Genomic DNA, 54,948 nt, shown 5'->3' on the forward strand with positions numbered 1-54,948 from the left:
CCATTTTTCGGGTAAATGTCTGTTGGGTTAGAAGCCAGCCAAACGCGCCGCCCAGCAGGGCGGCAATCACAGCGGCAATCACAATAAGCATCATGTCAGAGCATCCTTTATCCATCTTTTCTGCGACTACCATACCCCCGGCATACGAAGATGCAATATTTGCTTTCTGCGCCGCCTTTCTCCCTTTTCTCTTTGGGGAGAGGGGAATCACCGCAACGGTGCTTCACCTTGAAAACCAAGCGAAACTGGCACTCTGCTCTATGCTTAAACCATGAACAAAATCACAGAACTCAAACGTGCCAAACGCCTGGCACTCTCATTACTGCTGATCGCGGTAGCGATCTTCATCGTCACCCTTTTTCTGCCACCCAACTTCTGGGTCAGCGGAGTGAAGGCGATTGCTGAGGCGGCGATGGTCGGCGCACTGGCAGACTGGTTCGCCGTGGTGGCGCTCTTTCGCCGCGTGCCCCTGCCCTTTATCTCCCGCCATACGGCGATTATTCCGCGCAATAAAGACCGTATCGGCGACAATCTCGGGCAGTTCGTGCAGGAAAAATTCCTCGACACCCAGTCGCTGGTCGCACTCATTCACCGTCATCAACCCGCACAGATGATTGGCGTCTGGTTCAGCCAGCCGGATAACGCCCGTCGTGTCGGCCAGCACCTGATGCAGGCCATGAGCGGATTTCTGGAACTGGCGGACGATACACGCATCAAAAATCTGCTTAAACGTGCGGTACATCGGGCGATCGATAAAGTCGACCTCACCGAAACCGGCGCGCTGATGCTGGAGAGCATGACCAAAAACCAGCGCCACCAGGTACTGCTGGATGCCCTGATCGGCCAGATGATCCTGTTACTGCAAAAAGAGAGCAGCCGGGAATTTATTGCCAGTCAGATTGTGCGCTGGCTGAAAACGGAACACCCCCGCAAGGCCAAAATTTTACCCACCGAATGGCTGGGTGAACAAAGTGCGGTAATGGTCACGCGCGCGGTGAACACGCTACTGGATGATGTCACCCACGATAGTGCACATCAAATCCGCCGCGCCTTTGACAGAGCGGTGCTGAAACTGATCGCCAACCTGAAAACTGACCCGGAGATGGCCGCCAGGGCCGATAACATTAAGCGCTACCTGAAAGAAGACGACGCGTTTAACCGCTATCTGGGAGAGATGTGGGGTGATCTGCGTGACTGGATGAAAACCGATATGCAGGCCGATGATTCCCGCATTAAACAGCGCATCACCGAAGCCGGGCTGTGGTTTGGCGAAACGCTGCTGGCGGATGGCGCACTGCGTACATCGCTTAACGAACACCTGGAGCAGGCAGCTCACAGCGTCGCGCCAGATTTTGCCGCGTTCCTCACCCGCCATATCAGCGATACGGTGAAAAGTTGGGATGCCCGCGATATGTCGCACCAGATCGAGTTGAACATTGGCAAGGACCTGCAATTTATCCGCATCAACGGTACGCTGGTGGGCGGCTCGATTGGCCTGGTGCTCTACCTGCTCTCGCAGATCCCCGCCCTGCTTTCGCTACCCACAGGTTAAAAAACCGTCAAAATTAACGTCGACATATAAATTGTCTGCTCACACAATAGAGGCGTGCGGTAAAAAAGCCGTTAAAGGAGCGTGTTATGTCATGGAAGCCCGTATTTTTCGCCCGTTACGCCGGGGTCTTTATCTTTCCGATGGCGCTGGTGCTCTATGATTTTGCCGCCTACCTCACCACTGACATGATCCAGCCGGGCATCATTGAGGTGGTGCGCGATTTTGACGGCGATGTTAGCCTCGCACCACTCTCTGTTAGCCTGTACATGGCAGGCGGTATGGCGTTGCAATGGGCGTTAGGTCCCCTTTCCGATAGAATCGGGCGTCGCCCGGTGCTGCTGACCGGAGCGCTTATCTTTACCCTTGCCTGTATTGCCACGCTGTTCACCACCACCTTTGAGCAGTTCCTGGCGGCACGGTTTATTCAGGGCACCAGCATCTGTTTTATCTCCACGGTCGGGTATGTCACCGTCCAGGAGGCCTTTGAACCTACTAAGGCCATCAAATTGATGTCACTTATCACCTCGGCGGTGCTGCTGGCCCCGGTGATTGGGCCGCTGGGTGGCGCGGCGTTAATGCACTTTGTCCACTGGAAGGTCATTTTCGCGGTAATCGCCGCCCTCGGTTTTGTGGCCTGGCTTGGACTGTCGCTGGCGATGCCGGAAACCATTAAAAGACAGGAGACGCCGCTACGGGCAAAGAGTGTGATAGAGGATTTTTGCGCGGTATTTCGCAACCGCATTTTTCTCAATGGTGCCGCCACGCTTGCGCTTTATTACATTCCGCTCATGAGCTGGGTAGCCGTCTCGCCGGTTATTCTGATCGATGCGGGGGGAATGAGCACGGCGGAATTTGCCTGGGCGCAGATCCCTGTCTTTGGTGCACTGATCGCCGCCAATGTCGTGGTGATGCGCTTTGTGGAAAATCCAACCGATCCACGTTATATCCGCCGCGCCGTGCCTGTTCAGCTTATCGGGCTGGTGACGTTGCTCGCCGGGAATCTGCTCTTTCCGCATCTCTGGTTCTGGTCGGTTACCGGCACCAGTATCTATTGCTTTGGCATCGGGCTGATTTTCTCAACCCTTTATCGATTTACGCTATTCACTAATAACTTACCGAAAGGTACCGTCTCTGCGTCGCTCAACATCGTAGTATTGAGTACCGTGGCCATTTCCATTGAGGGCGCACGCTGGCTGTGGTTCTCCGGCGGCGGACGCATTCCGTTTCATCTGCTGGCGCTGGCCACTGGCGGCGTTGCCATACTCTGTCTGAAACGTCTGGTGCATCGGGTAGAGCACTACAAAACCTCCGAATGCCGCTAATCTCGCGGCAGATCAATAATTCCATATATTCATTAAGGTTATAATCCTCCCTTCGGCGGCAGCAGACCGCCTCGTTTTTCATTGTCTCCCGTGTTACGGGGAAGGAAAAATCATGTCTCTTATTACAGAACTTCCGCAAGTATTTGAACAATTCTCCGACGCCCGTCAGAAAGGTTTTCTCACCGTGATGGAACTGAAAGAACAGGGGATACCTCTGGTCGGCACCTACTGTACCTTTATGCCGCAGGAAATCGCGATGGCAGCGGGAGCCGTCGTGGTATCACTGTGTTCCACCAATGACGAAACCATTGAAGAAGCAGAAAAAGATCTGCCGCGTAACCTCTGCCCGCTGATCAAAAGCAGCTACGGTTTCGGCAAAACCGACAAATGCCCGTACTTTTATTTCTCCGACCTGGTGGTGGGTGAAACCACCTGCGACGGCAAGAAAAAAATGTACGAATATATGGCAGATTTCAAAGCTGTCCACGTCATGCAACTGCCCAACAGCGCGACGGATTCTGCCTCCCGGGCGCTGTGGAAAGCGGAAATTCTGCGCCTGAAACAGCACATTGAGGAACGCTTTGGTCAACCGATCAGCGAAGCCGCCCTGCGCGACGCCATCATACTGAAAAACCGCGAACGCCAGGCGACAGCGGATTTCTACCGTCTGGGGCAGCTTAATCCCCCGGCACTGAGCGGGGCAGACATTCTGAAAGTGGTCTACGGCGCGACCTTCCGCTTCGATAAAAATGCATTAATCAGCGAGCTCAATGAGATGACCGCCCGTGTGAAGGCCGAGTGGGAACAGGGCAAGCGGCTGGAATCCCGTCCGCGTATCCTCATCACCGGCTGCCCGATTGGCGGCGCGGCCGAAAAAGTGGTGCGCGCCATCGAAGAGAACGGTGGCTGGGTGGTGGGCTATGAAAACTGCACCGGGGCGAAAGCTACCGAACGCAATGTAGCGGAAAACGGTGATGTTTATGACGCGCTGACCGACAAATATCTGGCGATTGGCTGCTCCTGCATTTCCCCTAATACCGAGCGTTTGCGTTTACTGAGCCAGATGGTCGAAGAGTACCAGGCCGATGGCGTGGTGGACGTAATTTTACAAGCCTGCCACACCTACGCGGTGGAATCTCTCGCCATCAAACGTCACGTGCGCCAGCAGCACGACATTCCCTATATGGCGATAGAGACAGATTACTCCACCGCCGACATCGGACAGCTCAGCACCCGTGTCGCCGCGTTTATTGAGATGCTGTAAGGAGTCAGGGTGACGTTCACGATAGGTATTGATTCCGGTTCGACCACCACCAAAGGGATATTGCTGGAAGGGAACGCCATTGTCCGGCGTTTCCTCTGCCCCACTTCGTTTCGCCCGGCAGACAGCATTCGGGAAGCGTGGGAGGCCCTGCGGGATGGGCTGGAGGAGACGCCATTTCTGACACTTACCGGATATGGGCGGCAACTGGTGGATTTTGCCGACAAGCAGGTAACGGAGATTTCCTGTCACGGCCTGGGGGCGCGCCTGCTGTTGCCGGAGGTACGTACGGTTATTGATATCGGCGGCCAGGACAGCAAAGTTATCCAGCTTGATGAACAGGGCAATCTCACCGATTTTCTGATGAACGACAAATGCGCCGCCGGGACAGGGCGTTTTCTGGACGTCATTTCCCGTACCCTGGGTACGACAGTGGAGGCGCTGGACGCTATCACCGATGGCATCGCGCCGCATCCGCTGACCAGTATGTGCACCGTTTTCGCCGAATCAGAAGTGATCAGCCTGCGCTCAGCGGGCGTTGCACCGGAGGCGATTCTGGCGGGCGTGATTAATGCGATGGCGCGGCGCAGCGGCCATTTTATTTCACGGCTCACCACCCAGGGTCCGCTGCTGTTTACCGGTGGTGTAAGCCATTGCGTCCGTTTCCGGGCAATGCTGAGCGAGCATCTGAAAATGACGGTGCATACTCACGACGACGCGCAGTACGCGGGAGCGATTGGCGCAGCGCTGATTGGCCAGCGCCAGAGGGCTCGCTGATGGAAGAGTTTCTGTTTTTGTTTCACTCCACCGTAGGCGTCGTACAGACCCGCAAACTGTTGCAGGTATCCGGCGTGCCGTTTCGCGTGGCGGATATTCCCCGCACCCTGCGTGGTGGCTGCGGACTCTGCATTCGCCTGCAATGCCAGCCCGGCGCCGAACGGCAGTGGGTGCTGCCCGGTGCGACCCAGGCCATTTACCGTTGCGACGGGGAAACGTTTGAACAGGTGGCTGTGTATTAAGGCGCTTGCGCCGCTATCCGGGGCCGCATCATCACGCACCTCTGCTATGATGTCCTTTTTCTCTGACCTGGAAAACCGATGAGCAAAATCGATCTCAGCCACAGTGAACGCGAAATGCTTCGTGAAAAGCTACAACGCTACTGCGCCGACAACTTCGACCTCGAACTGGAACAATTCGACGCCGAATTCTTTGTCGATTTCGTGATTGAAAATATCGGCCCGACGCTATTTAACGCCGGGATCGATGAAGCCATTCGCACCCACGCTGCCTGGAGTGAACGCATCCAGGAAGAGATGGATCTGAAAAAGATCTACTGATCTTCAATCACAAACCGTGTCGCCTCGAAGCGATTTAAGAGCAGGTGCACCAGAAACACCATCGTCAGCGTGCCCAACAGGGCGACCGTCACTGACACAATGCGATAAAGATCGCTGAACACCAGATCGGTATCCGGGTGGAGGTTCTGCCCGAACATAATGCCGATGGTCGTAACGCTGGCAAAGCCGACGCCCGCCCCCACCTTTTCCATCACATGCAGCCGTGCGCTAAATGCCAGCCCGAGACCGATCAGCGGCATCATCAGCAACATATGACTACTGTGATTGTAGAGAATCAGCTGCACCAGCAGGATATACAGACAGGCGAGAATTACCCCCACCACACGCCATAACGAACTCATCACCGCGCCGCGATAATGCATCGGAAACAGGATCAAAATACCCGCCATCAGCGCTGACAGGGAATCACTGAGATCGCTTATCTGGAACACAACAAAGATCATCGTCGCCACGGTCCCGGAGAGCAGGGATTCATGCCGCACGCGGGCATCGCTTTTTTCGATCCGTGGCGGTGGATTGCGTGGTTCCACATCCGGGATCAGATAATTCATCAGCGCGCTGAGCGCCACCGCCATCACACTGGCTTCTATATTGGAGAAAATCAGCGTGTGCCAGTCGCTGGTCGGGTAGCTCATGAAGTTCAGCATCGTGCTCTGACACACCACCCCGGCGGAGCCAAACAGGAACAGCGGCCCCTTGCTCATAAAGCGAAACCGCATGACATACAGACCAAATACCACCAGCGTCATGATGAGCGGCCATTTCGACAAATAGCCGATGATTAATACCATTTCGACGCAGTTCAGCACCGCGCTAAAGATAAACTGTTTTGCCACGTGGCGGTTAAACATCGGCACCAGCGAAAGCAACATCACCGGGTAGACGACATAAAAGACGCCATAGCTGGTGTTGTAAAAGCTTGAGATGCTCAGCGCGAGCATCCCGGCAAATACAATGCGCAGCGTCTGGCGAAAATCATTCGCCGTGTAAACGATGTTGCCGTGCGGCGTAAATACGCGCGCCAGGGTATTAATAGACATAATGCAACCAACTGACGAGATGGATTTGCAGCCCCGAGAAGAAACGGGCAAACGGCCCTTCGCTGTTATACAGCTGTACGGTGGCACGCGCGCCGGTCGGCAGGGATTTCGGCAGCGCGTCATCCAGCGCCACGTGAATGCGCATACGCTGCGCGTCACGCACCCAGCGGTTGGAGGTTTCCGGTTGCGACAACTCTCCGTTGACCGCTTCCTGTCCGGCTAACACCCCGGCATCGCTGCTGGTGACATGGCCGTGAAACACATGGCCCGGCAGGGCATCAAACACCACGGCGGCATCAGTACCGGCGTGAGTGTGACGTAGACTTTTCTCGCGAAAATCCGCCACGATATCGGCACTGTCATGCACCAGCGCCAGGGTTGCGCTACCGGCAGCGGCATAGTAGCCGGGACTCAGTTGCAGGTTACTCACCTTACCGTCAACCTCGGCTCGCACCTGCGTCCAGCCAAGATTGAGCTGCGCCTGCTCAAGGCTATTTTGATATTTTTGCAGCGTCACGTTGCGGCTGTCATCGCGCTCGCCACGCTCAATAGTCAGGGCATGAATCGTGGCGTTGAGGTTATTCACCGACTGCACGCTGCTCTGCCAGGTAGTGCGAGCTTTATCCAGGTCAGATTGCGAGACGTTTTGCATCGCCCCCAGACGCTGATAGCGGTCGAAGGTCACTTTGTCATTTTGCGCGGTGAGCTGTGCGGTTTTCAGGTTCGCTTCGGCTGCCGCAATCTGCGCATCCAGCTGCTGATTGGTAAGACGCGCCTGCGCCAGCGCGATTTGCGCGGCTTCTACCTGGTTGTTAAACGGCGTGGTATCCAGTTCGTAGAGCAGGTCGCCCTTCTTCACCACACTGTTATTCTGCACGTAGACCTTCGCGACATAGCCAGAAACGCGCGACGATACCGGCGTCACCACGCGCATCACGGTGGAGTCCGGCGTCAGCGGGATCCAGATATCGGCAACGATAAAGTAGACAAACATCAACAGGAAAGAGGCAATACTCACCCTTACCCAGCGGGCAAACTTTTGTTCTGGCGTCATCATGGTTTATTTAGTCTTGTTATCTTCTTCGCGGATAATCCGCAAATTGCAGGCGATCTGATTCAATGTAGCGCTGAAAATATGCATATTCTCAGCAGGGATGTTTTGCGCCGCCCGTTCCTGGCAGGCCTCAATCACACGGGTGATTTTCTCCAGCATGGCATGGCCTTCCGGAGTAAGCGCCAGCAGACGGATGCGCTTGTCATAGGGCGATGTGGTGCGCGCAAGCAACCCCTGGTTTTCAAGCTGCGTGAGGGTACGCATCAGCGGCGGCAGTTCGATGCCCTGCACTTCCGCCAGTTCACTGATCGAGACGTTATCGCCCAACTGGCTAAGCTGCATCAGAACCGTCCAGCCAGACTGAGTGAGGCCAGTATCGGAAAGCGCATGATCAATCGTGGCGCGCCACTGGCGCACAATCATCGCCATTCGCATTCCCAGCGGCCTGCGGGCAAACAGTTCGTCTTCTGTCATGTGAGATCCTTCATTGAGCCGGGAGGAGAATAATAGTTATCATGATAAGTATCAAGAAACGCAGGTGTGAAAGAGCATGGAATGCGAAAGAGATAAATGCCAGCCATGCAGGCTGGCGTTGTGTTCAGGGGCGTAGAATGATGCGACCAAGTAGAGGATTTTCCTCGGCATAGCGATGTGCTTCCACTACGTCAGCCAGTGCAAACTGCTTGTCGATCACGACGCTAAATCGCTTGTCCCGTGCGTCCAGAAGCAGCTTATCGACAGACGCTCTGGCCTCGTCATGGGAAAGCTCTCGCCCCCAGAACAGTCCGCTAAGATATTGATTCTTTTGTTGTAAGGCCAACAAATCGACATGCGGAGTTCCACCCGCATTGCCTGCCAGCACTACGGTTCCCCATTCGCGCAGACAGGCAAGGGATTGATCCAGTGTTGACCCCACGAGATCCAATACGCTGTCCACCCCGGCGCCTTCCGTCAGCCGCTTCACTTCCGCCACGATGTCCTGCTGGCGGTAGTCCAGCGCCACGTCCAGCCCGAGTTGAGTAAGCAGCCCGACACGCTCGCCACCGGAAAGCGTTGCCAGCACGCGTGCGCCCCGGGCTTTTGCCAGTTGTATAGCCGCGATACCAACGCCACCGGCCCCGCCCTGAATAAGCAACGTGTCACCGGCCTTAAGATTCAGGCGTGAAAACAAGGCTCGCGCAGCCGTACCAAAACTCACGGGGATGACTGCAGCGGCGGCCACATCCAGCCCATCCGGGATAATCCAGGACCACGCTGCGGGGGCCACACGATATTGTGCATGAGAACCGGCAAGGGCAATGGTTGCGACCCGCTGGCCCGGATGGCGGTCTTTCACGTTTGCGCCAACGGCAACGATACTGCCCGCCGCCGAATAACCAGGCACGGTCCCCTGTGGCTCCGGTGCTGCGGTGGCGCGATTAATTAAATCACCGCCTTCAAGCGCAATGGCTTCAATTTTCACCAGGACATCATCCGGGCCGCAAACCGGCAGGGGCAGATCGCGATAGTGCAGAACATCCGGTTTGCCTGGCTGATAATAGACTGCGGCTTTCATGGTATTCATGGCTTTCTCTCCCTCTTCGTGATGCTGAAAAGCAGGAGAAACGCGCAATATCGGACGCAACGCGTTGTCGCCTGCTGCAGATTTTGCGTACAAAGCCTCAGCCTACACACTCATTCCACAGAGGCAATATGCGTAAATTTTAAGCGCACGGAACGTATCCTCGCCCGTCGGGAGGCACAGTTGTCTTGCGCTGGTTTTCTCCGGAAGTGGAAGGTGGGTGAAGGAAGTTATTGTGGATACCCTGCAATTTTCATGGCGCTTTGAGCATAGCTCGCAATATCTGGCGCAGGTTAAAGGCTTTGGTGAAACCATCCATCCTCTGCGCCCGGAATGCTGGATACGAGTATAAAACTCTTTATATGTGCAATCGGCAGTACGTTGTGACGGCACTGAAAGGTGTTAACTGAACCTTCTTGTTCATGAATTACCCTTGTTCACGCCGCGTGAACACACCTGACCCGTGAACAAGCGGAACCTTACCCCCGCTCCCCTGCCCCCCACATCTCTCTTAACCACCCGGCGCGCTGCACAATGGCGGGGATGCCTTTCTGTTCCCAGAAACGCAGTGAGATATGGCCGCTGCTCATACCGCCGCGACAAAAACGCGGAACATAAACGGCATCTTCATCCAGCATGGATGAATTGGTTCGCGCGAGCACAACGTTACGCAGCAGCGCGGTCAGATCTTTTAGCGTGTCCGGCAGCGGGACACGGGATAACGATTTGCGCATCTCCATCCATAACCAGGGATCGCCCCGGAGTCCCCAGCCAGAGAGTTCCGGTGTCAGCAGATCGCCGATCGTCGCCCAGCTGTATTCCAGCGAAATGCATGATTTGCATTTTTCCAGCGCCAGCAGTTGAGGTAAAAATTCATCACGCCAGTAATCGGTATTCACCCACCAGTTCGGGGGAATCGAGGCGTGGGGTTCAAAAGGTGTAGAGAGCGATGTTCCCGTCATCGCCAGAAAGGCACCATAAAAGCGCTCCTTCGCGCTCGCCGTGGGGGCAACACACTCTTCATCACTGAGCAACATCACCAGATTGTCCATCAACAACTTATCGGGGTGATGCATTAATTCCGGCATGCCCTGGGAGAAAATCTTACGCATCAACTGGGCGAGTGTGCGCGGTGCCGGATGGAGCACAAACCGCAGATCCTCGCGCTGAGGATGCTTATTAACGGCAATGTCATACGCCGTTTGCTGTTTATCGTGTGTCTTGAGTTGGGTATCCGCGCCGTACTGCACCAGGCGCCCAATGACCGTTAAATCCGCACCGTGCCACGCAGCCTGATGCAGTGCGGAATACCCTTTTCCCTGAGAAACATGATTAATCAGCGACGGATATTGTTCGAGGATAGCCAGGACCTCATCCCACTTCCCCTGCCAGGCATTAAGAGAAAGCTGGCCTGCCGCCAGCGCCAGAGAACCGGCCATGGAGCCTCCTTTTACTGTTCCGTCTTAACATCATCCTTTAGCGAGTTATTTCATTATTCGCCAGGGGGAAGGCATAAATTTCCCCTTTTAAAGCTTCAACCCCGACCACGACGCTGCGCGCTGGCAGGCTTTGGGTTCTCGATTTAAGGATGTACTTAACGATAAATTGCCCGTTACCGGTGAAAGTATAGAAAGAGGGTGGAATACACAGTTGCGCATCTTTCACCGTTAAAGGCGGCATCAGGGTATATTTTTGTTTCGGCGGCGGAATGGCGCGGGGATTAATAGAGATAAAAACAGGCTGGTAATCTTGTGCATTATGTACAGCAAAACAGACGTCATTATTAGCTGTACGTCTCACCGAAGTCGTTTCATCGGCTCTTAGCCTGTCGCCTGAACCCGGACAACCCGTCAGTGCCACCAGGGACGCCAGTAATAATATACCGCGTGTTATCCCCCTTCTTAGCACCATGGAAACCCCTGCAATGTTTTTTGATATTCAGGCAACATGCGGGACTCACGGAGATCTCCGTCCAGCGTCACATCGCCTCTCGCTCTTAATGCCACCCAGGAAGCATAGCCGTAAGTTTTGAGAATGAAATAATCGGCAATGATTTGTGCCTGCTGCTCCATCGAATAACGTCGTAACGGCTGCCCGTTTAAATGATAGCGATAGCTGACCAGCCCACTGATTAAGCCATTAACACGCACATTCATGCCGCGATTACGCTGCCAGATATGGCTGAGTTCATGAATAAATATATGCTGGAAAGGATGAGACTCTCGCGAAAAATCGTTCCGGTACCATTCGCGAAAATAGAGTTCGCCATCGGGCGCCATTCCCGCGCTTTGGGGCTGTAAGCCAAACGGGAAATAGCTATCGTGATGCACCCAGATTTTGTGATATTCAATACTATTACCGAAAACACTTCTGGCCAGACGGATCTCGCCCGGCTGCAATAACCGCTGACTCCCTTCCCCGTCCATAGATTTCCTCAGATTATGGCGACCTGATATATATAAACCTTACAAATGATTTTTCAATCGCCGCCGCGTCACTTTTCTTCCTTCAACTGCAGATATCCGCACACCATTTCCCCCAACTCCGCCGCAAATGCGGCAATGTCCGCCTCGCTACGTGGCGCTGTAGAAAACGCCTTGCCCACCGCGCCAATGGTGGTGGTCACCAGTTCACAGACCAGCGCCTGTTTTGCTGGTGTCGCATTCGGTAGCACCTCCTGCACAAAAGCCTGAAAAATCCCCTCCCCCGTAGCTTTTGCTGCCATCACCTCAGGCGCATCGCGATACAAGGGGGCGGCGTCATCAAGCGCGGTGCGCATCGCCGCCTCTTCACACTCCGAGCGCACAAAGGCCAGCACCAGCGTGCGTATACGCTGGTGCGGCGAAGTACGTGTGTCCTGCAAAATATCCCGCAGGATTGCGGTCGTACGCTGCCACTCTTCAAGCTGGAGCTGGAAAAGAATCGAGGCCTTATTGGGAAAGTACTGATACACCGACCCGATGCTCACACCGGCACGTTCCGCCACCCGCGCGGTGGTAAAACGCGGTGCCCCTTCCTCGGCTAAAACCTGAATAGCGGCTTCCAGAATTGCGGTTACCAGCGCGGTAGAACGTGCCTGCCGTGGCTGTTTACGTGAGGAAATACGCGGGGTTGAACGGGATGTCATTTTTAGAGTCTCCGGCTAAAGGAATGCGAATAGTGAATATGACGAATCCATCATATTCTGAATGCGAATAATTCGTCACATTTATTACTGGAGTCCTGCATGACCATGACCACCCTCACCGCCGCGCCGCTGTCATTGTTACTGGAGCGTCTGTTTGCCGAGGCCGAAGCGACCACCAGCACCGCGCTGGATGATATTTCCGAAGAGGAACAGATGCGCTTGTTACAGAGCAAAACCGACTACCGGGATCTCTACGGGCGCCTGAAAGATCTGTGGCTTCCGGTGTCAAAAGAGACCGGCACACTGCTGTATATGCTGGCGCGCAACAGCAACGCGCGCAATATTGTCGAGTACGGCACTTCGTTTGGGATCTCAGCCCTCCATCTGGCGGCGGCGCTGCGCGATAACGGCGGCGGCAGGCTGATTACCTGTGAGTTCGAACCATCCAAAGCGGCGCGCGCACGGCAACATTTTAACCTGGGCGGCGTGAGCGACCTGATTGAGATCCGCGAAGGCGATGCCCTGGAAACCCTGCGCCAGGATCTGCCTGATGCGATTGATCTGGTTCTGCTTGACGGCGCGAAATCGCTCTACCCGGAGATCCTGGATTTACTGGAACCTCATCTGAGGAAAGGTGCGCTGATCGTCGCCGATAACGCCGATTATTACCCACTCTATCTGGAAAAAGTCCGTTCGCCAGAAAACGGTTATTTGTCCACGCCGTTTAATGAGGATGTGGAGCTGTCTGTCTGGTTGGGATGAGGGAGACTGTTTCCCCGGTGGCGCGACGCGGCGCTGATCGGGGACTACTCGTCAAAAAACATCATGCCCTTGTACGGTTTCGCGCGACAGGCGGCCAGACGTTGCGCGAGGCTGCCCACATGGGCTTCCAGCTTATGTCCGTCCGGATCGAGAAAATAGAACGACTCCCCTTCGCTCTTGTTCTCTTTCCATGACGTCACCCCCGCCTGCGCAAGACGTGCCACAAACACGGCAAAATCATTTCCATCAAGGCTAAAGGCATAGTGGGTGTAGTCACTCTCCTGCGGAGAAATGTAGCGCCGCCGGGCGTCCAGCGACAGGCAGAGCCACAGCTCGCCGCAGCTCAGGTACGCGCCGCTATCCCAGCGTGCATGCAGAGGCAGCCCCAACAGGTGATGATAAAAATCGACGCTACTGGCGATATCGCTGACCGCGAGCGTCAGGTGATTCAGGCCTTTTAACATATTATTATCTCAGCAGAAATTAAAGGCAGTCGAGTAAGTGTTGCCGCAGCCACTGGTGCGCCGGGTCGCGGTGCAGACGCTCATGCCAGAGCATCAACATATCGAACCCCGGCAGCGGCACGGGTGGGTCCACCACCTGCAAGGCCCCGGACTTTTTCACCAGACGTTCCGGCAGCACGGCCACCAGATCGCTGGTCGCCAGCGCTTCCAGCATAAACAGGAAATGTGGCACAGAGAGAACCACACGCCGTGTCAGCCCACTTTTTGCCAGCATTTCGTCGGTTATCGCACTAAAGCCCCCGCCTTCCGGCGACACAATCACATGTTCCAGCGTGCAGAACTGCGCCAGCGTCGGGCGCCGTTTTAAGGCCGGGTGATTCAGTCGCCCGGCCAGTACATAGCGTTCGGTAAACAACAGTCGCTGATGCAGGGCAGGCGGCGATCCTTCACGAGTATGAAAGATCAGATCGACATCGCCACGCTCTGCCTGGCGCAACATCTGTGCGGGGTTCAATTCGAAGAGTGCCAGCCGGGTGCCTGGCGCAGCCGACCGAAGACGATTCAGCGCAGGCAACACCACGGCCGACTCGGTGTAATCCGTGGCCGCGATCCGCCAGGTCAGATCGGCCCTTGCCGGATCGAAAGTCCTGCCGGACGATACAGCGCTTTCAAGCGCATCAAGCGCCTGACGCAGCGGCAATCGTAGTTCATCGGCGCGGGTGGTGGGCTGCATGCCGCGCGGCCCTGGCAGCAACAGCGGATCGCCAAAGATCTCCCGCAGGCGGGCAAGCTGTACGCTGACCGAAGGCTGCGACAGATTGAGCCGCTGCGCGGCCCGCGTCACGTTAAGTTCAGTCAACAGTACATCCAGCGTCATCAGCAGGTTCAAATCGATACGGCGGAAATTAACCATGACTATACCTGTAATAACAGTAATTAATTTCTACTATACCGTTTAGTTCACTACCGTGGAGTGACTTTCTCAACGCCAGGTACATACGATGAATGTCTTGATTGTTTATGCTCATCCCGAAGCCCACTCCCTGAACGGCGCACTGAATACCTTTGCCGTTTCGCATCTGGAAAAAGCCGGGCACCGTGTGCAGGTTTCCGATCTCTACGCCATGAACTGGAAAGCACAGCTGGATGCCAACGATACGCTGGCCCCACTGGCTGGCGACTATTTCCACCCGTCGCTGGACTCAAAAAAGGCCTTTGAGCAGGGTTTACAAAGTGCGGATATTGCTGGCGAGCAGGAGAAATTACGCCAGGCGGACGCGGTCATTTTCCAGTTCCCGCTCTGGTGGTTTTCGATGCCTGCCATTATGAAAGGCTGGTTCGACCGGGTTTACGCCTGTGGATTTGCCTATGGCGTGGGTGAGCACAGCGATACCCACTGGGGCGATCGCTACGGCGAGGGAATCTTCTCAGGTAAACGGGCAATGCTGCTGGTGACAACAGGCGGCTGGGAATCACACTATAGCCCGCGCGGGATCAACGGCCCTATCGACGATATTCTGTTTCCCATCCAGCACGGGATGCTGTTTTATCCGGGCTTCGACGTGTTGCCGCCACTGGTGATTTATCACACCAGCAAAACAGATGATAAGAAATATGCCGCGTATTGCCAGCAGCTGGCACAGCGTCTGGATACGCTTTGGCAGACAGAGCCGCTGCCTTTCCGCCAGCAGAATGCCGGGGATTACACCATACCCGCGCTCACCCTGCGTCCGGATATCGCACCAGGTGAGAGCGGGTTTGGCGTACATATGAAGTGATAACGCCCTCAGGGAAGCTCCCGGATGCGGCTGCGCCTTATCCGGGCTACCGTCCGCACCATCCGTAACCCCGGTTAGCGCCACCGGGGTTTTCCAGGCTGCGGCGGCGCCTTACTCCGGCTCTTTAACCTGGGCGACAAACGACGGGAGATCCCAGGTGCCGCCAGCGCGAATGTAACGGCACATACCGGTGGTGGATTCACTACTCTGGGTGAATGCTTTACCGTCCCACACCCATTCCGCGGATGCCCAGCAGTCGCCAATACCACGGCCGCGTTGCCCCAGCGAAATCAGGCCATCGCTGTAATCGGAAGCGGAATCGGTCACCAGCACAGGCTCGCCAGCAAGTTTGCTGTCGATAACCCAGAAGCCATAGCCTTCGTTATAGGCCGCGCGCCAGCAGAGCGTGGAAATCAGCGCATGGGTATCGTCAAGCGGCGTCAGGCTGATATCGTTATCGCCCTCATCCGCCTGCGGGTCCGGCGATTTCAGACGCTCGCAATTGGTGTCTTTGGGTAATGAGGCAAGCAATTTAGGCTTAAGCGCGGCGACTTCCGCTTCATTGAGTACGCGTTCCTGCGCATCGCTGACTTTAGCCGCCTGAATCACCGGGGGTTCTTTCGCCGCCGGTACGCTACTTTCCGGTTTATCCCCTTTCTTCACCAGCGCGCCTGGGGTGTCCAGACGCCCCTGCACATCATCCATTTTCAGCAGCACCGCTGTCGCGCCATCACCAGACAGCTCGAACGGCTTCGCACCGCCTTTAAATTCCACTTTGCCACTACCTTTTACCGCCTCGATCAGCGCCTGGGTCTGTGCGGGTGACAACCGCCAGGTATCACTGTCTTCCGGCTCAACTTCACCGATCTCTTTGTCATCAATCCACAAGACCAGTTTGGGCTGCGCGGAGGTCTCATCAGATTCCATTTCCGCGAGCACAACATCGACAACCAGAGGGGTATTCGCACCCGCTTTTCGTACCAGTAGTACCGACCCGCTGGCCTCTTCTTCCTTGCTGTAACCCGCGGCGCGACAGGTCAGGGTGTTATCACAAACGACTTCCCAATCTTTGTGGTTAAACGTGGTGCTATTATTTTCTGCCATTACCGGCGCACTGAGCGTCGCTATCATCACCAGTGCGGCTTTATAACTCTTATTCATGCCGTTTCTCCGTATTCACCATCGCCGACAGTGTGAAGAATTTAGCGCATTCGGAGAAGTGAAATTTTTTCTACGGTGAAAGGAAATAACGTGGATTTGATCCCCCTCGCACAGGAAGGGGATCAGGAGGGGGGAAATTAATCCAGCTTCAGGTCGCCGTAGTGATTTACTACGCGGGAGACAATGCCGTAATCAATCGCTTCTTGCGGGTTCATCCAGTAGTTGCGGTCCGTGTCTTGTTTCACTTTCTCAACCGGTTGCCCGGTCGCATCGGCGATGAGACGGTTCACGCGCTCAAGCATGCGGATGATCTCTTTCGCTTCAATCTCAATGTCGCTGGCCTGGCCACGCACACCACCCAGCGGTTGATGAATCATAAAGCGGGTATTCGGCAGCGCGTAACGATGCTCTTTTTTCGCCGCCAGGAAAATGGTAATCCCGGCGCTCGCTACCCAACCAGTACCGATAATGTGTACTTCCGGCTTAATGAATTTAATGATGTCATGAATGGTATCTGCGGCTTCAACATGCCCGCCCTGACTGTTCAGGTAGATTTTGATTGGCGCATCGCTGATCCCCTGCAACAGCAGCAGTTGGGTCACCACTTTTTCGGTCAGCGTCTGGTTAATCTCACCGGAGATAATGATCGAGCGCGAATCCAGCAACTTCTGTTGCATCATCTGAGTGACGTTGCCGCCTTCGTTCTCTTTTTTATCGTCGTCTTTACTGCCCATGTAATGCATGGTGAATCCCCCGTAGTGATGATGGCATTAAGCATAGTCTACGCCATAAAAGGCGGAAAATAACAAGATGTTATCTCCGCACTTTTGAGGGGATCAATAACCCAGATCGTCACGACGTAATCCCAGGTCTTTCAGTTGCTCATCGCTGAGATTCCGCAAAATTATCCGCGTCTTACGCCGCTCCCATTTTCTCTTCATCCAATGCCACAGTTGCATTAACCCGACATACGGTCGTTTCGGTCTATTTTCAAAGAATTCCATCGCGTCTCTCCTCACCAGAACAGAGCCCTATTTTCTCTGGAATTCCTGTATGCAATACAGACGCAGAAATTACTTTTCTTTAACATACAGATCGCCTACAACTGTATCTGAACGGTATTTTTTCTCTCTGTCTGTACTGGTTTTATAATCTGTATGGTGACAAAAAAGGATACAGCATGACACGGTATGAAAACCTGGCCACCTTACTGGCGGAGCGCATCGAACAAGGGCTCTACCGTCATGGCGAGAAATTGCCGTCAGTCAGAAATCTGAGCCAGGAACACGGTGTGAGTATCAGCACCGTGCAGCAGGCGTATCAGGTGCTGGAAAACCTACAGTTGATTACCCCGCAGCCGCGCTCGGGCTATTTTGTCGCCCCGCGCAAAGCTAAACCACCGGTGCCCGCCATATCGCGCCCGGTTCAACGCCCGGTAGAAGTAACGCAATGGGATGAAGTACTCACACTGCTGGATGCCCGCTCGGACAAAGAGATGCTCAATTTTGGCGGCGGCGCGCCGGACATTTCGCAGCCGACCCTGAAACCCCTATGGCGCGAAATGGCGCGGCTGGTGCAACATAATCAGTGTGACATTCTGAGCTATGACGCCCTGCAAGGACGGCGCGAACTACGCGAGCAAATTTCCCGTCTGATGGTCGATGGCGGTACGGTGGTGGATCCGGAGGATATTGTTATCACCAACGGCTGCCACGGCGCACTGAGCATCGCCCTGCTTTCGGTATGTAAACCGGGCGATATCGTGGCCGTGGAATCCCCGTCCTACTATGGCACCATGCAGTTGCTGCGCGGTTTCGGCATCAAAGCGATGGAGATCCCAACCGATCCGGATACTGGTATCAGCATTGAGGCGCTGGAGCTTGCGCTGGAGCAGTGGCCGATCAAAGGGGTGATCCTCGTACCCAGTTGCAGCAATCCGCAGGGATCGATCATGCCGGATGCGCGCAAAAAGGCGATACTGTCGCTGGCGCAGCGCCATGACATTGTGATTTTTGAAGATGATATCTACGGCGAGCTGGTTACCGATTATCCTCGCCCGCGTACCATTAAATCCTTTGATATTGATGGCCGCGTGCTGCTGTGCAGCTCGTTTACGAAATCGGTCGCGCCAGGGCTGCGCGTGGGCTGGATCGTACCGGGCCGTTACCGTGATCGGGTGCTGCATATGAAATATGCCGCCATCGGCAGCACAGTCCCCACCAATCAGCTGGCAATGGCGGCGTTTATTCGTGACGGCCACTACCATCGCCATATTCGCCGGATGCGCCAGTTTTATCAGCAGCACCTGGAAACCTACACCTGCTGGATACGCCAGTATTTCCCTTGCGGAATCTGCGTCACACGGCCAAAAGGCGGCTATATGCTGTGGGTGGAACTGCCGGAAGGGGTGGATATGCTCTGCGTGTCGCGCCAGCTTTGTCGGCTTAAAATTCAGATTGCGCCGGGCTCGCTTTTTTCCGCCTCAGGGAAATACCGCAACTGTCTGCGCATTAACTGTGCCCTTCCGCTGACCGAGCGGTATCGCGAAGCCATTTCGAAGCTGGGCGAAGCAATGCATATTGCCATGGAGGAGAGTTAATCTCCCCTTTCGCCCAGAATGTTGTGATTGTCCCCGGTGGCGCTTCGCTTACCGGGGCTACCAAATACCCACAACCGTAGCCCGGGTAAGGCGCATTCGCGCCACCACCCGGGACGTCTCAGGACATTCAGAACTTATACGACAGGCTGCCCACAATGCTGCGCTCGGCGCCAAAGTAGCAGTAAGAGAGCGAGTTACAGGCGGCGATATAACTCTTATCCGTCAGGTTATTGACGTTAACCTGGGCGCTCAGCCCTTTCAGGCCCACCTTCGACAGGTCATAACCGACCGCCAGATCCACCAGCGTATAGGACGGCAGCGTATGCGTATTCTGGCGATCCGAGGTAATGCCATTCACATAGCGCACGCCGGAACCGACGGTCAGCCCGTCCAGCGGCCCGCTCTTCACATCGTAGCTCAGCCAGGCGCTGGCCTGATTACGCGGTGCATAGACCGCGCGCTTACCCTGCTCTTCCGGGCTGCTCTTCTTATAACGAATATCGGTATAGGTATAGGCCGCCTGCAGGCGCAGGTTATCCGTTAACTGCCCCACCGCTTCCAGCTCCACCCCTTCGGATTCGATCTCGCCGATAGAACGGTACGGATCGGTCGGCTCTTCTTTGGTGGCGATATTCTTCTGGTTGATGCGGAACACCGAGGCGCTGTACATCGTCTGCGTCCCTTCCGGCTCGAATTTCAACCCGGCTTCCCACTGTTTCCCCTTCATCGGCTCCAGGATCTTGCCGTTTTCATCGGTAAAGCTGGTCGGCGTGAATGCGGTTGAGTAACTAACGTAAGGTGCAATCCCGTTATCGAACAGATACAGCAATGCCGCACGGCTGCTGTAATGGCCTTGATCCAGGGTATCGCTGGTATCATTGAGCTTATTAACGTTTGTGACCTTCACCTGATCGTGGCGGCCACCCAGCGTCAGTCGCCACTTATTGAGTGACATCTGATCCTGCACGTAGATCCCGGTCTGCTCCAGCTTATGCTTCTCGCTGCTGTACTGCGTGATGTAATCCGGATCTGCGCCATACACCGGGTTAAACGCGTCGATCGCCGGGAAGGCGCCGTAGTAACCGGCCACATTATTGCTGCGCCGCTGGTAATCCACCCCCATCAACAGACGATGGTTAACCGGGCCAGTCTCCACGCTGCCATCCAGTTGGTTGTCGAGCGTGATGGCATTCATCTTCTCATCAGAACCGGAATAACCGCGGTTCAGTTCGGTATCGTTCAGCCAGCCTGCCGCATACACCTGGTTCAGATTCACTTTGGTATGCAGATAGCGCAATTTCTGGCGCACCGACCAGCCGCTATCAAAGGCGTGTTCGAAGTTGTAGCCGACCATATTTTCCCGGCGGTCGTACTTGTCGTAATCGTCTTCCCCTTCATAGAAGGTATTGGAAATTTTCTGCCCGGCGTGGGGGACAACAGTACCTTCATACGGTAAGCCCGAGTGGCTGCCGCCTTCCGGATCGCGATGCAGATAGGCCATCAGATCAAGACGCGTGCTGTCGGTGATGCGCCAGGTGAGGCTCGGCATCAGGGCATAGCGCTCTTCTTTCAGGGGATCGAACTGGGAGTCCGCATAACGGGTCATGCCGGTTAAACGCACGGCAACGCGATCGTTATCATCCACCGGGCCGGTCACATCAAAGGCCGCGCCGCGCTGGTTATTATTTCCGGCGAACACTTTGATTTCGCCCCCCGGATCAAACGACGGCTTACGGGAATTGAGCGCCACAATCCCGCCAGGCGAAGAGCGACCATACAATACGGAAGCCGGGCCACGCACCACTTCGATACTGTCGAGGAACCACGGGTCCACCACCAGCGAACTGTGCGAGTTGGTGTCACCCATAATTTTCAGGCCGTCGAGATAGATGTTATCCAGACTGCCATCAGAGAAGCCGCGCAGGACGATGTAATCAAAGCGGCTGGAGGCTCCAATCTGGTTGGCATAGACACCCGGCGTGTAGCTCACCGCCTGACGCACGTTTGTGGCTCCCTGCTCTTCATACTGCTCGCGCGTCACGATTGAGACCGATTGCGGGGTTTCGATATCCGGCGTTTCCAGCTTGGTTGCGCCACGTTGCATTTGTGAGGTCACCACCACCGTCTCTTCTTTTGTTGGCGTGGTGTCCTGTGCCAGGACTATCGCGCTAAACCCACCCGTAATACCGCCAATCATCAGCGCCAGTCGCGTTTTTGCGAACATGAAAATCTCCAGAAGCCGTTGTTATTGTAAATAAGAATTATTACCTTTTTGCCGACGGCGGCAGCTATGCGCAATGACAAGAGACGTATGCGCGGTGACAAAACGCATCACAACGGTGGAACGTTGGTCTACAGGCCGATGGATGCCTGGGTGAAGTACAGGGTTAACAGGTCTGGCGCGCCTCTCCGGGGGTGATGCCATAGCGGCGGCGAAAGGCGGTAGAAAAATTGGTGGCATGTTGATAACCCGACATCCACGCCGCCTGCTGCACGCTGTACCCCTGCGCCAGGTAGCGGCGGGCCAGCTCCAGACGGCAATCACGAAGATAATCAAATACCGAATGACCATAGGCCTGGCGAAATTTGGTCCGCAGGCTACTGCTGCTCATGGCTGCCAGTTGGGCCAATTCCGTGAGGCTGTACTCTTTCTCCGGCTGTTGCTCCAGCAAGCGGCGCACCGTTTCGAGCCGATGCTGTTCGCCACTGGGGGCATGGCGGGAGGTGTGGTTTTGCAGACGCTGTGACAGGCCGTGACCTAACAGTTGTAGCATGACGCCTTCGAGCATTAACTGGCGCGACAGCCCCGGTACGCTGGAGTGCTGGGTGTACTGTAAGCCCGAGAGCAAAAAGCCGGGCACCTGCCATAAGAAGGTTGGCGCGCCGCCGTTTTCCCATTGCTGAAGCAGCGCAGAGAGCAGCGGTGATTGCCAGCCGCGCGACGGGTCCACGCCCAGTGAAAGTGTGCGTAAGTGGTAGTCGGCAAGATGTACGGCGTTCATCACCTGCTGCTCGCCAAGACGCGAGGTAAAGGCCATACCGGAGCGCACCACAAATTCCCGACCGTTGACGCGTAGCATCACACTGCCTTCCAGCACCACCAGCATATAGAGCGGGCAGCTATGCAAGGAGGTGGTTTCATAGGGTTGCAGGACGCGAATATCTGAGCTGGTGAGATTGAGACCGGATGCGAACGACATCTCTTCGACATCACCCTGAATCACAATGTGTTTTTCTTTTCTGACGTCGCGGCAGGCAGAGAGCGACGGGAAGCGATAATCAATGCCGTAGCGTTCGCCAAACCCGATAAAGTCTTCAACGGAAAAGAGTCTTTTTTGCATAGCGGGCAGCCATTGTGATCCTGTCCAATGTTCAACATTCCACCAGGGATGCGCGAAAGTTTCCGGGTCGACGCCCTGAAAAACGCCTACAGATTACCACTGACGCCGCCAGGCGGCAATAATATTGAGAATTGTTCTCACCTGTAAATCAGCCCCGAATGCTGCGTGAACGCCTTATCCGGACTACGCGATGTCACCTCGCTGCGCTCGTAGTTCTGGCAAGTGCAGCGCCGCCGGGGGGATCTCTATATCGCCACGCCTCGCATTCAGCGAGCCGTTTATCCCAAAATACCAACAGGCCTTACCGTAACTTTTCAGCCCAGCCATTTCAGTTATGCCCGGATTTAATATCCATCATCTTTATTTCTTCAACATGCCGCTTATTCAAATTAATCACACATTGATCAATATATGACTGGTAGTCATTTGCATCCTCACCTATTTGTGACGCGACAGCCAGGCATAAATTTCCTCTGTATGCTTTCCAGTCCGCTTGTGCAGCCAGGAATGATTTACTGTAGATATCCCCTATCGTCAATTTCGGATCTTCGCTGCGGAAGACCGGACCTGGATTGTTAATTTTTATATGCTTATTCGTCTCAGCAATAATATTATCCAGAGCATGGGAAGATTCCGTCGATTTTTTTGACAGACATTCATAAGCAATATGTATATTGCTCTGATTTTTAAAGCAAACATCCCTCTCCATCCCTTCATAAAGAGCCGCATATGAAACTGCAGGCATCAGAAACAGGAGCGCCAGCGTTGCACGTAAATATTTCATTGTAAATACCTTATTCTTTGACGGTTTGACTCATAGCTCATATATATTGAATCAGCCTTAATATAATTAATGAGTTCGATTCTTCCTTTTATCGCCGATTTAATTAAACCAGTAACATCGTGAACACCCTGAAAAAATATATCGACAATTACATCTCTTATTTTTAAATCTAACTGTTCCCATAATATATCATTTCCAATATCTAAAGAAGTTTGTTTATAAAAAAATTAGCATATTCTCGTTTTTCACTGTAGGAAATATCAAAGAGTTGTATTTGCTGTATATGTGTTATTTCCCCAACCAAAGGGCCATAATCTTTTACAAATTTAAAAGCATTACGTCCATACAGTCCCGCAGCTTTAGAACAAATTATGGCCCTATACTCCTCAATACCGCTTTGCCTCATTTCCGTGAGAATTCTCCCGGCGCTACGTTTTTTCATGTCATAACCACGACCAATAGTCACACCAGAATCACCTTCTGGCCAATGAAGAATTCGCGAGAACTGACGTATATGCCTGGGCTGGCGAAACGGTTCCACAGCTGTAATATAATCTTTTCCTTCAGCATCAAAGGTAATCTGCCCTTCTTTGACGTTTACAGGTCCCGCCACATGGCGCGGCCTCCATCCCGGAGAAATGGACTGCGCAAACATAGAAAAAAACATAGTTTCTACGGGATGTATAAGTCCGGATGGTGACATGTTGAGCAGGCGCTGATACCAAACGATGGCCGCCTCTGTTTCCGGATCGTATTTACCTGTAGAACGGATATTATTTCCACGGATGTGGTTATATCCGGCATCAATAATCATCTTTTGCAACGCTTTCACGTCATTCGGATTGTTCATTCCGGACGTCCCCACGGAACCTGATACGCCAGAAAACTAAAATTAATATATTCTTACGGTCAATGAGAACAATCATTCTCAAAACCACTCCCCGGAGCGCGGTATGACACAAAAAGCTTCGCAGCAAGAACGCCACCAGATACGCCAGGATGAAATCATTGTCGCAGCCCGGTGCTGCTTTCGCGCCAGCGGTTTTCACGCGGCCAGCATGTCGCAAATCGCCCTGGAGGCTCAGTTGAGCGTCGGGCAGATTTATCGCTATTTCGCCAGTAAAGATGCCATTATCGAAGAGATGATCCGCCGCATCATCGACTACCGTATCGCGGAAATGGAAAGCAACCCCCAGACTCAGCGCCTCGCGCAGGTGCTGGCCTGGCGACAAACGCTCAGCCACGACGATGATGCGCTGATGCTGGAGGTGGCCGCCGAAGCGACCCGCAATCCGCGCGTTGCAGTGATGATGGCGCAGGCCGATGCGCGCATGTATGAAACCGCCTGCGCCTATCTGAAAAAAATGCACCCGCATCTTGAAGATAGCCGTGTCCGCTGCTGCGTGGAGATTATGGCGTCGCTGAGGGAAGGCACCATGCTGAGAAACCTGACGCCGCAAAAATGCGACCCGGCGCAATTACACCAGCTATATCTGGAGATCATGCAGATGTTATTTACTGAAAATAATCCCGGATAAGACATTAGCCGCCCTTCGGGAATTCCCCGGCGGCGCGGACGTGTTCTCCCTCCTCCGCCGCCGGGATTACACCTTTTTGCCGCCGGGTTTCAGGCCACGGTGAAACTCATTGATGCGCTTCACCGTTTTGATGGCCCGCTGCGAAGTGGCCGACGCCACGGACAACACAATCATTTCCAGACACAGCAACACCGTGCCATGCAGTGGGATTTTGCCCTTCTCACCGCCGCGCGGCACATGAATCACCACATCCGCTTCTTTGCTAAAACGCGAATCCAGCGCATTGGTCAGTAAAATCGTCGGGATCCCCAGACGCCTGGTCTCTTTTAAGGTCGTCAGCCCCTCTCTGTGGGCCGATTTCTGCGCCATCATCACCAGCACATCGCCGCGTTGCAGGCTAATAAGCTGCTCTGCAAGCCCAATTCCGGTGCGGTTGAGCGCCACCGCTGGCAGCCCGACGCGGTTGAACAGGCGGGCGGTATAATCCGCAAGGATCCCCGAGGCACCAATACCAAAAATGGCCGCCTGACGCGCATCCACTAACAGGGCGACGGCCTGCGCGATGGCATAACGGTTATCCGGCGCAGACAGCACCTCGCAAGTGTACTGGTGCCCTTCCAGCACAAAATCGATGCCGGAATTAACATCACACGACAGCGCCCCGACCGTGGTGCTCATCTTTTCCGCCGAGGTCACCGTCGGCCCAAACCAGTGCTCCATTGTCTGTTTCAGGTCGCGTAGCCCGGCAAAGCCGAGCGCCTGAATCGCGCGCACCACAGTGGCATCTGAGGTTTGCGTCGCCGCCGCAATTTCAATGGCCGTATGCTCCAGCACCACGTCACGGTTTTCGTGAATGTAGCGCGCCACCGACAGTAAGCGCGGCGACAGCGTGTGCGCCCGCGCCCGATAGCGCTCGCCATACACATCCACCCGCCCTTTGCTTTTCGTTGTCCGCATCATGGCGTCGCTCCGGGTAGCGGACGCCCGGCAATCTGCGATTGCACCTGCGCCACCATCAGACTCAGTGCAGCATAGGAGTTGGAAATGGCCTCTTCCCGTGAAATCAGCACGTAATGCCCGGTGCGACAGGCCGAAAGAAAATTACACCAGCCTGGCATTACTGCATCCATCGCCGCCATCTCATCCTGGGGCTTACCACCGGTATCACCGCGCCAGGTGGCAAAGACAAAATCGGCATCCAGTTCCGGCAACTGCTCCGCACTGACATCAATACGCCCGCCTTCCGGAATACTGTCAATCAGTGGCGGGAAAGTGAATCCGGCATCGCGCAGCACCCGTCCCAGCGAATGGTAGGTATGCAGGGCGTTGATTTTCCCCTGGTTAGCCTGAATCACCGACACGCGGATGTTGCGGGTATCCACCGTCGCTTTTAGCGCCGCGATTTGCGCCTGATAGCGACGTTCAAGGATAGCGAGACGAGCCTGACTGCCGGTCAGGTCCGCCAGCTTGCTGTAGATACGCGGCGCACCGCCGTCAAGATGGTCGATGCTGACGGTTGGAGCAATTTTTTCCAGTTGTTCCACCGGCGTATTGCGGCTCGGCTCGGTAATGATCAGATCCGGTTTTGCCGCCGCCACGGCTTCAACATCAATGGTCGCTGTGCCGATAAAGGCAATTTTGCTGTTATCAAAATCGACCCCGGTCAGCATCGCGCTGGAGCGCAGCGTATGGCTGCCGTCGGGCCGGGTACGACCATGGCTGGCGACCGGCGGCACCCCCAGTTCGATCAGCGGAATAGTGATGTCGAGATCGTGCAGCGAGACAATACGCTGTGGATGGAGCGGTACGGTTACCGTGCGCCCCAGATCATCAGTAAATGTACGGGTCGCGGGTTCAGCATGCGCCGCCGTCACCGCCAGTAATAAGAAAGTGAAAAGTAAACGCATACGGCTCCCTGAGTTATAACCGGTCCCGCCGCTGCCAGAGCAGCAACAGAAAAAATGGTCCGCCCGTTAATGAAATCACAATGCCCGCCGGGATTTGCAGCGGCGCAAACGCCAGCCGCCCCAGCGAATCCGCCACCAGCACCAGCAGCGCCCCAAGCAACGCGCTGCCAGACAAGAGCGCCACCTGACCGCCGCGCAGCAGGAAACGCGCCATATGCGGCGCGATCAACCCGACAAAACCGATGCTGCCCGCACAGGAGACACAGGCAGCGGTCAGTAAGACCGGCGCAATAAATCGAATACGCATTAGCCACGCCAGCCGCACACCCAGCCCGGCCGCCGCCTGATGACCGAGCAGCGCCACATCCGAGGCCCGCGCAGTCAGGAACAAAATCAGCGCGGCAGGCAGCGCCCAACAGAACGCCACCAGCAGTAGCGGCCAGGTGGCGGTATGCAGGCTGCCCGCCATCCACACCAGCGCGGTCTGCACATCGCGCACATCGGCGGTGGTCATAAACACCCCGATGCCCGCCGCAAACGTCCAGGAGACGCCAATGCCGAGCAAAATAAAACGCGGACGGGAAAAATCCCGCGCCAGCAGCAACACGATTAACGCCGCCAGCAGGCCGCCTGCCATGCCCACGACGGGCCGCCAGGCGAGCCCCAGTGCAGGGAAAAAGAGGAGCAGCGCCAGCACCGCCACGCTACTGCCCTCTTTCACTCCCAGCAATCCGGGGTCTGCCAGACCGTTACGGGTAATCGACTGCATCGCCGCACCGGCCATGCCCAGCATGGCGCCGCACAGCAGCGCCATCAGCAGGCGAGGCAAGCGGATATCCCGCACGATATACAGCTGTTCGCTATTCAATGCCTGCGGGAAAAAGAGAGCACGCCCGATCGCCGATGCGGGAACCGGCAGTGAGCCCTGCATCAGACCGGACAGCAATAACCCCAGCGCCAGGACGAGCAGCGCGGCGCCCCACACAGCCGTCTTTGGCCGCCATAAACGGGAAAAACGCCCCAGACGAAACGAGCGAAAGCCGACGCGCGGCAGCAACGAACTCATTTGAAAAACCTCGATGCCAGCAAGATAAACAGCGGTGCTCCCACCAGCGCGGTCATCACCCCGGTTGCCAGTTCATGGGGCGCGACCAGCGTGCGGGCGACGATATCCGCCAGCAGTAGCAGTAATGCTCCGGTGAGCGCACACAGCGGTATGCCCGGGCGCAGGTCATCAGTGGCAAAACGGCGCACCAGGTGCGGGACCACCAGCCCGATAAAGCCGATCGGCCCGGCCAGCGAAACCGCCGCTCCGCACAACAGGGCAATGGCAACAAGCCCAAGACCACGGGTACGCACCAGCGAAATGCCCAGCCCGGTTGCCACCTGATCCCCCAGCGCCAGCATGTTCAGCGACGGGGCCACCCACAGCGCTAAAACCAGCCCCATAGCCGCCACCAGCGTCGCGGTGCGGACCGCCTCCCGGCTCATACCAGCCAAATCCCCGGCAAGCCAGGTGCGCATTGCCAGCAGGGTTTGTTCATCCAGAATCAAAATGGCGGCAGTGAGCGAGGAGGTAAACGCGGTGAGCGCCACCCCGCAAAGGGTAACTTTCATCGGCGTCAGTCCGCTTTTCCCGGCACTGGCAAGCCCCATTACCAGCGCAAACAGCGCCCCGGCACCGCAGGCGGCAATCAGGGGCTTACCCGGTCCGAAAGAGAACCCAAGCGCGGTGGTCGCGACCACCGCCAGTGCCGCCCCCGCATTCAGCCCAAGGATATGCGGCTCGCCCAGCGGGTTGCGGATCACCGTCTGTAACAGCGCCCCGGCAACCCCGAGCGCTGCCCCGACCACCAGCGCCGCAACAAGGCGTAGCAGACGCAGGTTGACGATGACCTGATGTTCGAAGTTTCGTGGATCAAAGGCCAGAAGCGCACGCACCACGGTTTGCGGGCCAATCGTCCGCGCCCCCAGCCCCAGATGGGCAACCGATGCCAGCCCGAGTAATATCAGCACCAGCAGGAATGCCAGTCCGCTTCGCCCGCTGCGGCGGCGTACGAGAAGGGATTGCGTGGTCATGCGTGCGGCTCGTACTGACGGCGAAATGGCATAAAGAAAGGTTTTCCGGTCATCGGGTTAATGGCGACATGCACATCAACGTCAAAGACCGATTTGATAAGCTCCGCCGTACAGGGCTCCCCCTCGTGCAACACCCCTGCCACTTTACCCTGACGCAGAAAAACCAGCGTATCGCCGTAATTCGCCGCGAAGTTCAGATCGTGTAATACCACCACCACTGTGCGCCCGTGGTGGCGGGTCAGAGAGTGCAGGAGCTCAAGGATCTCCACCTGATAGCGCAGGTCGAGGAAGGTGGTGGGCTCGTCGAGTAAAATCACCGGGGTTTGCTGGGCCAGCGCCATCGCTATCCAGCAGCGCTGACGCTGTCCACCGGAAAGGCTGTCGACCGGAAGATGCGCGAATTCAGTGGTTCCAGTCACCGCCAGCGCCTCTTCAACCGCCTGTTGGTCATCGTCAGACCACTGACGCATAAAGGTTTGCCAGGGAAAACGCCCACGGGAGACCAGTTCAAACACGGTTAACCCTTCAGGAACTAACGGTGACTGAGGCAGGATCCCCAACTGACGCGAGACCGCTTTGGTTGGCTGTTGGTGAATGGCTTTGCCATCAAGCCTGACGCTGCCGCCGAGTGGTTTGAGCAAACGCGCAATCGTACTGAGGAGCGTGGATTTTCCGCTGCCGTTCGCGCCGACCAGCACGGTCATTTTACCGGAGGGGATGGCAAGGCTGATCCCATCAACAATCACCTTTTGCTGATAACCTGCCGAGAGATTGTCCAGCTCAATTGCGGGCCGACTGGCTGCGTTGTCCACCTGCTGTGGCATCTTCACTCCTGCGCCGCAACCTCGTGGTACACTCCGCGCGCGCTCGCTCAATAAACAAAAATAAATATCATTCTCTTTTAGATTTTGCCGTCAGGCAATGTAGTAGTCAAGAGATTCAAATGCCCATAACTTCACCGGGTATTTCAGGCTTACTACAGCCATTTCACTGGCTGTGCGTTAATTTTAATTTATTAATTTTCAATTAATTAAATAATTAAAAAGGCTATTTTCTGCCACATTTTCAGCAGCAAAATGCAGTGTAGTCCTTTTTATCAATTTTCCATTTACTACTACATTTCGCCATGATTGAATGATTCTCAATTACATATCCGGCATGAATGTTTCACGCCGAAGGATAGATTTACAGTCGCGGGCAATGAATAAAAACCTTCCCTTATGCGTGACTGGCAGGGGGCATTTTGGATAAACGGACAACATGGCTGAGTTAACTTCTTCGATCTCCGGGAAAAAAGGGCGCGCACTGTTTTCTGCGTTGTTCCTGGGGGCAACCTTTTCACCTCTGGCACAGGCGGCAACGAATAGTGCGCAGGATAAAGAGAGCGACACGCTGACCGTACTGGCAGGCGCTTCATCGGCAGATCAGGCTGCGACGGCGGGCTATCAACCGCTGAACACCTCGGCGGCGACGCTCACTACCATGCCGCTGCTGGATATTCCGCAGGTGGTTAACACCGTGAGCGATAAAGTGCTGGAAGATCAGCATGCGACAACGCTGGATGAAGCGCTGTATAACGTCAGTAACGTGGTACAGACCAACACGTTAGGCGGCACTCAGGATGCCTTTGTGCGCCGTGGCTTTGGCGCGAACCGCGACGGTTCCATCATGACCAACGGCCTGAGAACGGTCCTGCCGCGTAGCTTTAATGCCGCCACCTCGCGTGTTGAAGTACTCAAAGGCCCGGCCTCAACGCTATACGGTATTCTGGACCCCGGCGGACTTATCAATGTTGTAACGAAACGCCCGCAAACCACCTTTGGCGGCTCCGTCTCTGCCACCTCCTCCAGCTTTGGCGGCGGCACCGGAGATATCGATATTACCGGACCGATTGAAGGCACTCGCCTGGCGTATCGCCTGACTGGCGAATACCAGAATGAAGATTACTGGCGTAACTTCGGTAAAGAGAAAAGCACCTTTATCTCCCCGTCGCTGACCTGGTTTGGTGATGACGCTACAGTCAGCGTGCTGTACTCGCACCGTGACTACAACACCCCGTTCGATCGCGGCACGATTTTCGATCTCAAAACCAAACAGCCGGTGAATGTCAGCCGTGAAACCCGCTTCGATGAGCCGTTCAACATTACCGATGGCGCATCTGACCTGGCGCAACTGAATGCCGAATACCGCCTGAACAGCGCGTGGACGGCCAGGCTGGATTACAGTTTTAGCCAGGACAAATACAGCGATAACCAGTCACGTGTAATGGCCTATGACGCCGCAACAGGTAACTTAACGCGCCGTGTGGATGCCACGCAGGGATCAACCCAGCGGATGCACAGTACTCGTGCCGATCTGCAGGGTGATGTGAATATCGCCGGGTTTTACAACGAGATCCTGACCGGCGTGTCGTATGAGAATTACGATCTGCTGCGTACCGATATGATCCGCTGTAAGAATGTTAAAGATTTCAATATCTATAACCCCGGCTACGGCAGCGCCAGCAAATGTACGTCAGTATCGGCCTCAGACAGCGATCAGACAATTAAACAGGAGAGCTACTCCGCCTATGTCCAGGATGCGTTATATCTGACGGACAAATGGATCGCCGTGGCCGGTGTGCGCTACCAGTACTACACCGAGTACGCTGGCAAAGGCCGTCCGTTCAAGGTGAACACTGACAGCAGCGATGAACAGTGGACGCCAAAATTCGGTTTGGTCTACAAACTGTCGCCGTCCGTCTCCCTGTTCGGCAACGTGGCGCAGTCGTTTATGCCGCAGTACTCCATCGCCAGCTATATCGGCGATCTGCCGCCCGAGACCTCCACCGCGTGGGAAGTGGGGGCGAAATTCGACCTCTTTGACGGCGTCACCGCCAATATTTCCCTGTTCGACATTCACAAGCGTAACGTGATGTACAGCGAGCTTGTCGGTGACGAGACCGTGGCGAAAACGGCAGGCCGCGTGCGTTCGCAGGGTGTTGAAATGGATATCGCCGGCGCGTTAACCAGTAATATGAACGTGATCGCCAGCTACAGCTATACCGACGCCAAAGTACTCGAAGATCCGGAATATGCCGGGAAACCGCTGCCAAATGTGCCGCGCCACACCGGTTCCGTGTTCCTGACGTACGACATCCGTAATATGCCAGGCGGCAATACGCTGACGCTCGGCGGCGGCGGTCACGGGGTGAATCGTCGCTCGGCCACCAATGGCGCGGATTACTACCTGCCGGGCTATTTTGTGGCTGACGCCTTCGCCGCTTATAAGATGAAGCTGCAATACCCGGTCACGCTGCAACTGAACGTGAAAAATCTGTTCGACAAGACTTACTACACCTCATCCATTGCCACCAATAACCTGGGTAACCAGCCTGGCGATCCGCGTGAAGTTCAGTTCACGGTAAAAATGGATTTTTAAGCTTAGTGTTAGTGTATGTTGCCCCGCGCTTGCGGGGCTTTTTTTTGCCTGACGCCTGCCACACACCGGTTTCCAGGGAAAGACATCGTCGCGCGTATTGCCTATCATGATCCGCTTAGCGTAACGCCCACAGGGAAAATACCGCACGTCAGGATCGGGAAATCAGATGACAAAAATTGAGCAGCTTGAGCAACTGGTGGCGAAATACCAGAATGATTTGGCCTATTACCACTCCAGGAAATATAACGAAACGCAGCTAAGAACAGATTTTCTCGATCCGCTGTTTACCCTTCTGGGCTGGGACATTATTAATGCCCAGGGCAAACCGACCAACGAGCGTGAAGTGCTGGTCGAGGAGGGATTAAAAGCACGGGTGGGGGAAAACGCGAAGAAACCGGATTACACCTTTCGTCTGTTCTCCGAGCGCAAATTCTTTGTCGAGGCCAAAAAGCCGAGCGTGGATATTACCCTCGACCCGGAACCCGCTAAACAGGTACGGCGTTACGGCTTTACCGGTAAATTAAAAATCTCGGTGCTGACCAATTTCGAGTATACCGCCATCTATGACTGTTCAAACCCGGTAGAACAGGACGACCAGACCAGCCATTCTCGTATCAAGCTATATCACTACAGTGAACTGATGGAACATTTCGACGAAATTATGGCGCTGATTGGCCGCGATAGCGTCTATTCCGGGCAATTTGATAACGAATGGTCCGCTATTGAAAGTAAGATCCAGCGCTTTAGTGTCGACGATCTGTTCCTCAGACAAATTACTCACTGGCGTCTATTGCTCGCCAGTGAGTTTCTTTCCCTAAAACCCGATCTGAATGAAGAAGAACTCAACGATCTGACGCAGAACTACATCAACTGCATTGTCTTTTTGCGCGTCTGCGAAGATCGGGATTTAGAGGCCTATGAGACGCTCTGGTCTTTAGCGCAGAGACACGATTACCAGGCGCTGATAGAGACACTGCAGGCCTCAGATCGGAAATATGACTCCGGCCTGTTCGCCCTCGAACATATTGAGGAACTGATCGGTAATGATAATTCCGCGATCCGGGAGATCATCAATCAGCTCTATTTCCCGCAGAGCACTTACTCCTTTGCGGTCTTCTCTTCCGATATTCTCGGCAGTATTTACGAAATTTTCCTGAGCGAAAAAATCAAAATTGGCCCCAGTGGCATCCCGGAAATTCGCCCGAAAGAGGAACATCTTGATCGCGATGTGGTGACCACGCCGGTACACATCATTAAGGAGATTATCCGCAACACGGTAAACGAATTTTGCCGGGGCAAAAGCGATGAGCAGATCCTGAATGCTAAATTTGCCGATATCGCCTGCGGCTCGGGCGCCTTTCTTCTTGAGGTCTTTCAGTATTTACAGGACACGCTGGTCGATTATTACATCAGACACGATCGCACGAAGCTTCAGCAGCTTTCTGCGCACAGTTTTAAACTGAAATTGTCGGTGAAAAAAGAGCTGCTCAGCCGCTGCATTTACGGTATCGACAAAGATTACAACGCGGTAAAAGCCTGTGCGTTCGGCCTGTTGCTCAAACTGCTGGAAGGCGAAACGAAAGAGACGATTGGCGATGAAAAACCGATCCTGCCGAAAATTCAGCATAACATCATTTTTGGCAATAGCCTGATAGACACAAATGACGGGGTTGCCGCAGCGGATAGCTATAGCGTGAACCCGCTGCATATTGATGAAAATAGTTTCGATGTGATTGTCGGCAACCCGCCGTATATGGCAACGGAGCATATGAAGCAATTCACTCCGGCTGAATTGCCTGTCTACAAAAAGAAATACCAGTCGGCTTACAAACAGTTCGATAAATACTTTCTGTTTGTCGAGCGTTCGATGCAGTTGCTAAAAGAGGGCGGCTATCTGGGCTATATTCTCCCCTCCAAATTCACCAAAATTGGCGCGGGTAAAAATCTGCGAAAGCTGCTGGCGGATAACCGCTACCTGAGCAAACTGATTTCGTTTGGCGCGCATCAGGTCTTTCTCAATAAAACCACCTATACCTGCCTGTTGTGCCTGCAAAAATCGCCGCAGAATCAGTTCGCCTTTTATGAAGTGAAAGACTTTAAAAAATGGCTGACCCGTGAAGATAAATCGTCGCTGTTAAGCCTACATTCGCCCGATAAACTGGACGCCGACACCTGGGTTCTGGAGAAGGAAACGAACGACATTTTGCAGCGAATGTTCAGTAAATCCGCCGAACTGGGGGAAATTCTGGGTAAAGGAGCCATTGCCAACGGTATTCAAACCAGCGCCAATGAATATTACGTACACAAAAGTCTGAAAACAGAAAATGGCTATGTCTGGTTCGTTTACAACGGCGTGGAATATTCAGTTGAAGAGGCCTTAACGCGCCCCTATTTTGAAACGCCACGGTCAGGCCAGGATAACTTCTACAGCTATAAAGATGTTGAGCCGAACGCCTTCGTTATTTACCCCTATCACAAGGTGGCTGGCCGCATTCAGTTTATTGAGTACGATGATTTACGTGTCCACTATCCGCGGACATTCGCCTTTCTGCAGGTGGTCAAACCGCATCTTGATAATGGCAAACGGTCGATAAAACCGGACCCGACAACACCGCATGAGTGGTATCGCTATGGGCGTAGTCAGGCGCTGGAGAATTGCGATGTGCCGCAAAAAATCATCGTCGGTGTGCTCTCGAATGGCTACAAATACGCGATTGATAACCACCGGACGTTTGTCTCTTCCGGCGGCACGGCGGGCTACAGCATTATTAACGTTCCCGACGAATGCCCCTACTCTATTTACTATATTCAGGCGCTGTTAACTTCCCGTCATCTGGAGTGGTTCGCGTCGATTTATGGGGAGATATTTCGCGGCGGCTTTATCGCAAGGGGCACTAAAATCCAGACGCGTATGCCGATTCCGACTATCCGCTTCGCCGATAGCGAAGACGCGGCACGCCACGACGATATCGCTACCCTGCAGATGCAACTCAACCACTTGTACGCACAGATTGCACAGGCATCCACACGGGAAAAAATCGTCTATCAGCGCCAGTTCGATACCCTTTTGGCACGAATGGATACGTTGATTACGGCACTGTTTGATTTGGGTGAGCTGGACGAGAAAATTCCGTCGATAGAGGCGTTGTATAAAGGGTTGTGAGTGGTTTTCCCGGAGGAGGGCGCAAACACCTTATCCGGGCAACCCTCCTGTAGCCCCGGTTAGCGAAGCGCCACCGGGGAAGAGTTATTTCCGTAAACGGCGATCCTTTAGCTTTTCCCAGATCGCCATCAGCTTATCGTTATCGCTTTTACTAAAACCCAGGGCTGCCAGGATCTTCTCGCCCTGGCTGCGGATCACAGCGGCAATCTCTCCGGCTTTCACCTGCTGGTTAATGCCTGCCAGATCGTGTTCCATCCCCTCAATAACCGGGATATACAGCTGTTCAATCTCTGACGGCACCAGTTCCAGCACGCCGCCACCGTAATAGCGCCCTTCCAGCTCAGCGGTGATGGCCGTTAGCGGATTTAAAAAGCTGCACACCAGATTTTCGCTGCTGGTAAACGTTGAACGCACGCGATAAGCGGTATCGGTGGTATAAGCTTCTGCCTGATTGAGGATTAAGCGCGGCGCTTCATGGCAGCGTTTCAGCATGCCGATACTGGTGCTGTATACCGAAGGGACTTTGTACCACGGCTTGCGGATACGGCATTTATAGCGCGTGTGCAACTCCTGCGACTGACCGAACAGGATGTACTCCTTCACTTTTAGCGGCAGGTCATCGAAGTCATCGGCGATATACAGGAAGTTGGTCGGCAGGCCATCACGCTGGTTCTCCGCATGCTGGTTTGCATCGTACAAAATCCCCGGACAGTGCTGGCTGCGACCAAACATCGGATGGGCATAATCGGCCAGTTGATACTGTTCAACTGTCTGATTATCCACCAGAAAAAACTCATTCGCCCCGGTGACAATCCCCACGTCCACGGTAGCAATGTCATTAAACTGATGTACCGAGCTATGATTGATAAGCGACTGAATCAACGCCAGTTCATCGCGTTCCAGCACCGCTTTAGTCCATTTCCCGGCGACGGTTTCTCCGTTGATCCCCGGGGTCCGAGCAAAGAGCGCGTTCGGGTCTTCGGCGAGGAAATCAAAGCCGTTAACGCTGACGATCCCCACACCCTCGGTTTCCTGCTGTGGATCGGTTTTCTTCTCGGCCAGGATAATCACCGCGCCCTGGAGCGTGTCTTCAAACCAGATCTCTTTCGGGTCGATAATCACGATTTTTGAACACACCTGCCCCGCGTAACTGCGCAGCGACTGCGCATGCATCACATGAATAATTTCCGCTGGGATCACCATGCCAAGACGCCCGCCCTCTTTAAGCAGCGCCAGCGAGGAGAGCAAAAAAGGCACCCAGGCATTGGTATGTTTGGTGAATTTCTGCCTGAGCTGTTTAAACACCAGCTCCGCCTGTACCTGAAATTCATTTTCGAGGAACTGGTAGCGGATAAACGGCGGGTTGCCCACCACACCATCATAAAGCGTATGGTTTTCAGCCAGTTGCTTATTGGCCCATACCAGGTAATCGCCTTCGGTCACCGTCGCGTTAGAAAAACCCAGTGTCTCGCAGCGCTGCACAGCCTTTTGCGCCTCGATATCAAAAAGCTCAAAGCATTCCAGGTTGACCGCTTTATCGCCATTGTTGTTATGAATAGCCTGGATAAATGCGCCATCGCCGCAGCTCGGTTCCAGCATGCTGGTCGGGTGTGTACTCAACACCCACCGGGTCACATAATCGGCTAAGTTTTGCGGCGTATAGTAACCACCCCGGAGTTTCTGGCTGGTCTGGTCTGCTTTGAATTTCATTCGTTACCTTTGAAAAGCCCGCGCGTTCAGTGCGCCGTTTCTGCGCGACATAGGGTACAGCCTTTGCTGCGATTCTCAAAGGATGAGGATAATGGCCGCAATTCCCTTAAATCCACACGGTTATTGCGATTAAAAAAGTGAACGCAAAATGTGTCTGGCATCATATTTCACAGTGAATAGTTCTCTCAATAAACTATTTGTGAGTTTAATCGCGGATATTTTTTTATATTTATCTATTTTTAATACTCCCGTAACGTCAGAGGACGCTGTAATGAAATACCGATTGAGTTACCGCCTCATTGCTCAGGGCGGTCTGAACGCCTGGTACAATCTCGATCCACGCATTACCAACGACTTCCCTCGTTAATTCTCCGCTGCCTCTCATCTAAAAAATAATTTAACTAAACACGACGTTTAGCAGGTATTTCTGTGCGCGTAACAATCCGCCGGAAATAGCTATTACGTCGCAAGGCACGCTATTGGAGAAATAATATGAAACGCATCCCGGAACCTTTTCGCATTAAAATGGTAGAAAATATCCGCATGACCACTTACGACGACCGCGTAAAAGCGCTGGCCGAAGCCGGATATAACCCTTTCCTGCTTAATAGCGAGGATGTGTATATTGACCTGCTGACTGACTCTGGCACAGGGGCCATGAGTGACCGCCAGTGGGCCGGACTGATGCTGGGCGACGAAGCCTATGCAGGCTCGCGTAACTACCAGAATTTATGCGCAAAAGTGAAAGAGATCATCGGTTATCCCTTCACTATCCCGACTCACCAGGGACGCGGTGCTGAACAGATCCTCTTCCCGTCGCTGATTGCTCGCTGTAAATCGAAAAAACCGGTCTTTATTTCCAACTTCCATTTCGACACTACCGCCGCACATGTGGAACTGAACGGCGCGAAAGCCATCAACGTGGTGACGCCAAAAGCGTTTGATACCACCTCATGGTACGACTGGAAAGGCAACTTCGATATTGCTCAACTGAAAGCAACCATTGCCGAGCAGGGCGCTGAAAACGTGGCGGCAATCATCACCACCGTGACCTGCAATAGCTCCGGTGGTCAGCCGATTTCACTGGCGAATATGCGTGAAGTGTACCAAATCGCGAAAAGTCATAAGATCCCGGTGGTCATCGACTCCGCGCGCTTCTGCGAAAACGCCTGGTTTATTAAACAGCGCGAAGAGGGCTGCGCGGATAAGTCGATTAAAGAGATCATCCGCGAGATGTACACCTATGGGGACATGCTGACCATGTCCGCGAAAAAGGATCCGCTGGTGAATATCGGCGGCATGTGCTGCTTCCGCGAAGACGAAGATCTGTTCAACGAAGTTCGCATCCGCTGCGTGCCGATGGAAGGCTTCGTCACCTATGGCGGCCTGGCCGGACGCGATATGGAAGCGATGGCTATTGGCCTGGAAGAAGGCACCAACGAAGATTACCTCACTTACCGTATTGCGCAGGTGGAGTACCTGGGCGAACGTCTGCGCGAAGGCGGCATTCCGATCCAGTATCCGACCGGCGGCCACGCGGTATTTGTTGATGCCAAACTGCTGCTGCCGCATATTCCGGCGGAACAGTTCCCGGCGCATGCGCTGAACAACGAGTTATATCTGGAAGCGGGTATTCGCAGCGTGGAAATAGGCTCGTTACTGTTAGGGCGCGACCCGGTGACCGGCCTGCAAAAACCGTCGCCGATGGAGCTGCTGCGCCTGACTATTCCACGCCGTGTCTACACCAATGACCATATGGACTATATTGCTGACTCGCTGATTGCCGTGAAAAAACGCGCATCGTCCATCAAAGGCCTGACATTCACCTATGAACCGCCGGTGTTGCGCCACTTCGTGGCCCGTTTAAAACCGGTGGAATAAAACTCACCCGGACGCGCCTGCAACGGGCGCGTCTTTCCGATGTTACGCCTGAAAAAATACACGTCGCCCATTCGGGCGATGCGAAATATGACGTCTATGGAAACGTACTATGGCTACTCTATCGGTAACAAATAAAGCGCCATCGCTCGTTGGCGGCGCAATGATTATTGGTGGCACTATTATTGGCGCAGGCATGTTTTCTTTACCCGTTGTCATGTCTGGCTCATGGTTTTTTTGGTCACTACTCGCATTAATTTTCACCTGGTTTTGTATGTTGCATTCAGGATTAATGATCCTTGAAGCCAACCTGAATTATCATATTGGTGCCAGCTTCGACACGATTACCAAAGACCTTCTCGGCAATCGCTGGAATATTATTAACGGCCTTACCGTCGCGTTTGTTTTATATATTCTGACGTACGCTTATATTTCCGCCAGTGGCTCCGTTATTCACCATACCTTTTCGCAAATGAATATCGCCTTCCCGGCTCGGCTGGGTGGGTTGTTATTCGCGCTGGTCGTGGCTTTTATTGTCTGGCTGAGCACCCGGGCCGTCAGCCGCATGACCACCATTGTGCTTGGCGCCAAGATCCTCACCTTTTTTATGAGTTTCGGTGGGTTAATCTGGCATGTGCAGCCTGCGGTACTGTTTAACACAGCCGAAGTAAATCCCAGCTACCTGCCCTACCTCGTCATGACCCTGCCGTTCTGTCTCGCCTCGTTTGGGTATCACGGCAACGTACCCAGCCTGATGAAATACTACGGCAAAGACCCACTGACCATTCGCCGCTGCCTGCTGCTCGGCACGCTGATGGCGCTGATCCTCTATGTTTTCTGGCTGGTTGGTACGATGGGTAATATTCCGCGCCCGGCGTTTATTGATATCGCCGGAAAAGGCGGCAATATCGATGTGCTGGTACAGGCATTGAGCGGTGTACTGAACAGTCGCGGCCTGGATTTGCTGCTGACGGTATTCTCAAACTTTGCCGTCGCCAGCTCGTTTCTCGGTGTGACGCTGGGGCTGTTCGACTATCTGGCGGATCTGTTTAAGTTTGACGACACTCCGCAGGGGCGTTTTAAGACCGCGCTGGTGACCTTCCTGCCACCGATCGTTGGGGGTGTGCTGTGGCCGAACGGGTTTATCTATGCGATTGGCTTTGCCGGATTAGCGGCGACCGTCTGGGCGGCAATTGTGCCAGCACTGCTGGCCAGCGCATCGCGTAAACGCTTCGGCAGCCCGCATTATCGCGTGTGGGGCGGCAAGGCGATGATTATCCTGATCCTCTGTTTCGGCGCGGGCAACGCCATTATTCACGTCCTTTCCAGCTTTCATCTGTTGCCGGTGTACCGCTAGTTTGCCCTCACCCTACCCCTCTCATCAGTAGAGGGGTAGAGACCGAATCCGGGCCACTACCCGGTGGCGCTGTGCTTGTCGGGACTACCGGAGCGTAGCCCGGGTAAGGCGTTTACGCCGCCCCCCGGGAGCGCTGTTACTCGTCAAAGTACCAGTAGCCCTGATTCACCAGCCCGGTCAGCTCGGCAATAAAGGTCGGGTTATTCAGCGCCTCGCCCAGTTCCTCTTTACCAATCAGCAGATGGCGACACAGCGCTTCTGCGGCTTTCGGCGCAACGGTGTCAAAACGCTCGCTATTTACGAAGAAACAATCGCTAACGTGTAACACACGCAGCCCGCCCAGACGCGTCAGCACCTGACCATCCTGCAACGCTTCCAGCACTTCCTGCGGCTCATACGGCGGCTCTGCCGGGGCGATATCCAGTTCATGGCGCGGCGTAGTAATAAAACGGCCAAACCACTGTCTGAAATCCTCCGGCTGGTTGATCATCTCGATCATCATGCCGCGCAGACGTTCCAGTTCATAATCTTCTATCCGGCCCGGGTTTTCACGGCAGGTTAAATCCGGATCGGTGTAGTGATCGCCGCCCAGATCCTTATCAACCACGTAATCGGCAAAGCTGCTGATCAGATCGCGACCGTTTGGCCCACGGAAACCGATGGAGTAGTTAAACGCGGTCTCGTGGGTAATACCGTCGTGCGGGAATCCCGGCGGAATATAGAGAATATCGCCCGGTGCCAGGTCTTCATCAATAATCGGCTCAAACGGCTCAACGTGGAGCAGCGCCGGATGGGGGCAGAACTCTTTGAGCGGTAATTTATCCCCTACGCGCCAGCGACGGCTTCCCATCCCCTGAATAATGAAAACATCGTACCAGTCGATATGAGGGCCCACGCCACCGCCCGGTACGGAGAAGGAGATCATCAGATCATCAAAGCGCCACTCCGGGATCGCGCGAAACGGTTTAACCAACTCGGCAGACGGCGCGTGCCAGTGATTGACTGCCTGCGCCAGCAGCGACCAGCCCGTTTCCCCCAGGCCATCGAAATGTTCGAACGGGCCGTTGCTGGCCTGCCATTCACCATTGAAATGGCTGACAAGGCGGCTGTCGACTTCCACTTCCATCGCCAGGCCGGCCAGCTCGTCTGGCGTGATCGGATCAATAAAGTTCGCAAACGCGTTTTTCAATACAACCGGCTTTTTCTGCCAGTATTTCTCTAAAAATTCAGGCCAGTTAAGGTTTAGTTGGTAAGCCATGGGGTCACACCTGTGGAATGATAAGCGGCCGTGATTATGCGAGGGATTGGCACGTTTTACTTTGTCGGGCGTCAAGGGTTAGACGTGAGCAGGATCACGTGTAGTGTGACAAAAAACCACTTTTAACTTGTGGTTATATGATCGTGTGGTACATCTGTCCTGGCAAAAAAATGTACATTTATTGCTCATTTCACTAAACAAGGAGTGTCTTATGTCCCACCATGAACCATGCTGCCATTCCTGCGGGATGCCGCTTTCCGCCCCTGATGCCCGCGGGCCGAGCGACAAATACTGCAAATATTGCACCGACAGCGAAGGTAATCTTAAATCCTGGGAGGAGGCGGTAGCCGGACTTGCGGGCTATCTTGATTCCTGGCAACACGTCGGGCCGGAAGAGTCACACAAGCGCGCGGTGCGCTACCTGACGGCCATGCCAGCCTGGGCACACAAAGCACAGGAACCGGTCTAACGCGAAAAAATAAAGGAGAAGCGTCATGTTCGAGGAGTTTAAGTGGGTTAATGAACCGGCCCAATGGCACTGTGAAGAGGGTCTTCTGTCGGTCGTCACCGATGAACATACCGATTTCTGGCACAAAACCTGGTACGGTTTCGAACGCTTCTCCGGTCATCTGTTGGCCAAAGAGGTTTCTGAGGATTTCACCTTTCAGGTAAAAATCTGTGCGGAATTCACCACCCTTTATGACCAGGCGGGCATTATGTTGATGACCGATAACCGCCACTGGCTGAAGGCGGGCATTGAGTTCAACGACGGCGCCCCCGCTATCGGCAGCGTGCTGACACTGGACTATTCCGACTGGGCCACCGGCGTTTTTCCGGGAAACCCGCGTGAATTCTGGCTGCGTCTGACGCGTAAAGATGATGCCCTGCGTCTGCAATATTCGGCGGATGGGCTGAGCTGGCCGTTACTGCGTTTGTGCCATTTTCCCGCCGGAAACGTGAAGGTCGGAGTGATGTGCTGCACCCCGGAACGGCAAGGATTAGCGGTGAAATTCAGCGATCTGTTGCTCACGCCGCCGCTCGATAAGCCCTTACACGATCTCTCCTGAAATAACGGTATCTGCTTTCAAAGAGATGTCACAGGCAAAAAGAAGAAGTGGGAATACCCCGCAAGGAACCCCGAAGCCAGAAAACGCAACGGGCCGCAAGGCCCGTTGTGGTTACCGCTATTGCAGTTCTTTCACTCTGGCGCGCTGCGCCTGTTTGCAATAGTGGTTGTAATGTTCCTGGAACCACTGTTTCTGCTCTTCGGTCATATTGCCGGTAACGGCATCAATATCAACTGGCTGCCCCATGGCATACATACGGGCAAAGCTACGTGCCAGAAAATCAAAATTTTTCACTGCGTTCAGGTCTTGTCTTTTCATTCGCATACTCCTTCAGTCCGCCGACGTGCTGTGTAAGGCCATATGCTTCTGTCTTAAGTATTGTCTTATAAAATGAACATACATAAGCAATGCGTGCCTTCGCGATAACCTTATTGTCGATAACGTCGCCGCACGCACAGAGTGAAAAAAACCCCCTCGCAGAGTACCCACACAGATCACACTCCTTAAGCGGAAATATTTCCCTGCGTATGCAGCGTGTTAATATTCCCCGGATAAATACTTTCCTGGTGAATACCGAGGCTTCGATGCTGGAGAATGTAACCCTCTGATAATCAGCTTTCCGACCTTTGCGGCCGGGCTGGTTATCGCTGCGCTAAACACTCGCGCTAACACCCCAGGGTGTTGGCAGGTTTTGCACAAGATGATTACAGGCATTTTCAGCATGAATATTTCCCGTCAGGAACAACGTACCCTGCATGTCCTTGCCAAAGGCGGTCGCATCGTTCATACCCGCGACACGTCCGGGCGCGTCACTGCCGTTGAGTGTTACACCCGTGAAGGGTTATTACTCAGCGACTGCACGCTCGCCGTCTTCAAAAAATTGAGACGCAAAAAACTGATCCTCTCGGTAAATGGTCAGCCCTATCGCATTAACCGTACCGGTCTCAGCAATGTCCGCGCACAGTCGGACAACCAATAATTTGTATTAAGCCCCCCACCAGCGAGTGGGGGGTGTTGCCGACAGAATATCCCTTTCAGAGTGGTAAGGATCTTCTTCCAATATATTCTTCTGGCCCGCCGAGTTTTTCCTTGCTTGCTATACTGCGACACATTAAATTACAAAGAATTAACAGTAAGTTACATTTAGCTTCGTTGCATAAACCCCATATTAACAAGGGGTTATACAGGAAAGGCAGATAAGCGTGATGAAAGTGAATGTGTCAATTTATCGCTGTACCCTGGGGCTGTTTCTACTAAGCTCACTGTTTTACATGACCCAGGCCCTGGCTGCCGATCCGCTTCTGACCTCTCCTTCCGCTGGCGACACCGCGCAAACGCATACCGATAATCAGGCACGCGGCATTCTGGTGGCCGTCGATCAGGCGACCCTCTCCAGCGAACTGGCTGGACGCATTGTGGAGATGCCATTCAGGGAGGGCGAAGCGTTCAAAAAAGGGGACACCCTGGTGCGCTTCGATTGCAGTATTTATCAGGCGCAGCTTGCCGCATCACAGGCGGCGGCCAGAGCAGCCGAAGCTGAACTCAGCCAGAACCAACAGCTGGCGCAACTCAAGTCTGTCGGCAAGCACGCCGTGGCGCTCTCCGCCGCGCATTTAGCCCAGGCGCAGGCCGAAAGTCAGGTGTATCAGATTCAGGTGAACCGCTGTCGTATCACTGCGCCATTTGATGGCCAGGTCGTGAAACGCCGCACGCAAACCTTCGAAAGCGTAGCCCAGGGCACGCCGCTGCTGGATGTGGTGAACAATCGCCACCTCGAAATTAATCTGCTGGTCTCTTCTCGCCTGCTGTCCGTGCTCAAACCTGGATTGACGTTTACCTTTACGCCGGATGAAACCGGTAAACCGTTGCAGGCCAGCATCGCACGGCTCGGGGCGCGTATTGATGAAAGCAGTCAAACCATCGGTCTTATCGGTACGCTGGTTAATGCCGACGCCAGCCTGATGGCGGGCATGAGCGGCACGGCGCAATTCCCGGAGGCGAAGTGAGTACTTCCCCTACGTCGGCTACAGCCAGTGCGGCCGTCTTTGCCCGTTTTCTTGATATCGAACAGCAGGCCAGGGCCGCTGCCAGCAGCGAAGAACTGGCGTACTGCATCGTCAACGACAGCCAGCCGCTGTTCGGTTATCGTCACGCCGCACTCGTTATTAACGGTCGGGTGCGCGCGGTAACGGGTGTCACTCAACCTGCTCCCCACGCGCCGTTTGTGGCGTTTATCGAACGTGCCTGCGCCCGTTTGCAGGCGGCCGACGGCAAACCGCTCAACCAGTGCGGCATCATTGAAGCGGCGCGGCTCGACGAACAGAGCCGCAACGACTGGCTGACCCTCTCCGCCCCCGAAGCCCTGTGGTCACCGCTTAAAGACCGCCAGGGAGAAGGGTTTGGCGGCATCTGGTACGCGCGCGAACAACCGTGGCAAAACGCTGACCGGGTGCTGGCTGAACAGCTTGCTGGCGCATTCAGCCACGCGTGGCTGGCGCTGGAACCGCAAACCAACCGCTGGCATCACCGCAAAGGGCGCTGGAAAATCGCTATTCCTTTGCTTGTATTGCTCGCCTGCCTGTTTATTCCGGTGCGCCAGTCCGTGCTGGCGCCAGCCGAAGTGGTTCCTTACCATGGGCGTGTGGTCGCCGCGCCGCTGGACGGCGTGATCCAGTCCTTTGCCGTGCAGCCAAACCAGAGCGTACACCAGGGTGATCTGCTGGTTCGTTTCGACGACACCACCCTGAAAGCACAGGCCGACGTTGCCGAGCGCGCGCTCAATGTTGCCGAAGCGGAGTTTCGCGCCAGTTCGCAGCGCGCCTTCCAGGATGCTGACTCCAAAGCGAAACTCGATTTCCTGGCCGCACAGGTGGCGCAAAAACGGGCCGAACGCGACTACGCCAGCGCCCTGCTCAGCCGTACTGAAATCCGCGCCGAACGGGACGGTATTGCCGTCTTTGCCGATGCCGACCGCTGGACTGGCAAACCGGTTCGAACGGGTGAGCGCTTAATGGAACTGGCCGACCCGGCGCTTGCTGCGCTGCGCATCGAACTGGATGTGGGTGATGCCATCAGGCTAAAACAGGATGCGCCCATCACTCTGTTCCTCGACAGCGACCCTATCACCCCGCATGCGGCCAGGCTTGAGCGCATCGCCTATGAATCCGAACAGACTCCCACAGGCAACCTTGCTTATCTGCTTGATGGTCGATTTAACGATGCCCCGCCGCGTATCGGCCTGCGCGGAACGGCTAAATTGTCGGGCGAATATGTACCGCTGGCGGTCTATCTCTTCCGTCGCCCGCTCTCCGTGATCCGTCAGGCAATCGGCCTATGAGCCCACTACTTCCGGCGCTACGCCCCGATCTCCAGTTAGCAGAGTCTGCTGCGGGTATTAACGGTGCGCCGCAATGGGTACTGGCAGACCCGCTTACCGGTCGCTATTTCACGCTAACACCCACGGCTATCCGCCTGCTGCGCCACTGGTCCCTGCGCCTGCCACAACAGGTGCTTGCGGCAGCCAACCAGGAGCCGGGCCTGCCGCTAGAGGTTAAAGAGCTGGAGCAATTGCTACATTTTTTACGCCAGCACGATCTGGTGACTTCGGGCGATGCCGAACAGCGTCAGCGTTACCTCCTTAAAGCCCGCGCCATGCGCACCAGCCTGTGGAAAAAAGTGCTGCACCAGTATCTGTTTTTCCGCATTCCGCTCTGGCGGCCCGATCCGCTGCTCAACCGTTGCTGGCCCTGGCTTAAGCGCTATGGGACACCACTATTGATGGGGGGGTTCCCGCTTTTCCTGGTACTGGGACTCTATCTGGTCAGCCGTGACTGGGTGCGTTACACCCACGCATTCCCTCACCTGTTCAGTCTGCAAGGGATGGCGGTATTCGGGGTGTCGCTGGTGATCGCTAAATTCATACATGAGCTGGGCCACGCCTTTATGGCCAAACGCGCGGGCTGCCGGGTGCAGAGCATGGGGGTAGCCTTTATCGTACTGTTTCCGCTGTTCTATACCGATGTGAGTGATGCGTGGAAACTCAAGAATCGACGAGCGCGTTTGCTGATTGGCGCAGGCGGTATTCTGGCCGAAGTGCTTCTGGCCGTTTTCGCGCTGCTGGCATGGACGCTGCTGCCAGACGGCCCTCTGCGTACGGCCGCGTTTATGCTCTCCAGCGCCACCTGGATAACGACGCTGGTGGTTAACCTCAACCCGCTGATGCGCTTTGACGGTTACTTCTTGCTAAGTGATTTCTGGCGGGTGGAAAACCTGCAGGAACGGGCCTATGCCCTGTGCCGCTGGCGGCTGCGCGAGGCCTTATTTGGCTATGGTCATCCGGCACCGCATACCTGGTCGCCGTCGATGCAGCGCAAACTATTGATATGGGGCTACGCCTCATGGATATGGCGCTTTTTCCTGTTTTTCGGCATTGCACTGATGGTGTACCACTTTTTCATTAAAGTGGTGGGTATTGTTTTGATGTCGGTTGAAATTGGCTGGTTTATCGCGCTTCCGGTGGTAAAGGAGGCCCGTGTCTGGTGGTCCATGCGTAAGAATGCTCATCCCGTTAAGCTGTTGCGTTCAGGTCTGATTCTGGCGGCAGTATTGGTGCTGCTGCTGTTTCCCTGGCGCGGCAGCATTCGTATTCCTGCTGTGCTGGAAGCAGAAAACGTCAGCGCGCTGTACGCCCCTATTCCTGCGCAGGTTAAAGCGCTCTACGTCACTGACGGCCAGCAGGTGCAGGCCGGTGAGAAACTGCTGGATCTCACCTCGTCCGATTTGGACTACCGCATCAATATCGAACGTCAGCAAATTGCTATTTTGCAACAGCAGCGGCAGCGGGGAGCCGGACGTCAGGAAACCGCCAGCGAAACTCAGGTGCTTGACCGACAACTGGCGGAATCATTGGCCCGCTATCGCGGGCTGGATGCGCAACGCCAGCGTTTGTCTCTCACCGCGCCGCAGGCAGGCCAGGTGAGGGATGTGGCGCGAGATATGACGCAAGGCCGCTGGCTGACATCGGATATGCCTTTGCTCCGTGTGGTCGGGCAGGGTTCAGGAAAAGTGCAGGGGTATTTACCCGACGATACGCTGGAACGCGCGAAAGTGGGGATGCAAGGCTATTTTATCGCCGATGACCCCGCCTATCCCCGCCTTGTCGTACAACTGAAAGACATTGCACCCACCGGTGCCGCCTGGTTACAGCAAGAGATGCTGGCGTCCGATCGCCACGGTCCGATCGCCGTGCGTCGCGACAGGGATCATAATCCTCAACCCGTGCAGGCGCAGTACAGTGTGCGTTTTGCAGTACAGGAGGGACAATTCTCGCTACCACAACAGCCGTTACGGGGCAGCGTAATGCTGGAAGGGGAAAAGGAATCAATTCTTGGCGCGGTATGGCGGCGGATTGCGGCGTTGGGTATTCGGGAAAGCGGATTTTGACAAGAACAGCTTGATATATTTTACGGAATATATCCTTTCACGTTAACCGGAAACTACCAGTAGTTATTACCCCCGAAAGCCAGTAAATGAAGGTCTGAGTATGCCTTTGAAAAATAACAAAAATTATAATTGCACTCTATTTCCATTTATTTAATTTGAATTAGGTAAGTAAGTTGATGTTTTTTTATGTATGTAAATCTTACTGACTGAGCTATATTCCTGATGAACCATAAATGTTTTTGCCTCCCATCGTTATCTTACTATTTTGTTCTGTCCCGAATTATAAGGTTGGTTATTAATAACATTTGATCTTAATAAATCAGCTATTCCTCCAGGAGGGATCTGTATGAGAGATATTCAGCGTTTATTTGTTAAATCAGCCATTACTACCGCCCTCGCCGTAACTATTTTTCTACCGCAAAGTGCTGCAGCCTGTAACGACGAATCCTATACCGGCACAGTGTGTTCTTTTGCTACATCTTTTTGCCCGCGTGGCTGGCTTCCGGCTAACGGTCAGACGGTCCCTATCAACAGCTATCAGGCATTGTACTCCCTGTTGGGGTTCCAGTTTGGTGGTGATGGCTCAACCACCTTCGGGCTACCTGATTTGCGCGGACGTTCTGTCGTCGGTACGGGCACCGGTTTGGGGCTACCGGCCGTTAATATCGGGCAGAAAATCGGTAATCCGACGGTGAATGTGACGGTGCCTTTACCCGCGCATACCCACGCCGCAACCTTCACTGCAACCACATCGAGCACGACGGTAACCGTCCCGGCAACACCCGGTACCGGACTGACGGTTAGCGGCCAGACTATCACCAATACGCACGACCTGACTGCATCGACTTCCGGCTCGTTGAAAATTGCGGGTGGGTCTGGTGTTGCCGGTAGTGCGTCGTTACCCACCAATGGCGCAATACTGGCTAAACCCGCGCTTGGCGCACCAAATATTTATAATCCTGGCGCAACTGCCGATACTACATTAGGGCCTAGCCAGACGTTAACTGGCCCGGTAAGCGGCACCATCACGTCGTCGATTAGCGGCGGTACGGTAACGGGTACGCCAACGATTCCATCGTTCCCGGTAACGATACCGACAGTGACGGGTGGAACTGTCGCGGTAGGCGCAGCAGGGGTGCCGCAGCCGGTGGTCTCGGTGGCAACCCAATCGCCTTCGCAGGGGCTGACTGTCTGTATTATGGCCAATGGCCTGTATCCAACGCGGCCATGATTCGTGGCTAACAGGATTGTTCTCTGACCAACTCTCTGAAAAAACAGGCCAGTTCGGCATAACGCAGGCTGGTCTGTGTTGTAAATAAATCTACTCCTGAAAGGTATCCTTATGTTGTGGCGTCATTGGCTGGGCAAAAAAAGTCGTCAGGTTCCGCAAGGTGCTGCAAGTCATGAGCAGGCACCTTTGGGCGTTATGCTGGAAGCGCGTATGTTGTTTGATGGTGCTGTCGCCGCCACGGTTGAGGCTGCTGCCACTCAAAATACAGCGACGCAGCCAGCCGCGTCGCATACGGACAGCGGCCAGTCCGGGCAAAGTACCACCGATACGGCCAGTCACAGCACCGATGCGACGAGCAATGTTGATACAACCGCCCACAATACGGATACCCAGAATTCGAAGACCGTAGCAGACACCAGCGTTGCGGTCGCTACCGGCAGTAGCACACATAAAGAAGTGGTGTTTATTGACACCGCAGTGGCAGATTACCAGCAACTGGCCCGCGGCGTGAAAGACGGGGTTGAGGTGGTATTGCTGGATGCCAACAAAGATGGGTTAAGCCAGATAACGCAATGGGCGCAAACCCACACGGGTTACGACGCCATTCATATCATCAGCAATGGTGGCGAAGGCCAACTGACGCTCGGGGGCGTCACATTGACCGACAGTATGCTCGCTGCGAGAAGTGCTGACCTGACTACCATCGGCCAGTCGCTGACTGCGTCCGGCGATATCCTGCTTTATGGCTGTAATGTGGCGCAAGGAACACAAGGGCAGACTTTTATTAGCGACCTGGCAGCGCTCACCCGGGCTGATGTGGCAGCATCCACTGACCTGACCGGGTCGACAGCGTTAAAAGGTGACTGGATGCTGGAATCGCAAGTCGGTCAGATCACGACCGACATCGCGATAACTGCCGCCACACAGAGGGATTATTCCCACGTGCTGGATACCTTTACGTTTGAGACGGGTTCTGGCGGCGGTAGCGGCAATAACCAGACCTGGCAGGAAGGGGGACATACCCTACATTTCGATTTTGTCGGTAACGTGCTGGCTGGGCTAAACAGTGACGGCAATAGCCTAATCTATGATGTGCAAACGGATGGTTCCAGTTCGTCAAATTCGCTGACCTTCACCATCAGCATTCCCGGCTATGTTTTTGATTTGTCTTCACTGGACTTATTGAATGCCGATGGCACCGGGAACATGAATTACACGATTTCATCCAGTAAATCGACCGCTGGAGACAATCAGAGCGGAGTACTGCCATTCCCCGGTGCGTTGACTTATACCACTATCAGCGGCTTTAACGGCAATTTTGTCGGCGTGTCTTCCATTACCATCACGACATCCGGTACCAATGAGTACTATCTGGATAACCTGGTATTGAACAATATTCATGCCGCCTCCCCGGTAGATGCGACATCGACTGTGACCGCCGGGCCATCTGGCGAAGCAACGACATTTTCCACTACCGCGACATCAGCGGCCAGCGCCACCTCGCTGCTGGACTTTACCCTTACCGACCTCGGTACATCTGATGGTTCGGCCACCAATGTCAGTCAGTTCTACGCTAACGTCAGTGGTACGGCGACATCATCAGAATTGAGTAAGATGACGTTCCTGCTCAGTGGCCCGGATGCCACAAACGTCGTCGGCACGTATGACAGCAGCACCGGCAGAGTCACGTTTTCCAGCTTAAGCCTGTCGGTTGCGAATAACAGCAGTGAAACTTACACCATCAAGGCGTATTACAACGACAATACCAGCAGTAACGACATTACCGATCACCACACGGTGATATTGTCGGTAAATGCCAGCAATTTCACCACGGTCTCCGGTGGCTCAACGTTCGCCAGTAGTCAGGCCAACGTGAACAACGGCAGTGGTGCCAGTATTGATGTGGCAGCAACCAAACTCATTTATAGCCAGTCGCCGTCCACCTCAGTGGTCAGTGGCATTAACTTCACCACCCAGCCGGTGGTGATTGCCGTTGACGATCGCGGCAATATCGATACGGATTTTAACGGTTCGGTGACATTAAGCGAGAATGGTAGCGGGTCGCTGACGGGCACCACTCAGGTGACCGCCTCAAACGGTATTGCCACCTTTAGCGGCGTGAAGTACACCTCGGCCAGTGATGGTGATGCTAACTTCGTGCTGACGGCGGCATCCGGTAGCCTGGTCAGCGCCACATCTGCATCGATCAATCCGGATGTGGTGGCGACGCGGCTGGTTTTTTCCACCCAGCCCGTTCCCACGACAATCCAGAACGGACAAAGTGCCAGTTTTACCACCGTTCCGGTCGTACAGGCGGTCGATGCGAATGGCATGGTGGATCAGGATTACACCACCAATATCGTGCTCTCGGTGACTGACCCTAACGACAGCGTCGTCGATGGTACGGTCAACAGCCTGGCGGTGACCTCCGGGGATCATGATGCCAGCGCTACGACGGTAACATTAACGCCGTCTGGCGGTATCGCTACCTACACCGGACTTATCATACAGTACACCAACAGCGGCAGTATCAATACGCTGGCACTGCGCGCCACGTCAGGTAGCCTGACGGCGGTCAACAGTTCGTCGATCATCTCCACCGTCAACACCGCCCCTGTCTTTAGTAACCTGAATGGTGGAGCCACCTATACCGAAAATGGCAGCGCGGTGGTGATAGACAGCGATGTCACTGTTGCCGATACCGAACTGAATAATCAGGGCAACTATAACGGTGCCTCTATTTCAATCGCCCGTAACGGCGGGGCGAATAGTGTCGATATCTTCGGCAATAGCGGACTGTTAGGGGTGCTGACTCAAGGGCAAAACTTCACCTATAACGGTACGGCGGTGGGTAGTGTCACGGCGAACTCCTCCGGCACGCTGACGCTGACGTTTAATAGCAATGCAACCTCGGCGATAGTGAATGCGGTGCTGCAATCCCTGACCTATGCCAACAGTTCTGACGATCCACCGTCCAACGTGACGCTTAACTGGACCTTTAATGACGGCTCGCTCAATAGTAGCGGCACCAATCAGGCGGTGCTGAATATCACGCCGGTCAACGACGCACCGGTCATCAGCAATACGTCGATCAGCAAGACTTTCAACGAGGATAGCGCCCAGACCTTTAGCGCTACCGATTTTGGTTTCAGCGATGTGGACAGCGGCGACACCCTGCAATCCATCATTATCGTCACAGCACCAACCGCCGGTGAGCTGTTTATTGACGCAAACAGCGATGGTGTCCGTGGCGTCGGCGATACATTACTGGGCAATGGAGCGGTGGTCAGCGCGGCTGATATCAGCAAACTGACCTTCCGTCCGACCGCGAACGCCAACGGCACGGGTTATGCCTCCTTTAGCTGGCAGGTGAGCGATGGCACGGCGTTGTCCGCTAATACCGGGACGATGACACTCAACGTAACGCCAGTTAACGATGCGCCGATCATCAGCAATACGTCAGTCAGTAAAACCTTCAATGAGGATAGCGCCCAGGCCTTTAGCGCTGCCGATTTTGGTTTCAGCGATGTGGACAGCGGCGACACCCTGCAATCCATTACTATTGTCACCGCGCCGGGCGCCGGTGAGTTGTTTATTGACGCAAACAACGACGGTGTACGTGGCGGCGGCGATACATTACTGGGCAATGGTTCTGTGGTCAGCGCGGCTGATATCAGCAAACTGACCTTCCGCCCGACCGCGAATGCCAACGGCACGGGTTATGCCTCCTTTACCTGGAAGGTCAGCGATGGCACGGCGTTGTCCGCTAATACAGGAACGATGACCCTTAACGTAACGCCGGTTAACGATGCGCCAACGCTATCCAGCGGTGCGACGGTCATCCTGACATCCACGACGGAAGATGCAACATCATCCGCCACCACAGTATCGTCATTGCTCAGCAGTGCGGGTTATGGGGATGTGGACAGCGGGGCGTCCAGCGGCATCGCGATTACGGCGACGGTAGGGAACGGTGGCTGGCAGTATTCCACCGACAGCGGGGCTAACTGGTTCAATATCGGCACGGTCTCCAGTTCAGCAGCACTGTTGCTCGGATCGACGGCGCAACTGCGTTATGTACCGGACAGCGCCAATGGTGAAACCGCAACCCTGAGTTTCAGCGCGTGGGATCAGACCAGTGGTACGGCGACAGCAGGTAGCAGCAAAGGTCTGGCAGATACATCGACCTCTGGCGGCAGCAGCGCGTTCTCCACCAACAGTGCACAGGCGTCGTTGATGGTAACCAGCGTGAATGATGCCCCTACCGTAGCGAGCACGGTCAGTCCCCAAAGCGCCACCAAAGATACAGCGTTCAGCTTCGCCGTACCTGCCGGTACTTTTGTCGATGTGGATAACGGTGATACGTTGACGCTGAGTGCGACACTGGCAGATGGCTCGGCACTGCCGGCCTGGCTGATCTTTAACCCATCTACCGGAACCTTCTCTGGCACGCCGGGCTACAGTGATGTCGGCAACCTGACGATTCGGATAACCGCGACTGACGGCAGTAATGCCTCGGTCAGCACTACCTTTGGGCTGACGGTGAATAACAGTAATCTCCCGCCCGTGGTGTCCACCCCGGTGGCCGAACAGACCATTGCACAAAATGGCAGCTTCAACTTTACCGTGCCTGCGGGAACCTTTACCGATCCGGATATCGGCGACACGCTGACCCTGAGCGCGACCCTCGCCGACGGTTCGGCGCTGCCCGCCTGGCTGAGCTTTGACCCGGCTACAAAAACCTTCTCCGGCACGCCGGGGAATGGCGACGTGGGCAATCTGACCATTCGGGTGACGGCTACCGATGGCAGCAATGCGTCGGTCAGCACCACCTTCGGGCTGGTCGTCACCAATGTGAATGATGCGCCAGTGGTTTCCGGATCTGTTCCGCCGCAGAGCGTGGCGCAGGATGGCAGCCTGAGTTTTACCGTGCCTGCGGGAACCTTTACCGATCCGGATATCGGCGACACACTGACCCTGAGCGCGACTCTCGCCGACGGTTCGGCGCTGCCCGCCTGGCTGAGCTTTGACCCGGCCACAAAAACCTTCTCCGGTACGCCGGGGAATGGCGACGTGGGCAATCTGACCATTCGGGTGACGGCTACCGATGGCAGCAATGCGTCGGTCAGCACCACCTTCGGGCTGGTCGTCACCAATGTGAATGATGCGCCGGTGGTTTCCGGAACTGTTCCGCCGCAGAGCGTGGCGCAGGATGGCAGCCTGAGTTTTACCGTGCCTGCGGGAACCTTTACCGATCCGGATATCGGCGACACGCTGGCCCTGAGCGCGACCCTCGCTGACGGTTCGGCGCTGCCCGCCTGGCTGCGCTTTGACCCGGCCACTGGCACTTTCTCCGGCACGCCGGGGAATGGCGATGTGGGTAACCTGAGCATTCGTCTCACCGCCAGCGATGGCAGCACCTCGGTCAGCACCACTTTTGCCCTGACGGTCACCAACGTGAATGACACGCCGGTGGTTTCCGGATCTGTTCCGCCGCAGAGCGTGGCGCAGGACGGCAGTTTTACCCTCACCGTCCCGGCTGGCACCTTTGTTGATCCGGATGGCGACACACTGACCCTGAGCGCGACCCAGGCAAACGGCAATCCGCTGCCCGCCTGGCTGCGCTTTGACCCGGCCACTGGCACTTTCTCCGGCACGCCGGGGAATGGCGACGTGGGCAATCTGACCATTCGGGTGACGGCTACCGATGGCAGCAATGCGTCGGTCAGCACCA

General features: G+C 54.8%; 50 protein-coding genes (1 of these 50 running past the window's edge). 24 read left to right on the plus strand and 26 right to left on the minus strand.

What is annotated here, in order from left to right; all coding sequences use genetic code 11:
* Nucleotides 1-94 carry the 5' portion of a DNA recombination protein RmuC gene (locus AAIG39_RS17305; RefSeq protein WP_343194351.1) on the minus strand. Its footprint begins 1,445 nt before the window's first position, so the window shows 94 of its 1,539 coding nt (coding positions 1-94); its start codon is at nucleotides 92-94; its stop codon lies beyond the left edge, outside the window.
* A 177-nt stretch (nucleotides 95-271) separates the two neighbouring features.
* Here AAIG39_RS17305 and AAIG39_RS17310 point away from each other — a divergent pair, with 177 nt between their 5' ends.
* The 6 genes from AAIG39_RS17310 (at nucleotide 272) to AAIG39_RS17335 (ending at nucleotide 5,472) form a co-directional block, all read left to right on the plus strand.
* Nucleotides 272-1,552 carry a DUF445 domain-containing protein gene (locus AAIG39_RS17310; protein ID WP_090081324.1) on the plus strand — a complete coding sequence of 427 codons (1,281 nt, stop codon included), beginning with the start codon at nucleotides 272-274 and terminating at the stop codon, nucleotides 1,550-1,552.
* Nucleotides 1,553-1,638: 86 nt separating this feature from the next.
* Entirely contained in the window at nucleotides 1,639-2,874 is a 1,236-nt protein-coding gene (locus AAIG39_RS17315) for an MFS transporter (RefSeq protein WP_343194352.1), read from the plus strand.
* 112 nt (nucleotides 2,875-2,986) lie between these two features.
* Nucleotides 2,987-4,138 carry a double-cubane-cluster-containing anaerobic reductase gene (locus tag AAIG39_RS17320; protein WP_090081320.1) on the plus strand — a complete coding sequence of 384 codons (1,152 nt, stop codon included), beginning with the start codon at nucleotides 2,987-2,989 and terminating at the stop codon, nucleotides 4,136-4,138.
* A 9-nt stretch (nucleotides 4,139-4,147) separates the two neighbouring features.
* The gene (yjiL, locus tag AAIG39_RS17325; RefSeq protein ID WP_343194353.1) at nucleotides 4,148-4,912 is read left to right on the plus strand and encodes a putative 2-hydroxyacyl-CoA dehydratase activator YjiL; all 765 of its coding nucleotides are present in this window, start codon (nucleotides 4,148-4,150) and stop codon (nucleotides 4,910-4,912) included.
* Nucleotides 4,912-5,154 carry a putative Se/S carrier protein gene (locus AAIG39_RS17330; RefSeq protein ID WP_090081317.1) on the plus strand — a complete coding sequence of 81 codons (243 nt, stop codon included), beginning with the start codon at nucleotides 4,912-4,914 and terminating at the stop codon, nucleotides 5,152-5,154. The genes yjiL and AAIG39_RS17330 overlap by 1 nt, the downstream gene beginning before the upstream one ends.
* Nucleotides 5,155-5,232: 78 nt before the next feature.
* Complete coding sequence (locus tag AAIG39_RS17335; protein WP_090081315.1) at nucleotides 5,233-5,472, plus strand: DUF2164 domain-containing protein; 240 nt, start codon at nucleotides 5,233-5,235, stop codon at nucleotides 5,470-5,472.
* On the opposite strand, the gene AAIG39_RS17340 is transcribed toward AAIG39_RS17335, so the two are convergent.
* The 4 genes from AAIG39_RS17340 to AAIG39_RS17355 form a co-directional block, all read right to left on the minus strand.
* A complete protein-coding gene (locus AAIG39_RS17340) occupies nucleotides 5,466-6,533 on the minus strand; it encodes a DUF2955 domain-containing protein (protein ID WP_343194354.1) in 1,068 nt (355 codons plus the stop codon). The two genes, AAIG39_RS17335 and AAIG39_RS17340, sit on opposite strands and share 7 nt — an antisense overlap.
* Entirely contained in the window at nucleotides 6,523-7,590 is a 1,068-nt protein-coding gene (locus AAIG39_RS17345; protein WP_343194355.1) for an HlyD family secretion protein, read from the minus strand. Before AAIG39_RS17345 ends, AAIG39_RS17340 begins: the two co-directional genes overlap by 11 nt.
* Nucleotides 7,591-7,593: 3 nt before the next feature.
* A complete protein-coding gene (locus AAIG39_RS17350) occupies nucleotides 7,594-8,061 on the minus strand; it encodes a MarR family winged helix-turn-helix transcriptional regulator (RefSeq protein WP_090081307.1) in 468 nt (155 codons plus the stop codon).
* A gap of 124 nt (nucleotides 8,062-8,185) precedes the next feature.
* Nucleotides 8,186-9,151: a quinone oxidoreductase family protein gene (locus AAIG39_RS17355; protein ID WP_343194356.1), complete on the minus strand. Its 966-nt coding sequence runs from the start codon at nucleotides 9,149-9,151 to the stop codon at nucleotides 8,186-8,188.
* A gap of 217 nt (nucleotides 9,152-9,368) precedes the next feature.
* On the opposite strand from AAIG39_RS17355, the gene AAIG39_RS17360 reads away from it, so the two are divergent.
* Nucleotides 9,369-9,500: a hypothetical protein gene (locus AAIG39_RS17360; RefSeq protein ID WP_343194357.1), complete on the plus strand. Its 132-nt coding sequence runs from the start codon at nucleotides 9,369-9,371 to the stop codon at nucleotides 9,498-9,500.
* Nucleotides 9,501-9,627: 127 nt separating this feature from the next.
* Here the strand turns inward: AAIG39_RS17360 and AAIG39_RS17365 are convergent, their stop codons facing one another.
* The 4 genes from AAIG39_RS17365 to AAIG39_RS17380 form a co-directional block, all read right to left on the minus strand.
* A complete protein-coding gene (locus tag AAIG39_RS17365) occupies nucleotides 9,628-10,587 on the minus strand; it encodes an ankyrin repeat domain-containing protein (protein WP_343194358.1) in 960 nt (319 codons plus the stop codon).
* A 37-nt stretch (nucleotides 10,588-10,624) separates the two neighbouring features.
* Complete coding sequence (locus tag AAIG39_RS17370) at nucleotides 10,625-11,059, minus strand: putative T6SS immunity periplasmic lipoprotein (RefSeq protein ID WP_249572657.1); 435 nt, start codon at nucleotides 11,057-11,059, stop codon at nucleotides 10,625-10,627.
* A complete protein-coding gene (locus tag AAIG39_RS17375) occupies nucleotides 11,050-11,574 on the minus strand; it encodes a type IV secretion protein Rhs (RefSeq protein ID WP_090081300.1) in 525 nt (174 codons plus the stop codon). The genes AAIG39_RS17370 and AAIG39_RS17375 overlap by 10 nt, the downstream gene beginning before the upstream one ends.
* A gap of 68 nt (nucleotides 11,575-11,642) precedes the next feature.
* On the minus strand, nucleotides 11,643-12,275 hold the full coding sequence (locus AAIG39_RS17380; protein ID WP_343194359.1) for a TetR/AcrR family transcriptional regulator: 633 nt from the start codon (nucleotides 12,273-12,275) through the stop codon (nucleotides 11,643-11,645).
* Between the two features lie 99 nt (nucleotides 12,276-12,374).
* On the opposite strand from AAIG39_RS17380, the gene AAIG39_RS17385 reads away from it, so the two are divergent.
* A complete protein-coding gene (locus tag AAIG39_RS17385; RefSeq protein ID WP_343194360.1) occupies nucleotides 12,375-13,037 on the plus strand; it encodes an O-methyltransferase in 663 nt (220 codons plus the stop codon).
* 44 nt (nucleotides 13,038-13,081) lie between these two features.
* Here the strand turns inward: AAIG39_RS17385 and AAIG39_RS17390 are convergent, their stop codons facing one another.
* Nucleotides 13,082-13,501 (minus strand): FosA family fosfomycin resistance glutathione transferase, encoded by a 420-nt coding sequence (locus AAIG39_RS17390; protein ID WP_090081295.1) that lies wholly within the window; start codon nucleotides 13,499-13,501, stop codon nucleotides 13,082-13,084.
* Between the two features lie 19 nt (nucleotides 13,502-13,520).
* Entirely contained in the window at nucleotides 13,521-14,414 is an 894-nt protein-coding gene (locus tag AAIG39_RS17395; RefSeq protein WP_343194361.1) for a LysR family transcriptional regulator, read from the minus strand.
* Nucleotides 14,415-14,502: 88 nt separating this feature from the next.
* On the opposite strand from AAIG39_RS17395, the gene AAIG39_RS17400 reads away from it, so the two are divergent.
* On the plus strand, nucleotides 14,503-15,279 hold the full coding sequence (locus AAIG39_RS17400; protein ID WP_343194362.1) for an NAD(P)H-dependent oxidoreductase: 777 nt from the start codon (nucleotides 14,503-14,505) through the stop codon (nucleotides 15,277-15,279).
* 111 nt (nucleotides 15,280-15,390) lie between these two features.
* On the opposite strand, the gene AAIG39_RS17405 is transcribed toward AAIG39_RS17400, so the two are convergent.
* From AAIG39_RS17405 to AAIG39_RS17415, 3 genes are all read right to left on the minus strand, one after another.
* Nucleotides 15,391-16,440, minus strand: coding sequence for a DUF1176 domain-containing protein (locus AAIG39_RS17405; protein ID WP_090081287.1), 1,050 nt, complete (start codon nucleotides 16,438-16,440; stop codon nucleotides 15,391-15,393).
* Nucleotides 16,441-16,577: 137 nt separating this feature from the next.
* Nucleotides 16,578-17,183, minus strand: coding sequence for an ATP-dependent Clp protease proteolytic subunit (locus tag AAIG39_RS17410; protein WP_090081284.1), 606 nt, complete (start codon nucleotides 17,181-17,183; stop codon nucleotides 16,578-16,580).
* 93 nt (nucleotides 17,184-17,276) lie between these two features.
* Nucleotides 17,277-17,381: a YjiS-like domain-containing protein gene (locus AAIG39_RS17415; RefSeq protein WP_249572662.1), complete on the minus strand. Its 105-nt coding sequence runs from the start codon at nucleotides 17,379-17,381 to the stop codon at nucleotides 17,277-17,279.
* A 239-nt stretch (nucleotides 17,382-17,620) separates the two neighbouring features.
* On the opposite strand from AAIG39_RS17415, the gene AAIG39_RS17420 reads away from it, so the two are divergent.
* Nucleotides 17,621-19,039, plus strand: a complete 1,419-nt coding sequence (locus tag AAIG39_RS17420) for an aminotransferase-like domain-containing protein (RefSeq protein WP_343194363.1) — start codon at nucleotides 17,621-17,623, stop codon at nucleotides 19,037-19,039.
* Between the two features lie 127 nt (nucleotides 19,040-19,166).
* Here the strand turns inward: AAIG39_RS17420 and foxA are convergent, their stop codons facing one another.
* From foxA to AAIG39_RS17440, 4 genes are all read right to left on the minus strand, one after another.
* On the minus strand, nucleotides 19,167-21,263 hold the full coding sequence (gene foxA / locus AAIG39_RS17425) for a ferrioxamine B receptor FoxA (RefSeq protein ID WP_343194364.1): 2,097 nt from the start codon (nucleotides 21,261-21,263) through the stop codon (nucleotides 19,167-19,169).
* 163 nt (nucleotides 21,264-21,426) lie between these two features.
* A complete protein-coding gene (locus tag AAIG39_RS17430) occupies nucleotides 21,427-22,380 on the minus strand; it encodes a helix-turn-helix transcriptional regulator (protein ID WP_343194365.1) in 954 nt (317 codons plus the stop codon).
* A gap of 328 nt (nucleotides 22,381-22,708) precedes the next feature.
* Nucleotides 22,709-23,164: a DUF1311 domain-containing protein gene (locus tag AAIG39_RS17435; RefSeq protein WP_249572666.1), complete on the minus strand. Its 456-nt coding sequence runs from the start codon at nucleotides 23,162-23,164 to the stop codon at nucleotides 22,709-22,711.
* 202 nt (nucleotides 23,165-23,366) lie between these two features.
* The gene (locus tag AAIG39_RS17440) at nucleotides 23,367-24,014 is read right to left on the minus strand and encodes a peptidoglycan-binding protein (protein ID WP_343194366.1); all 648 of its coding nucleotides are present in this window, start codon (nucleotides 24,012-24,014) and stop codon (nucleotides 23,367-23,369) included.
* Between the two features lie 103 nt (nucleotides 24,015-24,117).
* Here AAIG39_RS17440 and AAIG39_RS17445 point away from each other — a divergent pair, with 103 nt between their 5' ends.
* Nucleotides 24,118-24,702 carry a TetR/AcrR family transcriptional regulator gene (locus AAIG39_RS17445; RefSeq protein WP_343194368.1) on the plus strand — a complete coding sequence of 195 codons (585 nt, stop codon included), beginning with the start codon at nucleotides 24,118-24,120 and terminating at the stop codon, nucleotides 24,700-24,702.
* 66 nt (nucleotides 24,703-24,768) lie between these two features.
* Here the strand turns inward: AAIG39_RS17445 and AAIG39_RS17450 are convergent, their stop codons facing one another.
* From AAIG39_RS17450 to AAIG39_RS17470, 5 genes are read right to left on the minus strand one after another with little or no spacing between them, the layout of a single operon-like run.
* Nucleotides 24,769-25,662: a MurR/RpiR family transcriptional regulator gene (locus tag AAIG39_RS17450; protein WP_343194369.1), complete on the minus strand. Its 894-nt coding sequence runs from the start codon at nucleotides 25,660-25,662 to the stop codon at nucleotides 24,769-24,771.
* On the minus strand, nucleotides 25,659-26,609 hold the full coding sequence (locus tag AAIG39_RS17455) for an ABC transporter substrate-binding protein (RefSeq protein ID WP_343194370.1): 951 nt from the start codon (nucleotides 26,607-26,609) through the stop codon (nucleotides 25,659-25,661). The genes AAIG39_RS17450 and AAIG39_RS17455 overlap by 4 nt, the downstream gene beginning before the upstream one ends.
* Before the next feature lie 13 nt (nucleotides 26,610-26,622).
* Nucleotides 26,623-27,675: a FecCD family ABC transporter permease gene (locus AAIG39_RS17460; RefSeq protein ID WP_343194371.1), complete on the minus strand. Its 1,053-nt coding sequence runs from the start codon at nucleotides 27,673-27,675 to the stop codon at nucleotides 26,623-26,625.
* On the minus strand, nucleotides 27,672-28,688 hold the full coding sequence (locus AAIG39_RS17465; protein ID WP_343194372.1) for a FecCD family ABC transporter permease: 1,017 nt from the start codon (nucleotides 28,686-28,688) through the stop codon (nucleotides 27,672-27,674). Before AAIG39_RS17465 ends, AAIG39_RS17460 begins: the two co-directional genes overlap by 4 nt.
* Nucleotides 28,685-29,512 (minus strand): ABC transporter ATP-binding protein, encoded by an 828-nt coding sequence (locus AAIG39_RS17470; RefSeq protein ID WP_249572673.1) that lies wholly within the window; start codon nucleotides 29,510-29,512, stop codon nucleotides 28,685-28,687. Before AAIG39_RS17470 ends, AAIG39_RS17465 begins: the two co-directional genes overlap by 4 nt.
* Nucleotides 29,513-29,948: 436 nt before the next feature.
* Between AAIG39_RS17470 and AAIG39_RS17475 the strand changes: the two genes are divergently transcribed.
* Both AAIG39_RS17475 and AAIG39_RS17480 read left to right on the plus strand, forming a co-directional pair.
* Nucleotides 29,949-32,108 (plus strand): TonB-dependent siderophore receptor, encoded by a 2,160-nt coding sequence (locus AAIG39_RS17475; RefSeq protein ID WP_343194373.1) that lies wholly within the window; start codon nucleotides 29,949-29,951, stop codon nucleotides 32,106-32,108.
* A gap of 166 nt (nucleotides 32,109-32,274) precedes the next feature.
* Nucleotides 32,275-35,271 (plus strand): Eco57I restriction-modification methylase domain-containing protein, encoded by a 2,997-nt coding sequence (locus AAIG39_RS17480; protein WP_343194374.1) that lies wholly within the window; start codon nucleotides 32,275-32,277, stop codon nucleotides 35,269-35,271.
* A gap of 84 nt (nucleotides 35,272-35,355) precedes the next feature.
* Here the strand turns inward: AAIG39_RS17480 and AAIG39_RS17485 are convergent, their stop codons facing one another.
* Entirely contained in the window at nucleotides 35,356-36,981 is a 1,626-nt protein-coding gene (locus tag AAIG39_RS17485) for an Eco57I restriction-modification methylase domain-containing protein (protein ID WP_343194375.1), read from the minus strand.
* A gap of 271 nt (nucleotides 36,982-37,252) precedes the next feature.
* Here AAIG39_RS17485 and tnaC point away from each other — a divergent pair, with 271 nt between their 5' ends.
* The 3 genes from tnaC to mtr all read left to right on the plus strand — a co-directional run bounded on the left by tnaC (nucleotide 37,253) and on the right by mtr (nucleotide 40,216).
* Nucleotides 37,253-37,348, plus strand: a complete 96-nt coding sequence (gene tnaC, locus AAIG39_RS17490) for a tryptophanase leader peptide (RefSeq protein WP_072039686.1) — start codon at nucleotides 37,253-37,255, stop codon at nucleotides 37,346-37,348.
* A gap of 125 nt (nucleotides 37,349-37,473) precedes the next feature.
* Complete coding sequence (tnaA, locus tag AAIG39_RS17495) at nucleotides 37,474-38,862, plus strand: tryptophanase (protein ID WP_090081240.1); 1,389 nt, start codon at nucleotides 37,474-37,476, stop codon at nucleotides 38,860-38,862.
* 109 nt (nucleotides 38,863-38,971) lie between these two features.
* Nucleotides 38,972-40,216 carry a tryptophan permease gene (gene mtr, locus AAIG39_RS17500; RefSeq protein WP_343194376.1) on the plus strand — a complete coding sequence of 415 codons (1,245 nt, stop codon included), beginning with the start codon at nucleotides 38,972-38,974 and terminating at the stop codon, nucleotides 40,214-40,216.
* A gap of 136 nt (nucleotides 40,217-40,352) precedes the next feature.
* Here the strand turns inward: mtr and AAIG39_RS17505 are convergent, their stop codons facing one another.
* Nucleotides 40,353-41,474 (minus strand): ribosomal protein uL16 3-hydroxylase, encoded by a 1,122-nt coding sequence (locus AAIG39_RS17505; protein WP_090081237.1) that lies wholly within the window; start codon nucleotides 41,472-41,474, stop codon nucleotides 40,353-40,355.
* A 211-nt stretch (nucleotides 41,475-41,685) separates the two neighbouring features.
* Here AAIG39_RS17505 and AAIG39_RS17510 point away from each other — a divergent pair, with 211 nt between their 5' ends.
* A complete protein-coding gene (locus AAIG39_RS17510; protein ID WP_090081234.1) occupies nucleotides 41,686-41,943 on the plus strand; it encodes a zinc ribbon domain-containing protein in 258 nt (85 codons plus the stop codon).
* Between the two features lie 25 nt (nucleotides 41,944-41,968).
* Nucleotides 41,969-42,541 (plus strand): DUF1349 domain-containing protein, encoded by a 573-nt coding sequence (locus AAIG39_RS17515; RefSeq protein ID WP_090081233.1) that lies wholly within the window; start codon nucleotides 41,969-41,971, stop codon nucleotides 42,539-42,541.
* A 117-nt stretch (nucleotides 42,542-42,658) separates the two neighbouring features.
* On the opposite strand, the gene glgS is transcribed toward AAIG39_RS17515, so the two are convergent.
* Nucleotides 42,659-42,859 carry a cell surface composition regulator GlgS gene (gene glgS, locus AAIG39_RS17520; RefSeq protein ID WP_090081230.1) on the minus strand — a complete coding sequence of 67 codons (201 nt, stop codon included), beginning with the start codon at nucleotides 42,857-42,859 and terminating at the stop codon, nucleotides 42,659-42,661.
* 403 nt (nucleotides 42,860-43,262) lie between these two features.
* Here glgS and AAIG39_RS17525 point away from each other — a divergent pair, with 403 nt between their 5' ends.
* The 6 genes from AAIG39_RS17525 to AAIG39_RS17550 all read left to right on the plus strand — a co-directional run.
* Nucleotides 43,263-43,520, plus strand: a complete 258-nt coding sequence (locus tag AAIG39_RS17525) for a YjhX family toxin (protein ID WP_090081840.1) — start codon at nucleotides 43,263-43,265, stop codon at nucleotides 43,518-43,520.
* A 226-nt stretch (nucleotides 43,521-43,746) separates the two neighbouring features.
* Nucleotides 43,747-44,547, plus strand: coding sequence for an efflux RND transporter periplasmic adaptor subunit (locus AAIG39_RS17530; protein ID WP_425503334.1), 801 nt, complete (start codon nucleotides 43,747-43,749; stop codon nucleotides 44,545-44,547).
* Nucleotides 44,544-45,878, plus strand: a complete 1,335-nt coding sequence (locus AAIG39_RS17535; RefSeq protein ID WP_090081225.1) for an efflux RND transporter periplasmic adaptor subunit — start codon at nucleotides 44,544-44,546, stop codon at nucleotides 45,876-45,878. Before AAIG39_RS17530 ends, AAIG39_RS17535 begins: the two co-directional genes overlap by 4 nt.
* Nucleotides 45,875-47,983: a site-2 protease family protein gene (locus tag AAIG39_RS17540; protein WP_343194377.1), complete on the plus strand. Its 2,109-nt coding sequence runs from the start codon at nucleotides 45,875-45,877 to the stop codon at nucleotides 47,981-47,983. Before AAIG39_RS17535 ends, AAIG39_RS17540 begins: the two co-directional genes overlap by 4 nt.
* A 346-nt stretch (nucleotides 47,984-48,329) precedes the next feature.
* Nucleotides 48,330-49,214, plus strand: a complete 885-nt coding sequence (locus tag AAIG39_RS17545) for a phage tail protein (protein WP_090081221.1) — start codon at nucleotides 48,330-48,332, stop codon at nucleotides 49,212-49,214.
* A gap of 111 nt (nucleotides 49,215-49,325) precedes the next feature.
* The coding region (locus AAIG39_RS17550; protein WP_343194378.1) for a putative Ig domain-containing protein at nucleotides 49,326-54,948 on the plus strand (5,623 nt) is incomplete at its 3' end.

Origin of the sequence: Phytobacter palmae, assembly GCF_039409775.1 — a bacterium.
Taxonomy (GTDB): Bacteria; Pseudomonadota; Gammaproteobacteria; order Enterobacterales; family Enterobacteriaceae; genus Phytobacter; species Phytobacter palmae.

Excerpts from the sequence above, each read along its gene's own strand:
- AAIG39_RS17310 (WP_090081324.1), top strand. The coding sequence starts at position 272 with ATGAACAAAATCACAGAACTCAAACGTGCCAAACGCCTGGCACTCTCA.
- AAIG39_RS17315 (WP_343194352.1), top strand. The coding sequence starts at position 1,639 with ATGTCATGGAAGCCCGTATTTTTCGCCCGTTACGCCGGGGTCTTTATC.
- AAIG39_RS17320 (WP_090081320.1), top strand. The coding sequence starts at position 2,987 with ATGTCTCTTATTACAGAACTTCCGCAAGTATTTGAACAATTCTCCGAC.
- AAIG39_RS17330 (WP_090081317.1), top strand. The coding sequence starts at position 4,912 with ATGGAAGAGTTTCTGTTTTTGTTTCACTCCACCGTAGGCGTCGTACAG.
- AAIG39_RS17335 (WP_090081315.1), top strand. The coding sequence starts at position 5,233 with ATGAGCAAAATCGATCTCAGCCACAGTGAACGCGAAATGCTTCGTGAA.
- AAIG39_RS17340 (WP_343194354.1), bottom strand. The coding sequence starts at position 6,533 with ATGTCTATTAATACCCTGGCGCGCGTATTTACGCCGCACGGCAACATC.
- AAIG39_RS17345 (WP_343194355.1), bottom strand. The coding sequence starts at position 7,590 with ATGATGACGCCAGAACAAAAGTTTGCCCGCTGGGTAAGGGTGAGTATT.
- AAIG39_RS17350 (WP_090081307.1), bottom strand. The coding sequence starts at position 8,061 with ATGACAGAAGACGAACTGTTTGCCCGCAGGCCGCTGGGAATGCGAATG.
- AAIG39_RS17355 (WP_343194356.1), bottom strand. The coding sequence starts at position 9,151 with ATGAATACCATGAAAGCCGCAGTCTATTATCAGCCAGGCAAACCGGAT.
- AAIG39_RS17365 (WP_343194358.1), bottom strand. The coding sequence starts at position 10,587 with ATGGCCGGTTCTCTGGCGCTGGCGGCAGGCCAGCTTTCTCTTAATGCC.
- AAIG39_RS17370 (WP_249572657.1), bottom strand. The coding sequence starts at position 11,059 with ATGGTGCTAAGAAGGGGGATAACACGCGGTATATTATTACTGGCGTCC.
- AAIG39_RS17375 (WP_090081300.1), bottom strand. The coding sequence starts at position 11,574 with ATGGACGGGGAAGGGAGTCAGCGGTTATTGCAGCCGGGCGAGATCCGT.
- AAIG39_RS17380 (WP_343194359.1), bottom strand. The coding sequence starts at position 12,275 with ATGACATCCCGTTCAACCCCGCGTATTTCCTCACGTAAACAGCCACGG.
- AAIG39_RS17385 (WP_343194360.1), top strand. The coding sequence starts at position 12,375 with ATGACCATGACCACCCTCACCGCCGCGCCGCTGTCATTGTTACTGGAG.
- AAIG39_RS17390 (WP_090081295.1), bottom strand. The coding sequence starts at position 13,501 with ATGTTAAAAGGCCTGAATCACCTGACGCTCGCGGTCAGCGATATCGCC.
- AAIG39_RS17395 (WP_343194361.1), bottom strand. The coding sequence starts at position 14,414 with ATGGTTAATTTCCGCCGTATCGATTTGAACCTGCTGATGACGCTGGAT.
- AAIG39_RS17400 (WP_343194362.1), top strand. The coding sequence starts at position 14,503 with ATGAATGTCTTGATTGTTTATGCTCATCCCGAAGCCCACTCCCTGAAC.
- AAIG39_RS17405 (WP_090081287.1), bottom strand. The coding sequence starts at position 16,440 with ATGAATAAGAGTTATAAAGCCGCACTGGTGATGATAGCGACGCTCAGT.
- AAIG39_RS17410 (WP_090081284.1), bottom strand. The coding sequence starts at position 17,183 with ATGCATTACATGGGCAGTAAAGACGACGATAAAAAAGAGAACGAAGGC.
- AAIG39_RS17415 (WP_249572662.1), bottom strand. The coding sequence starts at position 17,381 with ATGAAGAGAAAATGGGAGCGGCGTAAGACGCGGATAATTTTGCGGAAT.
- AAIG39_RS17420 (WP_343194363.1), top strand. The coding sequence starts at position 17,621 with ATGACACGGTATGAAAACCTGGCCACCTTACTGGCGGAGCGCATCGAA.
- foxA (WP_343194364.1), bottom strand. The coding sequence starts at position 21,263 with ATGTTCGCAAAAACGCGACTGGCGCTGATGATTGGCGGTATTACGGGT.
- AAIG39_RS17430 (WP_343194365.1), bottom strand. The coding sequence starts at position 22,380 with ATGCAAAAAAGACTCTTTTCCGTTGAAGACTTTATCGGGTTTGGCGAA.
- AAIG39_RS17435 (WP_249572666.1), bottom strand. The coding sequence starts at position 23,164 with ATGAAATATTTACGTGCAACGCTGGCGCTCCTGTTTCTGATGCCTGCA.
- AAIG39_RS17440 (WP_343194366.1), bottom strand. The coding sequence starts at position 24,014 with ATGAACAATCCGAATGACGTGAAAGCGTTGCAAAAGATGATTATTGAT.
- AAIG39_RS17445 (WP_343194368.1), top strand. The coding sequence starts at position 24,118 with ATGACACAAAAAGCTTCGCAGCAAGAACGCCACCAGATACGCCAGGAT.
- AAIG39_RS17450 (WP_343194369.1), bottom strand. The coding sequence starts at position 25,662 with ATGATGCGGACAACGAAAAGCAAAGGGCGGGTGGATGTGTATGGCGAG.
- AAIG39_RS17455 (WP_343194370.1), bottom strand. The coding sequence starts at position 26,609 with ATGCGTTTACTTTTCACTTTCTTATTACTGGCGGTGACGGCGGCGCAT.
- AAIG39_RS17460 (WP_343194371.1), bottom strand. The coding sequence starts at position 27,675 with ATGAGTTCGTTGCTGCCGCGCGTCGGCTTTCGCTCGTTTCGTCTGGGG.
- AAIG39_RS17465 (WP_343194372.1), bottom strand. The coding sequence starts at position 28,688 with ATGACCACGCAATCCCTTCTCGTACGCCGCCGCAGCGGGCGAAGCGGA.
- AAIG39_RS17470 (WP_249572673.1), bottom strand. The coding sequence starts at position 29,512 with ATGCCACAGCAGGTGGACAACGCAGCCAGTCGGCCCGCAATTGAGCTG.
- AAIG39_RS17475 (WP_343194373.1), top strand. The coding sequence starts at position 29,949 with ATGGCTGAGTTAACTTCTTCGATCTCCGGGAAAAAAGGGCGCGCACTG.
- AAIG39_RS17480 (WP_343194374.1), top strand. The coding sequence starts at position 32,275 with ATGACAAAAATTGAGCAGCTTGAGCAACTGGTGGCGAAATACCAGAAT.
- AAIG39_RS17485 (WP_343194375.1), bottom strand. The coding sequence starts at position 36,981 with ATGAAATTCAAAGCAGACCAGACCAGCCAGAAACTCCGGGGTGGTTAC.
- tnaC (WP_072039686.1), top strand. The coding sequence starts at position 37,253 with ATGAAATACCGATTGAGTTACCGCCTCATTGCTCAGGGCGGTCTGAAC.
- tnaA (WP_090081240.1), top strand. The coding sequence starts at position 37,474 with ATGAAACGCATCCCGGAACCTTTTCGCATTAAAATGGTAGAAAATATC.
- mtr (WP_343194376.1), top strand. The coding sequence starts at position 38,972 with ATGGCTACTCTATCGGTAACAAATAAAGCGCCATCGCTCGTTGGCGGC.
- AAIG39_RS17505 (WP_090081237.1), bottom strand. The coding sequence starts at position 41,474 with ATGGCTTACCAACTAAACCTTAACTGGCCTGAATTTTTAGAGAAATAC.
- AAIG39_RS17510 (WP_090081234.1), top strand. The coding sequence starts at position 41,686 with ATGTCCCACCATGAACCATGCTGCCATTCCTGCGGGATGCCGCTTTCC.
- AAIG39_RS17515 (WP_090081233.1), top strand. The coding sequence starts at position 41,969 with ATGTTCGAGGAGTTTAAGTGGGTTAATGAACCGGCCCAATGGCACTGT.
- glgS (WP_090081230.1), bottom strand. The coding sequence starts at position 42,859 with ATGAAAAGACAAGACCTGAACGCAGTGAAAAATTTTGATTTTCTGGCA.
- AAIG39_RS17525 (WP_090081840.1), top strand. The coding sequence starts at position 43,263 with ATGAATATTTCCCGTCAGGAACAACGTACCCTGCATGTCCTTGCCAAA.
- AAIG39_RS17530 (WP_425503334.1), top strand. The coding sequence starts at position 43,747 with ATGAAAGTGAATGTGTCAATTTATCGCTGTACCCTGGGGCTGTTTCTA.
- AAIG39_RS17540 (WP_343194377.1), top strand. The coding sequence starts at position 45,875 with ATGAGCCCACTACTTCCGGCGCTACGCCCCGATCTCCAGTTAGCAGAG.
- AAIG39_RS17545 (WP_090081221.1), top strand. The coding sequence starts at position 48,330 with ATGAGAGATATTCAGCGTTTATTTGTTAAATCAGCCATTACTACCGCC.